Annotated in this window: 57 protein-coding genes, 2 riboswitches and 1 other annotated feature (2 of these 60 only partly in view); of the genes, 44 read left to right on the top strand and 13 right to left on the bottom strand. The window is 43.0% G+C overall.

Annotation, left to right across the window (positions count from 1 at the left end; all coding sequences use genetic code 11):
- The 17 genes from bzaB to E4K68_RS05920 all read left to right on the top strand — a co-directional run.
- On the top strand, positions 1-158 hold the 3' portion of the coding sequence (bzaB, locus tag E4K68_RS06000; protein ID WP_135378045.1) for a B12 lower ligand biosynthesis ThiC-like protein BzaB. Its footprint begins 1,141 nt before the window's first position; only the last 158 of its 1,299 coding nucleotides appear in the window; the start codon falls outside the window, past its left edge; its stop codon occupies positions 156-158.
- A gap of 148 nt (positions 159-306) precedes the next feature.
- Positions 307-807, top strand: coding sequence for a 5-(carboxyamino)imidazole ribonucleotide mutase (gene purE / locus E4K68_RS05995; protein ID WP_135378044.1), 501 nt, complete (start codon positions 307-309; stop codon positions 805-807).
- Positions 808-845: 38 nt separating this feature from the next.
- Positions 846-1,007, top strand: a complete 162-nt coding sequence (locus tag E4K68_RS05990; protein ID WP_243450274.1) for a hypothetical protein — start codon at positions 846-848, stop codon at positions 1,005-1,007.
- Between the two features lie 80 nt (positions 1,008-1,087).
- Entirely contained in the window at positions 1,088-2,653 is a 1,566-nt protein-coding gene (locus E4K68_RS05985; RefSeq protein ID WP_135378043.1) for a DUF2284 domain-containing protein, read from the top strand.
- Between the two features lie 6 nt (positions 2,654-2,659).
- Positions 2,660-3,994, top strand: a complete 1,335-nt coding sequence (bzaD, locus tag E4K68_RS05980) for a B12 lower ligand biosynthesis radical SAM protein BzaD (RefSeq protein ID WP_135378042.1) — start codon at positions 2,660-2,662, stop codon at positions 3,992-3,994.
- Entirely contained in the window at positions 3,991-5,487 is a 1,497-nt protein-coding gene (locus E4K68_RS05975) for a radical SAM protein (protein ID WP_135378041.1), read from the top strand. The genes bzaD and E4K68_RS05975 overlap by 4 nt, the downstream gene beginning before the upstream one ends.
- Before the next feature lie 418 nt (positions 5,488-5,905).
- Positions 5,906-6,418: a citrate lyase holo-[acyl-carrier protein] synthase gene (gene citX, locus E4K68_RS05970; protein WP_135378040.1), complete on the top strand. Its 513-nt coding sequence runs from the start codon at positions 5,906-5,908 to the stop codon at positions 6,416-6,418.
- A gap of 65 nt (positions 6,419-6,483) precedes the next feature.
- Positions 6,484-7,323, top strand: coding sequence for a triphosphoribosyl-dephospho-CoA synthase CitG (gene citG, locus E4K68_RS05965; RefSeq protein WP_243450273.1), 840 nt, complete (start codon positions 6,484-6,486; stop codon positions 7,321-7,323).
- Between the two features lie 103 nt (positions 7,324-7,426).
- Positions 7,427-7,528: riboswitch (purine riboswitch) on the top strand.
- A gap of 157 nt (positions 7,529-7,685) precedes the next feature.
- On the top strand, positions 7,686-8,186 hold the full coding sequence (gene purE, locus E4K68_RS05960) for a 5-(carboxyamino)imidazole ribonucleotide mutase (RefSeq protein WP_135378038.1): 501 nt from the start codon (positions 7,686-7,688) through the stop codon (positions 8,184-8,186).
- Positions 8,187-8,281: 95 nt separating this feature from the next.
- A complete protein-coding gene (gene purB, locus E4K68_RS05955) occupies positions 8,282-9,577 on the top strand; it encodes an adenylosuccinate lyase (protein WP_135378037.1) in 1,296 nt (431 codons plus the stop codon).
- A 79-nt stretch (positions 9,578-9,656) separates the two neighbouring features.
- The gene (gene purC / locus E4K68_RS05950; protein WP_135378036.1) at positions 9,657-10,376 is read left to right on the top strand and encodes a phosphoribosylaminoimidazolesuccinocarboxamide synthase; all 720 of its coding nucleotides are present in this window, start codon (positions 9,657-9,659) and stop codon (positions 10,374-10,376) included.
- Positions 10,377-10,436: 60 nt separating this feature from the next.
- Positions 10,437-11,864, top strand: a complete 1,428-nt coding sequence (purF, locus tag E4K68_RS05945; protein WP_135378035.1) for an amidophosphoribosyltransferase — start codon at positions 10,437-10,439, stop codon at positions 11,862-11,864.
- Between the two features lie 45 nt (positions 11,865-11,909).
- Positions 11,910-12,923, top strand: a complete 1,014-nt coding sequence (purM, locus tag E4K68_RS05940; RefSeq protein ID WP_135378034.1) for a phosphoribosylformylglycinamidine cyclo-ligase — start codon at positions 11,910-11,912, stop codon at positions 12,921-12,923.
- Positions 12,920-13,519, top strand: coding sequence for a phosphoribosylglycinamide formyltransferase (gene purN / locus E4K68_RS05935; protein WP_135378033.1), 600 nt, complete (start codon positions 12,920-12,922; stop codon positions 13,517-13,519). Before purM ends, purN begins: the two co-directional genes overlap by 4 nt.
- Positions 13,520-13,533: 14 nt before the next feature.
- A complete protein-coding gene (purH, locus tag E4K68_RS05930; protein WP_135378032.1) occupies positions 13,534-15,078 on the top strand; it encodes a bifunctional phosphoribosylaminoimidazolecarboxamide formyltransferase/IMP cyclohydrolase in 1,545 nt (514 codons plus the stop codon).
- Between the two features lie 20 nt (positions 15,079-15,098).
- Entirely contained in the window at positions 15,099-16,364 is a 1,266-nt protein-coding gene (gene purD, locus E4K68_RS05925) for a phosphoribosylamine--glycine ligase (protein WP_135378031.1), read from the top strand.
- Between the two features lie 82 nt (positions 16,365-16,446).
- On the top strand, positions 16,447-17,001 hold the full coding sequence (locus tag E4K68_RS05920) for a manganese catalase family protein (RefSeq protein WP_135378030.1): 555 nt from the start codon (positions 16,447-16,449) through the stop codon (positions 16,999-17,001).
- Between the two features lie 59 nt (positions 17,002-17,060).
- Here the strand turns inward: E4K68_RS05920 and E4K68_RS05915 are convergent, their stop codons facing one another.
- A complete protein-coding gene (locus E4K68_RS05915) occupies positions 17,061-17,372 on the bottom strand; it encodes a CC/Se motif family (seleno)protein (protein ID WP_135378029.1) in 312 nt (103 codons plus the stop codon).
- A 343-nt stretch (positions 17,373-17,715) separates the two neighbouring features.
- On the opposite strand from E4K68_RS05915, the gene E4K68_RS05910 reads away from it, so the two are divergent.
- The 3 genes from E4K68_RS05910 to E4K68_RS05900 all read left to right on the top strand — a co-directional run bounded on the left by E4K68_RS05910 (position 17,716) and on the right by E4K68_RS05900 (position 20,309).
- The gene (locus tag E4K68_RS05910) at positions 17,716-18,777 is read left to right on the top strand and encodes a PocR ligand-binding domain-containing protein (protein WP_135378028.1); all 1,062 of its coding nucleotides are present in this window, start codon (positions 17,716-17,718) and stop codon (positions 18,775-18,777) included.
- 31 nt (positions 18,778-18,808) lie between these two features.
- A complete protein-coding gene (locus tag E4K68_RS05905) occupies positions 18,809-19,264 on the top strand; it encodes a chemotaxis protein CheW (RefSeq protein ID WP_135378027.1) in 456 nt (151 codons plus the stop codon).
- Positions 19,265-19,379: 115 nt separating this feature from the next.
- The gene (locus tag E4K68_RS05900; RefSeq protein WP_135378026.1) at positions 19,380-20,309 is read left to right on the top strand and encodes an HD domain-containing protein; all 930 of its coding nucleotides are present in this window, start codon (positions 19,380-19,382) and stop codon (positions 20,307-20,309) included.
- 128 nt (positions 20,310-20,437) lie between these two features.
- Here E4K68_RS05900 and E4K68_RS05895 read toward each other — a convergent pair whose 3' ends face one another.
- From E4K68_RS05895 to E4K68_RS05880, 5 genes are all read right to left on the bottom strand, one after another.
- Positions 20,438-21,142 carry a hypothetical protein gene (locus E4K68_RS05895; protein ID WP_135378025.1) on the bottom strand — a complete coding sequence of 235 codons (705 nt, stop codon included), beginning with the start codon at positions 21,140-21,142 and terminating at the stop codon, positions 20,438-20,440.
- Positions 21,143-21,266: 124 nt separating this feature from the next.
- Positions 21,267-21,455 carry a hypothetical protein gene (locus tag E4K68_RS21370; protein ID WP_348982836.1) on the bottom strand — a complete coding sequence of 63 codons (189 nt, stop codon included), beginning with the start codon at positions 21,453-21,455 and terminating at the stop codon, positions 21,267-21,269.
- Positions 21,456-21,670: 215 nt separating this feature from the next.
- A complete protein-coding gene (locus E4K68_RS05890) occupies positions 21,671-22,510 on the bottom strand; it encodes a metal ABC transporter permease (protein ID WP_199241696.1) in 840 nt (279 codons plus the stop codon).
- On the bottom strand, positions 22,494-23,315 hold the full coding sequence (locus E4K68_RS05885; RefSeq protein ID WP_135378134.1) for a metal ABC transporter ATP-binding protein: 822 nt from the start codon (positions 23,313-23,315) through the stop codon (positions 22,494-22,496). Before E4K68_RS05885 ends, E4K68_RS05890 begins: the two co-directional genes overlap by 17 nt.
- Before the next feature lie 2 nt (positions 23,316-23,317).
- Positions 23,318-24,256, bottom strand: coding sequence for a metal ABC transporter substrate-binding protein (locus tag E4K68_RS05880; protein ID WP_135378023.1), 939 nt, complete (start codon positions 24,254-24,256; stop codon positions 23,318-23,320).
- Positions 24,257-24,501: 245 nt separating this feature from the next.
- Here E4K68_RS05880 and E4K68_RS05875 point away from each other — a divergent pair, with 245 nt between their 5' ends.
- From E4K68_RS05875 to E4K68_RS05855, 5 genes are all read left to right on the top strand, one after another.
- Entirely contained in the window at positions 24,502-24,939 is a 438-nt protein-coding gene (locus E4K68_RS05875; RefSeq protein WP_135378022.1) for a Fur family transcriptional regulator, read from the top strand.
- Between the two features lie 332 nt (positions 24,940-25,271).
- On the top strand, positions 25,272-27,077 hold the full coding sequence (locus tag E4K68_RS05870) for an ABC transporter ATP-binding protein (RefSeq protein WP_135378021.1): 1,806 nt from the start codon (positions 25,272-25,274) through the stop codon (positions 27,075-27,077).
- Positions 27,078-27,098: 21 nt separating this feature from the next.
- Positions 27,099-27,863, top strand: a complete 765-nt coding sequence (locus tag E4K68_RS05865) for an acyl-ACP thioesterase domain-containing protein (protein ID WP_135378020.1) — start codon at positions 27,099-27,101, stop codon at positions 27,861-27,863.
- Between the two features lie 259 nt (positions 27,864-28,122).
- A complete protein-coding gene (locus tag E4K68_RS05860; protein WP_135378019.1) occupies positions 28,123-28,581 on the top strand; it encodes a pyridoxamine 5'-phosphate oxidase family protein in 459 nt (152 codons plus the stop codon).
- A 148-nt stretch (positions 28,582-28,729) separates the two neighbouring features.
- Positions 28,730-30,694 carry a PAS domain S-box protein gene (locus E4K68_RS05855; protein WP_135378018.1) on the top strand — a complete coding sequence of 655 codons (1,965 nt, stop codon included), beginning with the start codon at positions 28,730-28,732 and terminating at the stop codon, positions 30,692-30,694.
- Between the two features lie 136 nt (positions 30,695-30,830).
- Here the strand turns inward: E4K68_RS05855 and E4K68_RS05850 are convergent, their stop codons facing one another.
- The 3 genes from E4K68_RS05850 to E4K68_RS05840 all read right to left on the bottom strand — a co-directional run bounded on the left by E4K68_RS05850 (position 30,831) and on the right by E4K68_RS05840 (position 33,456).
- Positions 30,831-31,682, bottom strand: a complete 852-nt coding sequence (locus tag E4K68_RS05850) for a MetQ/NlpA family ABC transporter substrate-binding protein (RefSeq protein ID WP_135378017.1) — start codon at positions 31,680-31,682, stop codon at positions 30,831-30,833.
- A gap of 69 nt (positions 31,683-31,751) precedes the next feature.
- Positions 31,752-32,423, bottom strand: a complete 672-nt coding sequence (locus tag E4K68_RS05845; RefSeq protein WP_135378133.1) for a methionine ABC transporter permease — start codon at positions 32,421-32,423, stop codon at positions 31,752-31,754.
- A gap of 7 nt (positions 32,424-32,430) precedes the next feature.
- On the bottom strand, positions 32,431-33,456 hold the full coding sequence (locus E4K68_RS05840) for a methionine ABC transporter ATP-binding protein (RefSeq protein WP_135378016.1): 1,026 nt from the start codon (positions 33,454-33,456) through the stop codon (positions 32,431-32,433).
- 89 nt (positions 33,457-33,545) lie between these two features.
- Positions 33,546-33,644: riboswitch (SAM riboswitch) on the bottom strand.
- A gap of 170 nt (positions 33,645-33,814) precedes the next feature.
- Between E4K68_RS05840 and E4K68_RS05835 the strand changes: the two genes are divergently transcribed.
- The 12 genes from E4K68_RS05835 to hisIE all read left to right on the top strand — a co-directional run bounded on the left by E4K68_RS05835 (position 33,815) and on the right by hisIE (position 44,589).
- Positions 33,815-34,126 carry a YerC/YecD family TrpR-related protein gene (locus tag E4K68_RS05835; RefSeq protein WP_135378015.1) on the top strand — a complete coding sequence of 104 codons (312 nt, stop codon included), beginning with the start codon at positions 33,815-33,817 and terminating at the stop codon, positions 34,124-34,126.
- A 20-nt stretch (positions 34,127-34,146) separates the two neighbouring features.
- Positions 34,147-35,298, top strand: a complete 1,152-nt coding sequence (gene hisZ, locus E4K68_RS05830; protein ID WP_135378014.1) for an ATP phosphoribosyltransferase regulatory subunit — start codon at positions 34,147-34,149, stop codon at positions 35,296-35,298.
- Between the two features lie 340 nt (positions 35,299-35,638).
- Positions 35,639-36,718: a 6-phosphofructokinase gene (locus E4K68_RS05825; protein ID WP_135378013.1), complete on the top strand. Its 1,080-nt coding sequence runs from the start codon at positions 35,639-35,641 to the stop codon at positions 36,716-36,718.
- Positions 36,719-36,793: 75 nt separating this feature from the next.
- Positions 36,794-37,276 (top strand): type I restriction-modification system subunit M N-terminal domain-containing protein, encoded by a 483-nt coding sequence (locus tag E4K68_RS05820; protein WP_135378012.1) that lies wholly within the window; start codon positions 36,794-36,796, stop codon positions 37,274-37,276.
- Between the two features lie 372 nt (positions 37,277-37,648).
- Entirely contained in the window at positions 37,649-38,326 is a 678-nt protein-coding gene (gene hisG, locus E4K68_RS05815; RefSeq protein ID WP_135378011.1) for an ATP phosphoribosyltransferase, read from the top strand.
- Positions 38,327-38,445: 119 nt separating this feature from the next.
- Positions 38,446-39,723 (top strand): histidinol dehydrogenase, encoded by a 1,278-nt coding sequence (gene hisD / locus E4K68_RS05810; RefSeq protein ID WP_135378010.1) that lies wholly within the window; start codon positions 38,446-38,448, stop codon positions 39,721-39,723.
- A gap of 180 nt (positions 39,724-39,903) precedes the next feature.
- Complete coding sequence (gene hisC, locus E4K68_RS05805; RefSeq protein ID WP_135378009.1) at positions 39,904-40,998, top strand: histidinol-phosphate transaminase; 1,095 nt, start codon at positions 39,904-39,906, stop codon at positions 40,996-40,998.
- Positions 40,991-41,575 carry an imidazoleglycerol-phosphate dehydratase HisB gene (gene hisB, locus E4K68_RS05800; RefSeq protein WP_135378008.1) on the top strand — a complete coding sequence of 195 codons (585 nt, stop codon included), beginning with the start codon at positions 40,991-40,993 and terminating at the stop codon, positions 41,573-41,575. Before hisC ends, hisB begins: the two co-directional genes overlap by 8 nt.
- Before the next feature lie 112 nt (positions 41,576-41,687).
- Positions 41,688-42,317 carry an imidazole glycerol phosphate synthase subunit HisH gene (gene hisH / locus E4K68_RS05795; protein WP_135378007.1) on the top strand — a complete coding sequence of 210 codons (630 nt, stop codon included), beginning with the start codon at positions 41,688-41,690 and terminating at the stop codon, positions 42,315-42,317.
- On the top strand, positions 42,295-43,023 hold the full coding sequence (gene hisA, locus E4K68_RS05790) for a 1-(5-phosphoribosyl)-5-[(5-phosphoribosylamino)methylideneamino]imidazole-4-carboxamide isomerase (RefSeq protein ID WP_135378132.1): 729 nt from the start codon (positions 42,295-42,297) through the stop codon (positions 43,021-43,023). The genes hisH and hisA overlap by 23 nt, the downstream gene beginning before the upstream one ends.
- An 85-nt stretch (positions 43,024-43,108) precedes the next feature.
- Positions 43,109-43,873 (top strand): imidazole glycerol phosphate synthase subunit HisF, encoded by a 765-nt coding sequence (gene hisF, locus E4K68_RS05785; RefSeq protein WP_135378006.1) that lies wholly within the window; start codon positions 43,109-43,111, stop codon positions 43,871-43,873.
- Positions 43,874-43,917: 44 nt separating this feature from the next.
- Complete coding sequence (gene hisIE, locus E4K68_RS05780; RefSeq protein WP_135378005.1) at positions 43,918-44,589, top strand: bifunctional phosphoribosyl-AMP cyclohydrolase/phosphoribosyl-ATP diphosphatase HisIE; 672 nt, start codon at positions 43,918-43,920, stop codon at positions 44,587-44,589.
- Positions 44,590-44,645: 56 nt separating this feature from the next.
- On the opposite strand, the gene E4K68_RS05775 is transcribed toward hisIE, so the two are convergent.
- The gene (locus E4K68_RS05775; protein WP_135378004.1) at positions 44,646-45,191 is read right to left on the bottom strand and encodes a transcription repressor NadR; all 546 of its coding nucleotides are present in this window, start codon (positions 45,189-45,191) and stop codon (positions 44,646-44,648) included.
- A gap of 170 nt (positions 45,192-45,361) precedes the next feature.
- Here E4K68_RS05775 and E4K68_RS05770 point away from each other — a divergent pair, with 170 nt between their 5' ends.
- Positions 45,362-46,723 (top strand): MFS transporter, encoded by a 1,362-nt coding sequence (locus tag E4K68_RS05770; RefSeq protein ID WP_135378003.1) that lies wholly within the window; start codon positions 45,362-45,364, stop codon positions 46,721-46,723.
- Between the two features lie 583 nt (positions 46,724-47,306).
- On the opposite strand, the gene E4K68_RS05765 is transcribed toward E4K68_RS05770, so the two are convergent.
- On the bottom strand, positions 47,307-48,533 hold the full coding sequence (locus tag E4K68_RS05765; RefSeq protein WP_135378002.1) for an NlpC/P60 family protein: 1,227 nt from the start codon (positions 48,531-48,533) through the stop codon (positions 47,307-47,309).
- Between the two features lie 399 nt (positions 48,534-48,932).
- Here E4K68_RS05765 and E4K68_RS05760 point away from each other — a divergent pair, with 399 nt between their 5' ends.
- Both E4K68_RS05760 and E4K68_RS05755 read left to right on the top strand, forming a co-directional pair.
- Positions 48,933-49,718 (top strand): enoyl-CoA hydratase/isomerase family protein, encoded by a 786-nt coding sequence (locus tag E4K68_RS05760; RefSeq protein ID WP_135378001.1) that lies wholly within the window; start codon positions 48,933-48,935, stop codon positions 49,716-49,718.
- Between the two features lie 223 nt (positions 49,719-49,941).
- Complete coding sequence (locus E4K68_RS05755; RefSeq protein WP_135378000.1) at positions 49,942-50,907, top strand: MBL fold metallo-hydrolase; 966 nt, start codon at positions 49,942-49,944, stop codon at positions 50,905-50,907.
- A 360-nt stretch (positions 50,908-51,267) separates the two neighbouring features.
- Here E4K68_RS05755 and E4K68_RS05750 read toward each other — a convergent pair whose 3' ends face one another.
- Positions 51,268-52,572 (bottom strand): aminotransferase class I/II-fold pyridoxal phosphate-dependent enzyme, encoded by a 1,305-nt coding sequence (locus E4K68_RS05750; RefSeq protein WP_135377999.1) that lies wholly within the window; start codon positions 52,570-52,572, stop codon positions 51,268-51,270.
- A gap of 312 nt (positions 52,573-52,884) precedes the next feature.
- Here E4K68_RS05750 and E4K68_RS05745 point away from each other — a divergent pair, with 312 nt between their 5' ends.
- Both E4K68_RS05745 and E4K68_RS05740 read left to right on the top strand, forming a co-directional pair.
- On the top strand, positions 52,885-54,021 hold the full coding sequence (locus tag E4K68_RS05745) for a hypothetical protein (protein ID WP_135377998.1): 1,137 nt from the start codon (positions 52,885-52,887) through the stop codon (positions 54,019-54,021).
- A gap of 113 nt (positions 54,022-54,134) precedes the next feature.
- Positions 54,135-54,800, top strand: coding sequence for a CoA pyrophosphatase (locus E4K68_RS05740; RefSeq protein ID WP_135377997.1), 666 nt, complete (start codon positions 54,135-54,137; stop codon positions 54,798-54,800).
- Here E4K68_RS05740 and E4K68_RS05735 read toward each other — a convergent pair.
- Entirely contained in the window at positions 54,787-55,533 is a 747-nt protein-coding gene (locus E4K68_RS05735; protein WP_243450272.1) for an epoxyqueuosine reductase, read from the bottom strand. The two genes, E4K68_RS05740 and E4K68_RS05735, sit on opposite strands and share 14 nt — an antisense overlap.
- Before the next feature lie 253 nt (positions 55,534-55,786).
- Positions 55,787-56,031, top strand: a binding site (T-box leader).
- 120 nt (positions 56,032-56,151) lie between these two features.
- Between E4K68_RS05735 and E4K68_RS05730 the strand changes: the two genes are divergently transcribed.
- Positions 56,152-57,159 carry an ABC transporter substrate-binding protein gene (locus E4K68_RS05730; RefSeq protein ID WP_135377996.1) on the top strand — a complete coding sequence of 336 codons (1,008 nt, stop codon included), beginning with the start codon at positions 56,152-56,154 and terminating at the stop codon, positions 57,157-57,159.
- 20 nt (positions 57,160-57,179) lie between these two features.
- Positions 57,180-57,671, top strand: partial view of an ABC transporter permease gene (locus tag E4K68_RS05725; protein WP_135377995.1) — the 5' portion only. 417 nt of this gene lie beyond the right edge of the window; 492 of the gene's 909 nt are visible here — the first part of the coding sequence; the start codon lies at positions 57,180-57,182; its stop codon lies beyond the right edge, outside the window.

Genomic DNA, 57,671 nt, shown 5'->3' with positions numbered 1-57,671 from the left:
GGGAAAAGCAAATTGAACTGTCCATTGATCCTCCAACAGCTCGGCGGATCCGTGGAGAGCGTAACGAAGAGGGTGCTGAAGCCTGTTCTATGTGTGGTGGTTTCTGTGCTATGAAATTAGTTGGGGAACACCTTGGAAAAACGGGTGGAATCTGCTAACTCAAAGCAACCTTTAAACTAAAATAATAACGCGCTAGCTAGGTCAGGATGTACTGAGATCTTCCAGGCTGAGCTGGTGCTTTTCGATGACATTAAGGACATGGATTATTAGCGGAAAGAGGGCATCATAAACAAGGGGGCGAGGCAAGTGAACCAGATTGGGGTCATTATGGGAAGTGATTCAGATTATAAAGTCATGGAAGAAGCCCTAGAAGTTCTTCGTCAATTTGAAGTTCCTTTTGAAGTTATTATTTCTTCCGCCCAAAGGGCATTGAAACGAACTGTCGATTGGGTGAAAGGTTTTGAAGCTCAAGGTGGAAAACTTATTATCGCGGCAGCAGGTTTAGCTGCTCATTTGCCAGGGGTTGTAGCGGGTGCAACGATTTTGCCTGTCATAGGTGTTCCGATGAACAGTGGTGCTATGGAAGGAATCGACGCTCTTTACTCCATCGTACAAATGCCCCCGGGAATTCCAGTTGCGACCGTAGGCATAGGTGCTGCGCGGAATGCAGCGTTACTTGCGGTACAGATTCTGACGTGTCAAGATAGTGCTTTAAGTATTAAGGTTAAAGACTATCGAGTTCAGATGCTGAAGGATATCGAGGCGAAGGATGAAGCGTTACAGAAGCGCATAAGTGAAGGTAATTGAGGGATTAAGCACTGAACTGAGAGGAGAGGGGGGCGAACGTGTTCGAATTTGGAGAGGACAAACCGAAAGAGGAATGCAGTGTCTTTGGGATTTATGCCCCTACTCAGGAGGTTGCCCGTTTAACTTACTACGGGCTTTACGCTCTGCAGCACCGAGGACAGGAAAGTGCTGGAATCGGAACGTATCCTATTCAGGTATAGAACTAATTTTGGGTTCAAACGATTTCAAAACGTTGCATCATTGAACCCAATTGGAAATCCTGCGGGGAGGGAATTCGGAGATGGGATTAACACCCATTTTTCAATATAATCCACAGTATGCAGGCCCTCAGTACCTTGAAGACTTGTCAACAGGATACTGGTTTTCTGAGGTGCTGTTTACGGCTGTAGAACTGAACGTTTTTACTCAGCTTGAACCTGAAGGCATGACGACTGCTGAAATGGCCGGAGCACTGGATATGCCTCCTTCTGGTTTGGGGCGTTTTCTTCAGGCTCTTTGTGCTATAGGCCTAGTGGTTTGTGATGGCGGTAAACGTTATTATAATACAAAACTTGCCAGCGACTATCTAGTGGCAGGCAAGAGTGATTACCAAGGAGATTCGATCCTCTGGCGCAAAGGTCTTAGGCTAGGGTGGCAGGACCTTACCGAGTGTCTTAAGGCAGGCGGCAGAGTGAATTTTCCAGTCGAAGAAGAGGGCCCAGAGCAGTTTGCCCAGCGGATCCGAAAGTATATCAACGCTATGGATAATATAGCCAAAACTAAGGTGGAAGAGATTCTGCCCTTCTTCGAGGGGCTTGAGCTGAAGGGAGAAATGCTTGATATAGGGACAGGCTCTGGGGCGATTGCCGGCGGTTTTCTGGGGAGTTTTCCTTCACTATCGGCAACTTTAGTGGACATTCAAGAAGTCCTCAGCTATACACAGGAGTTGATGGACAAGAAGGGGTTTGGAAAACGGGTTTACTACATACCAAGCAATATTTTGGAACCTTGGTCCATAGCTAAGGAAGGGTTTGACCTTGTCATTCTCTCAAATATTATCCATGCCTATTCAGAAGAAGAGATTTCTCTAATCTTGGACCGAGCTGCAAATTGTCTCAAGCCAGGAGGAATCCTGGTAATCCATGATTTCTTTCCAGAGCACTGCTCTGCCAAGGCTGCTCTGCTTGATCTAAATATGTTTATCAATACTTACAATGGCAGGATTTTTTCTGGAACATGGGTTCGAGAACAATTAGCTATGTCAAAACTGTACACGACCGAGCTCATCCCTTTAGCTACCGACACTGCTCTAATCTTCGCAGTGAAGGACGAAAAGAAACTGGCAAGTCTTCGCCTCGATGCCGGAACACGCCTGATTGCTAAGATCAAGGCCATGGGATTTGGACAAGTTCTTCCAATTGCCACGGAAACTATCCATGTCGCTGACTGGACGGATCTCCGCTGTCAGTATGGATGTGATCGGTACGGACAAGGCCATTGCCCACCAAATAGTCCTTCTCCCCAAAAAACCAGGGACGCTCTGCAAGATTTTTCACACGCGCTGCTTCTGGAGGGGGAGCCCCCGGGCAAAATGTTCCAGACCCAGGTTTTGAATGCCGAAAGAGAAGCCTTTTTAGCGGGCTTTCATAAAGCGTTCGCTTATTGGGCAGGTCCATGCGTTCTTTGTGCTACCTGCGTTGCTAACACTACTGACGGGACATGTCGCAATACACGGGATGCCAGGCCTTCAATGGAGGGAGCAGGTATCGATGTCTATGAAACTGTCCGCCGGGCGGGACTAAACCTTCGAATTTTGCGCGACAAGGGCGAATTTGTCAGATATTTTGCCCTGTTGCTATTGGAGTGAATTATCGTGCGTGTTCTAATGATCCAAACCCCTTCCGTAGAAGACATTTCTCAGGAAAGAGTCTATCCTATCGGGATTGTCCTCCTGGCCAGCCACCTTCATGGCTATGGTCATGAGGTAAGTATTTTGGACATGAATCTGGAAAGAGACCCTTACGGAGCGCTGAAGAATAAACTTTTGTCATTCCAACCTGAGGCCATTGGTTTATCCTTACGTAATATTGATCCTCTGGGTAATAAAACCAGCTCGCTTATTTCTCCATTTATTGTCACGGTTCGAATGATCGCCGCTGTTCTGCCCCAAGCTTGGTTGATTGTGGGTGGCACCGGCTTTTCCCTTTTTCCAGAACGGCTGATGCTAGATTTGCCGGAACTTGATTATGGGATTGTAGGAGAAGCAGAAGTAACCTTCCCGGCTCTTCTCCGCTCTATAGACAATCCGCCCCCAATGCCCGGACTCTGCCGACGAAAGGGCTTGAAGGTTCGAATTTCACCCCCTGCAACTAATTTTGACATGGCGGATTATGTCACTGCTAATAGGCTATTACTGAACCCTGCGCTTTATAAATGGCTCAACAACTACGTTCCCACGATCGGAATTGAAGCCAAACGGGGCTGTGCGCTCAAATGTGCTTATTGTGTCTATCCTCAACTTCAAGGGAAGCGATTGCGCTGCCGCCCGACCGCGGCCGTTGTAGATGAGATGGAAATCTTGCACAAAGACTATGGTATTGAGAGTTTTCATTTTACCGATCCTGTACTCAACGTTCCTCGTGGTCACCTTGAGGGAATCTGTGAAGAGATACTGCGCAGAAAGCTTAAGATTCGATGGGACGGTTTCATGCGGGAAGACCAGCTTAATAAAAAGAATGTCGCTTTGTTTGAACGGGCCGGGTGTGAATGTTTTTCATTCTCCCCCGACGGTCTGTGCCAGGAATCACTGGATATCTTAGGCAAAAATCTTAGTGAAACACAGATTTTAAAAGCAGCAAGTCTTGTGGCACAAACGGACGTGGTTAGTGTCTATCATTTTATGGTCAATGTGCCTGGGGAAACGGAAAAGACCTGCGAAAAAGGTATTCAGTTTGTCGAACAGCTTTATGAATTGCACAGCAAGAAAAAGAATCTTGGAACTATCATTTTGAATAATATTCGCATTCTACCAGGCACAGCGATCGAAGGGATGGCCAGGGCGCAAGGGGTCATCGACGCAGAGACGGATCTGCTCTATCCCACCTACTACAACCCGGAACCGTTTAATACCTTCAGATACAAGTTGGAAACACTTCAGCAGTGCAGAAATGTATTGATGTGGCAGGAAGTGAGGAAGGAGGTAAAATGAAGATACTATTATTAGAGCACCCACGAAACGTCTGCCCGGAACGATGTAATGACATCGCCAATACTCCCCTTTCCTCTTGTCTTCATTCCGGCTATATTGCAGGTATGCTCATAAGTGAAGAGCATGAGGTCGAAATCATTGAAGGATTCTTGGATGGGCTCGACTACCAGGAAATTGAGCGCAGGGTAAAGGCTATGCAACCGGACCTGATAGGGGTTCATATGGTTTACCATTGGCAGATAGACAAGGTTTTGTATGATTTTCTCCACAAGGTTAAAGTTGAGCAACTATCCTCTTATATCACGGCTTATGGATATTATCCGACAACTGACTTCGAAGACATCTTAAAGCAGTGTCAGGATATTGATTCTGTGATCCTAGGCGAACCGGAACTGACCTTTGCCAAGGTGGTAGAAGCAATCTCTGGACAGGATAGTCTTGAGAAATTTCCCGGTCTTGCTCAGAGGGACGTCTTGGGCACGATTGTTTCCCAGCGGCGAGAACTGGTGGGTGACCTTAACGCTCTCCCTTTTCCCGTACGAACGGAAGCCCTCTTCCGCCTGCCAGAAGTAAACTTGCAGGGGAGTAGGGGCTGCTATGGGGGGTGTACTTTCTGCTACATCAACCCTTTTTATGGACAGGGATCTCAGTGGCGTGGGCGAGCTCCGGAAAATATTATTGCGGAAATCGATGATTTAATTGCGAAACATAAAATAGAGAATTTCTATTTTACCGATCCTAACTTTTTCGGTCCGGGTGAAAAAGGCCAGCAACGAGTCTTGCGCTTGGCCACCCTCCTTAAATCCAGAAACATTCGGTTTGGCATCGAGGCTCGTGTTAACGATATCCATGATGAAACAGTAAGTGCATTGGTAGAAGCAGGCCTGCGCCATATTCTCATAGGACTGGAGAGCGGTAGCGACCGTTCACTGAAGCGGATAAATAAGATGACGACGGTTGCCCAGAACGAGAGGGCTATCAGAATTCTCCGCAAATACGGGATCGAACCAAATATTGGGTTCATCATGTTTGAGCCTGATTCATCCTTGGAGGATATCCGGGTCAACTTTGAATTTCTGAAGCGAAATGACTTAATGAAGAATCTTGCGATTACTGCTAACATGCTCTACCACCACCTGATTGTTTTAAAAGGAACTAAGGCTCACCGAGATCTACAGCGTGCCGGGCGTCTGGAGGTTCAAGCATCAACTTATGAAAGTCTTCTGTGTCTTACTGATCCTAAAGTAGCAATCTTAGCTATGATCATGAGGAGAATTACTAACTTCCTCTTCGACTGCATGGCCGGGATTTGGGGTGAGAAGGTTATGGAACCTGAGAATGCCCAGGAACGATATGCAAAGATAAATGGCTCATTGGTCAACCTATTTGAGAATACTTTAAAGACATTGGAGACCGGGGGAAAGTTTACGGATGAACAGGTAGAGACACTAGTTAAGACAGGAGAAAAAGAGATAAGTGAGATTTTGTCATAATTAGTGCAATTTGATTAAAGAATCCAATAAACGAATTCTGGAAATCATTGAAGGTCAAACTTATAAAAAGATTAACAGCTTCATGGAATTGAATCATATAGACCAAAATCTCTGATTTTGATACCCCGAAGGTAAAAGAACGAACCAGTAAAGGCTCGTTCTTTTTCTTCAGTGAAGTGTATTTGTTTTCAGAAGATACGACTATTCCGGTTCTTTTAGTTTCTTCCATAGAGTTGTGCGGCTCATTTGGGTACTCCCTCCTTCACTCTGCTTTTTGCTTGAAATATCAACAATGGTTATAATATAAACGACATTGCGTTCATAATTATAAACGATTTTTTGTGATGCAATTGAAAGGCGGGAATGGTTAGCACATTATTGCTGGTATTTAATAAAAGAAGGGCCGTAGGAGGAGGATATGGTAACAAAGGAACAGATTTTACTAAGCCGTGAAAAACGTGCACTTTGCCAACAGGAATGGCTGGAGAAGTACCACGCTCCTTTGGTATCCTTCACTTTAAATATTCCAGGACAGGTAAAACAGACCACATTGTATAATAGAGTACATGAGGAGGGTCTTGCTGCTCTTTTAGAGGCTATAACGGTTATCGATTACGAAAAAAGAGCCTTGCCAACAGGCAGTGAGGCAATTATTGCTGTGCGCATGGATGCTTTTATGCTAAAAAAATATACTGTTGCTCTTGAAGAACACCATCCATTAGGAAGGCTGTTTGATATGGATGTTTTGGATGCTGATGGCTACATTGTTTCCCGAAAACAGCTGCAACTACCAAGCCGCCGGTGCTTGCTGTGTAATGAGGATGCAAGAATCTGTGGACGTTCGCAAGCCCATTCTATAAAAGCTTTGGTGAGTCAAATCGAGGATAAAGCAAATGAGTATTTTAATGCGCAGATTAGGACAGTTCTATAAGATATTGCATTACATGGAAAAGAGGTATCCGCATCAATAACTCTAGGTATGAATATATTGCAAATTTGGCTCATAAAGCGCTACTAATTGAAGTCGTTGCTTCACCCAAGCCCGGCCTAGTCGATCGTTTTAATTGTGGTGCTCACACTGATATGGATTTATTTACTTTTATAAACAGTGCCACAGCGATTCATCCTTACCTGTTCCGATGTGCTCAGGCAGGAGGACAAAGTAAAACGCTAGATGGGTTATTTTTGAGGCTGCGGAAATACGGAGTTGAAGCTGAGAAAGCGATGCTCTTGGCAACCCATGGGGTGAATACTCACAAAGGTGCAATTTTTTCGATGGGATTGGTCACTGCAGCTGCCGGTTATGGAATGGAGCATGGCGGAACAACACCATTCCACATCTCAAAGATCTGCTCTGAACTTTGCGAAGGATTGGTAGAACAGGACTTAGTTTCAAAGCAAGAGAGCAAGTTGAATAAACAGACGTCTGGGCAACTACTTTTTGCCCAATATGGAATTACAGGAGTGCGCGGAGAAGCTCAGAAAGGTTTTCCTACGGTTATGAAGCGTTCTCTTCCAATTTTTCAGACTCTGATGGAGGAAGGTCTATCGATTAATGACTGTTGTGTACAAACTCTGCTTCATCTTATCACCCAAACTCGAGATACTAACATATTGTCAAGAACTGGGCTAAAAGGACTTTCTTTTGCGCAAGAGTATGCCAAAAAAGTTCTTGAGCAGGGTGGAATTTTAAACGGAGTGGATATTGTAGAGGCGATGGATAGAGAATTCATTGCCCGAAACATCAGCCCCGGGGGATGTGCAGATTTGCTTTCAGTAACCTGCTTTCTTTATTTACTACAGACTAATGGATATTTTGCAAATACGTATTTCTGAAATTGATAAACATTATTGGGGTTAACCGAACGTTTTAATTATTTAATATATAAACGTTCGGTTTTCTATTGACCTTCATAACACCATCTTGTAAAATAAGCTTATTGGAATTTCATAGGGAGTTCATATAACCGCGGAAATATGGTCCGCAAGTTTCTACCAGGCTGCCGTAAATGGCCTGACTATGAGCGAAAGTGTACCTAGGGCATATGATTTGTCCGAGTGGTACAGGTTTGATTGAAAAATCAAATTACACCGAAGGGATAAAAGCCCAGGCGGGTAGGTTTCACTCTGAATTAAAGGGAGGAATTTGCCCTCCTGGGTTTCTGTTTGTAAATCAAGAGAGCGAGGTGAGGATTTAAATGAGTCAGATTGGAGTTATTATGGGAAGTGATTCAGATTACAAAATCATGGAGGAGGCCGTTAAGGTTCTCCGTCAGTTTGAACTCGATTTTGAAATTAAGATTTCTTCCGCACACAGAACATTGGAAAGAACTGTGGATTGGGTGAAAAGTTTTGAAGCACAAGGTGGGAAACTTATCATTGCAGCTGCAGGGTTAGCAGCTCATTTACCTGGGGTTGTAGCGGGTGCCACGACATTACCTGTGATCGGGGTTCCACTGAGCAGCGGAGCTTTGGAAGGAATCGATGCTCTTTACTCCATCGTACAAATGCCCCCGGGAATTCCGGTTGCGACGGTAGGCATTGGTGCAGCACGCAATGCGGCGTTGCTCGCGGTACAGATCCTTGCCATCCAAGATGAATCCCTTAGTATTAAGATAAAAGCCTATCGAGCACAAATGCTAATGGATATTGAGAAAAAGGATGAAGCATTACAGAAACACTTCAGTAATGGGAATTAAACCCAAACTGTTTAGAAATTTTACAATGTAAAGAATGAATATTTGAGGATCTCGAATTATGAACTAGGAACTAATGTTAGAAAGGGGACTTGAGGTTGATTGAACGGTATACACTTCCTGAAATGGGAGGAATTTGGACGGACGAGCATCGCCTCGCTCTGTGGTTGAAGATTGAAATTGCTGCTTGCGAAGGGTGGGCCAAACTAGGAAAGATTCCGCAGGAGGCTGTTGAGGTCATTCGGGAAAAGGCTGCCTTTTCATGGGAGAGGGTACAAGACCTTGAAGAAGTGACCCAGCACGACGTGTTGGCTTTCTTGACGAATGTTGCAGAAAATGTGGGAGATGAAGCAAAGTACATTCATTTAGGTCTGACTTCTTCAGATGTACTGGACACAGCCTTGTCCCTCCAACTGGTGGAAGCATCCGATATTCTGATGGCTAAAATGGAAGGGCTGGAAGCAGTCCTGAGCCGTAGAGCGTTAGAACATAGGGAGACCCTTATGATGGGCCGAACACACGGAATTCACGCTGAACCTATTACGTTAGGACTGAAATTTGCGTTATGGTACGATGAAATAAGGCGTCAAAAGAGACGTTTAGCCTTTGCCCGTGAGGAGATACGAGTGGGCAAGATTTCTGGTGCAGTTGGGACGTTTGCTAACGTAGATCCTCAGGTTGAAGCACATGTTTGCCAAGTCCTTGACTTAGAGCCTGCCCTGATATCGACTCAAATCCTTCAACGTGATCGGCATGCTTGCTATATGACGACCCTTGCAGGAATCGCTAGTTCCCTAGATAAAATGGCCACAGAACTTCGCAACTTACAGCGAACCGATGTACATGAAGTGGAAGAAGCCTTCGGAAAGGGGCAAAAAGGATCCTCGGCAATGCCTCATAAGAAAAATCCCATTACACCAGAACGTATCTGTGGTATGGCCAGAGTGGTTCGGGCGAATGCCCAAGTTGCTTTGGAAAATGTGGCCTTATGGCACGAACGGGACATTTCTCATTCTTCAGCTGAACGTATGATCTTGCCAGATAGCACCATCGCTTTAGACTACATGCTTCATAAGATGACACAGCTTCTGGACAGGCTGCAGGTCTTTCCTGAGCAGATGCAAGCGAATATTGATAAAGGGTTCGGACTGATTTTTTCTCAACGCGTAATGCTTGCTCTAGTCGAAAAGGGTATCAGCCGGGAAACAGCTTACGCCCAGGTTCAACGTAATGCCATGGAAGCCTGGAATACCAAAGAACAATTTCAAAGCCTAATCAGTAAAGATTCTAGTATTCGAGAATACTTAGATGAAAAAGAGATTAGCAACCTGTTTGATTATGCGTATCACACTAAGCATGTAGAAGATATTTTTCAACGTTTGGGCCTTGTTTAGGTAAACGGAAATAAAATTGTACGTTCACAAAGCAATAATAATAAATCAAAGTATCGTCAATATTGAAAGGGGTAAGAACATGGAAAAGTTAGCATTACGGTATGAGGGAAAAGCAAAAAAAGTATATGATACAGATCAAAGCGAGTATTTTTGGGTAGCTTATAAGGATGATGCTACCGCTTTTAACGGAGAGAAAAAGGGACAAATCGCTGATAAGGGAGAGGTTAATAACCTGTTATCAGCACTCTTTTTTGAAGAACTAGAAAAGTCAGGTATCCCGACACATTACGTTCGCCTGATCAGCAACCGGGATATGCTCGTGCGCCGTTTAGAAATGATTCCTCTTGAAGTTGTTGTGCGTAATATTGTGGCGGGAAGTTTATCTAAGCGTCTTGGCGTAGAAGAGGGTTATGTACTTTCTCAACCGGTTGTGGAATTGTATTATAAAGATGATGCTTTGGGTGATCCGCTAGTGAATGAATCCCATGTTTCAGCCATGGGATGGGCTAGTGCTGTCGTTGTTCAAGAAGTCCAAGCATTAGGCTTGAAAATTAATGAACTCTTGAAGAAGATCTTAGTCAAAGCGGGAATCGATTTAATTGACTTCAAACTAGAATTCGGTATTGTCGATGGAAAAGTCTATCTCGGTGATGAAATTTCCCCAGATACTTGCCGCTATTGGGACATAGAAACTCGGGAGAAGCTGGATAAGGATCGTTTCCGGAGGGATCTCGGACGGGTCGAAGAAGCGTACCAAGAAGTTTTTCGACGGGTAAAAGAGGCCCTTGCCCATTCTTAAAGCTACGGTTTTAATCACAATTAAAGATTGTCAAGATGCTTGGGCGAAAGGGGACCAAAAATGGTTGGATTTGGAGAGGACAAACCAAAAGAAGAATGTGGTGTCTTTGGGATTTATGCTCCTAATCAGGAGGTAGCCCGTTTAACTTACTACGGACTTTATGCTCTACAACATAGAGGGCAGGAAAGTGCTGGAATCGCGGTTTCGGACGGACATAGTATTTCCTTGCATAAAGGAATGGGTTTGGTGTCAGAGGTGTTTTCTGACCAAGATGTAAAAGGCTTGAAGGGAAAAATGGCAATTGGGCATGTTCGTTACTCAACCACGGGGTCAAGTCTCCTCGCGAATGCCCAACCCTTGGTTGTTCACTATCAAAAAGGCATGATGGCCTTAGCACATAATGGGAATTTGACGAACGCCTTGGAAATAAGGGAAGAACTGGGCAAAAATGGGGCAGTTTTTCAGACGACCATTGATAGCGAAGTGATCATTAATCTAGTCGCTCGGTATCGCCGAGATTCCCTGGAAGATGCGCTGGTTAAGACTATGATGGATCTAAGGGGTGCGTATGCCTTGGTTATCTTGGCTGAGGATAAGTTGTTTGGAATCCGAGATCCCCATGGGTTCCGTCCGTTATGTATTGGATTAATCGGTGGTCGGTATTGCCTAGCTTCAGAAAGTTGCGCTCTGGATACCATAGGTGCGGAGTTTGTGAGAGATGTCGAACCTGGCGAAATTGTCGTAATCGACGAAGAGGGATTACACACGCGCCCAGGGCTTGCGAAAATTGAGCATGCATTTTGTGCTTTCGAATACATTTACTTTGCTCGACCGGATAGCACAATCGATCAGTTAAACGTCTCCGAGAGTAGGCGTCAGATGGGAATTGAACTGGCCAGTGAATGCCCGATTGATGCTGATCTGGTGATTGCAGTCCCGGACTCTGGGACTGCTTCAGCCCTTGGTTATGCTACGGCACTTGGGATTCCTTTTGGCGAAGGACTTATTAAAAACCGTTATGTTGGCCGAACCTTTATCCAACCAACTCAAGCAATGAGAGAAGTGGGGGTTCGACTGAAACTTAATGCCAATACGAGCGTTTTGAAAGATAAACGCGTCGTTATGATTGATGATTCGATTGTCCGTGGAACCACAAGTTCCAAGCTGGTGGAGATGGTCAAAAATGCTGGGGCTAAAGAAGTCCATTTCTTAATCAGTTCTCCTCCAGTTGCATATCCATGTTTCTATGGGATTGATACGGCTGAACGGGAAAAACTCATTGCTAATCAATTTGATGTCGAGGGAATACGGGCGTTCGTGGGAGCCGATTCATTGCACTATATCTCTGAAGAAGGCTTGCTACGGGCCTTAGGCACTAATGATGTTTGCTTAGCTTGTTTTAATGGAGCATATCCTATTCCGGTTTCGAGTTTGAATCGAGGAAAAAACAACTTTGAACCACAGCATTTTTGCGGTAAGCTAAAATGAGTCGGGCTCCCAGATAAGTTTCTGAAAAGTAAGGAGGAATAAACCTTGGGATATTCATACCGAGACGCGGGTGTCGACATTCAAGCAGGGAATGAAGTCGTGGAACGTATCAAGCCAGCGGTTGCCCGGACACATCGGCTGGGAGTTCTCGGAGGGCTTGGAGGGTTTGGTGGACTGTTTAAATTAGATCTGCAGAAGTATCCAGACCCAGTCCTTGTATCTGGCACGGATGGCGTGGGAACTAAGCTACGCCTCGCCTTTCAAATGAATCGGCATGATAGCATTGGACAAGATGCGGTGGCGATGTGTGTCAATGATATCTTGGTTCAAGGGGCAGAACCTTTGTTTTTTCTCGATTATCTTGCTGTTGGGAAAGTAGAACCAGGGCGAGTTGCCGAGGTCATCGGTGGGGTGGCGCAAGGATGTGAGATGGCTGGCTGTGCATTGATCGGGGGAGAAACTGCCGAAATGCCCGGTTTCTATGCCGAGGATGAATATGATATTGCAGGGTTTTCAGTAGGTGTTGTGAATCGAGATCAATTGATCGATGGATCGAAGATTCAAGCGGGGGATGTGCTGATTGGTTTGCCCTCCACCGGATTACATAGCAACGGGTATTCCTTGGCGAGAAAAGTATTTGAACAACATTCCTTGGAGGAAGTGTTTCCAGAGTTGGGCGAGCCGCTCGGAGAGGCCTTGCTTCGTCCGACAAAGATATATGTTAAGTCAATTTTACCGCTTCTTTTAGAGGGAGAGATTCTGGGTATGGCCCATATTACAGGGGGGGGCTTAACGGAAAATATCCCCCGGGTCTTGCCAAAGGGTCTGGGAGTTCGGATTGATATCTCAGCTTGGGAACGTCCTCCGATTTTCTCCTTGCTTCAACGCTTAGGAGATGTAGAATGGTCGGAAATGTACCGGACCTTCAATATGGGCATTGGTTTTGTCCTCATTGTTCGGCCGGAAGATGAGGGTATAATGCGCCAAAGACTCTCGGATTTGGGAGAGAGTAGCTTTGTCATAGGAAGTGTCGTTTCAGGAGAAGGGGTGACTTATTGAGGACGGCAATTCTGGCCTCGGGTAGAGGAAGCAATCTTCAAGCTTTGATTGAAGCCTGCAGAAATGGTAACCTTCCTATTGAAATTGTTGCTGTGGGCTCAGATCAATTAGAGACGGTTGCTCTTGAGAGAGCAAAGGAGGCAGGAATCTCTACTCGTGTTTTTCAAGTTAGCGATTATCCCCGTCGTCAAGCTCAAGAGGAGGACCTTCTTATTTGGATGCGGGAAAACCGGGTGGAGCTTTTACTCCTCGCGGGGTATATGAGGATCTTAGGTTCAGAGTTTATTCGGCAGGCCAATTTTCCGGTCATGAATATCCATCCTTCGTTGCTTCCGGCCTTTCCAGGTCTCCATGCCCAGCGCCAGGCACTTGAATATGGAGTCAAGGTAAGCGGATGTACGGTGCATTTAGTGGATGAAGGCTTAGATAGTGGACCGATTATCCTACAGGAAGCAGTGCCTGTAATGTCGGGGGACACTGAAGAAAGCTTAGCACAGAGGATTTTGGCGGTGGAACATCGTCTCTACCCGGAGGCCGTTCGTTTGCTGGTGCTAGGAAAGGTGAAGAGGACCGGGCGTAGCGTTCAGATTTTGTAGCAGGAGGAGTTAGCGTGAAGCGAAGAGCTATCATAAGTGTTTCGGATAAGACGGGTGTCGTTGATTTTGCCCGTGAACTAGTGGCATTAGATTTTGAATTAATTTCGACCGGGGGGACGTTCAAAGCTCTCGATGAAGCCAATATTCCTGTGAAATATGTGAGTGAGGTCACGGGATTTCCAGAAGTCTTAGATGGCCGTGTTAAGACTCTCCACCCTTTAATCCACGGAGGAATTCTGGCACGAGATAGTGTGGAGCATCGGGAACAAATGGAGCAAAACGGGATTGGTTTTATCGACTTGGTTGTGGTCAATCTCTATCCATTTCGAGAAACGATTTCCAAGCCTGGGGTGAGTTTTGAAGAGGCGATTGAAAATATCGATGTGGGCGGGCCGACGATGGTTCGCGCCGCAGCTAAAAACCATGGACGGGTTACTGTAGTGGTTAATCCCGCATCCTATGGTGATGTGGTGAAGGTGCTACGCGAGGCAGGAACCGTTTCAGCGGGCATGCGCAAGCGACTGGCTGCCGAAGCCTTCTCTCACACAGCGGAGTATGATCGTCTTATTGCAGGGTACTTAGAACGGCAGTTGGAAACGCCCGATAGTTTTCCGGAAACGATTCGTTTAACAGCTCAAAAAGTTCAGGAGTTGCGTTATGGGGAAAATCCCCAGCAAAAGGCAGCGTTTTATATTAATTCAGAAGCTGGTATGGGGACTTTAGCGAACGGGAAACAACTTCAAGGGAAAGAACTTTCGTACAATAATTGGATGGATATGGATGCGGCGTGGAAGATAGTGCGTGAGTTCGAATCGTGCGCAGCGACGATTATCAAACATAGTAACCCATGTGGAGTCGCTTTAGGTAACACCCCCCTTGAGGCTTATCAGAGTGCTTTGGCTGCCGATCCAGTCTCGGCTTTTGGCGGAATCATCGCCTTTAATCGGGTGGTCGACGGGGTGTGTGCAGAAGCTATTAAAGGGTCATTCTACGAAGTTATTATCGCGCCGGAATTTAGCCGTGAAGCTCAGGAAATTCTCAGTGAAAAAGTCAATCTCCGACTCTTTGTGGTTGGAAGGGGAGACAATGGAAATTATTACTCTGGTTGGGCCTTCAAAAGTATCAACGGAGGATATCTCGTTCAAGAGGTGGATCGAGGGACAACGTCAGTTGGAGAATGGGATGTTGTGACAGATCAAAAACCGACGGAAGAGGATCTGATTGCCCTTGATTTTGCTTGGCGAGTTGTGAAGCATGTAAAATCAAATGCTATAGTGGTAACAGATCATAAACAAACACTCGGCGTTGGGGCCGGGCAAATGAACCGAGTCGGGTCTGTTAAGATTGCTCTTGAACAAGCTGGAGATCGTGCTCGAGGGGCTTATTTGGCTTCCGATGCTTTCTTTCCGTTCCCTGATTCGATAGAAGCAGCGGCCAAGGCTGGGATTCGAGCGATTGTTCAGCCAGGGGGATCTGTGAAGGATGCAGCAGTTATTGAGGCGGCCAATCGCTTGAATATGATCATGGTCTTTACGCATCGGCGGCATTTCCAACATTAACAATAGGGGAGACGAGGGCAGTGGGTAACAGAAAACGAGTGTTAATCGTCGGCAATGGGGGGCGGGAACATGCTCTAGCTTGGAAACTGGCGCAAAGCTCGGAACTTGAACGTCTCTTTGTTGCGCCGGGGAATGCAGGAACCGAGTTATGGAATGTTCCTATACCCGCTCAGGATATCGCTGGGTTAGTGAATTTTGCACAGAAGGAGAAAATTGATTTGACCCTAGTTGGGCCGGAAGACCCCTTGAGTTTAGGAATTGTGGATGCTTTTCAAAAGGCGGGTCTGCGAATTTTCGGACCAACTCAGATTGCAGCTCGGCTGGAGGGAAGTAAATCCTTTGCTAAAGCCATTATGGAAAGCGCAAAGATCCCGACCGCGAAGTGGCAGGTCTTTGATGATCCGGATCAGGCCAAAAACTATCTTGGAACCCTTGGTGCGCCTTGCGTTTTGAAGGCGGATGGCCTAGCTGCGGGCAAGGGGGTCATTGTGGCACTGGATATGGAAACCGCACTCCAAGCTGTGGATGAGATCATGGACGGCGGATTTGGTTCAGCAGGCAAAAAATTGGTCATTGAAGAATTCCTGGAAGGTCAAGAGGTCAGCTTGCTTTGTTTCTCAGATGGAACAACGGCGGTGCCTATGGTTCCAGTTCAGGATCATAAGCGTGCCTTGGAGGGCGACCTTGGCCTTAACACAGGGGGGATGGGTACTTATAGTCCCCCTCCGATCTGGACGGCTGAGCTGGAATCAAAAGTGATGGAAGACCTTGTGTCACCAACTTTGCAGGTCATGCGAGAACGGGGGACTCCCTTTCAAGGAGTGCTTTTCTTGGGTCTGATGTTAACACAGCAGGGGCCAAAATTACTGGAATACAATGTCCGGTTTGGTGATCCTGAGACACAAGTGGTGATGAAACGACTAAAATCGGATCTTTTGCCAATTCTTTGGGCATGTACTGAGGGTCGTTTGTCTGAGGTCGAACTGGAGTGGAAAGAAGAGGTTGCAGTCTGTGTTGTGATGGCTGCCCCAGGTTATCCTTTAGCCTATGCTAAGGAAATTCCAATTCGCTTGCCTGAAGTGACGGATTCCGGTACCGTCATATTTCATGCGGGAACGGGAATCAGCGAGGGGCGACTTCGGAGCACTGGCGGCCGGGTATTGGGAATAACCGCTGACGGGAAAACCCTTCAACAGGCTCGGAAAAAAGCCTATACTCTCGTGGATCAAATCGATTTTCCTAAGGCTCATTTTCGTCGAGATATCGGAGAAAAAGGCCTCCAATAGAAAAGCCTCCCTTTGTGACCCCTTGAATCCTGCCTTCATATAATGAAGACAGGATTCTTAATTCTTGAGGGAGGGGTGAAAAATGTATAATTATCGAAAGCGATTATTTTATCCAGTCCATGTTAAAGGGCCAGATCCAGTGTTTGCCAAGGTGTTGTTTGAGCATTACGCAGGGAGAAATGGTGAATTATCATCATCACTACAGTACTTAAACCATTACGCTAATTTTACAAATCGGTATGTTCGGGAGCTACTAGGGTTAATTGCTGCAGAAGAATTAGGGCATATGGAACTAATTTCAGTTGCAATTATCAAATTAGGGGGACCGCCGCTGACCTATGCCAATTCCCAAGGTGCTCCGTGGGTTGTCAACTATATTAATCAAAGTGCTGACCCTATTGACATACTACAGGTGGATGTAGAGGCCGAAACCCGAGCCAGTCATCTGTATAGACAACATCTGGAATTGACAAGTGACCCAAACATGAAGAAGATGATTGGATTTCTCATCAGTAGGGAAGAAGTACATAAACGTTTGCTGCAACGAGCGCAGACGTTAATCCGCGAATTTGGTTCGCCGGAGGAATTTAATAGGTTGATCTACGATTATAAGATGAGCCTCCAGGTCTTAGAATAATAAAGTTCAAACTATGCTTCTAATGCGGAAAAATACTAAAGTCGGCCTAAGGGCCGACTTTAGTATTTAATAACCCAATCTGAAACTATGAGTCCTTTAGCAAACCCTAGCCCTCGAACATCTATCGTTACTTCTGGCTTTAGGATCAAATTCCGGTCATAGTACACCGTGATTCCGTCAACATTAAAAACGTGGAAATTTTCGGGTTTGTGCGGAATTCCCTTGCGTACGGTAGGAGGAATAGAGAGCGGAATGCAGCATTGTGTAACGACCATGGTTTCAATATGGAGCGCGCTTTTATTAGCCTTTTGGAGGAATTCTTTAGCTTTTTGTGTAAAGTTAAATTTAATGCTCGATATAAGGTTTTCCACGGCTAGTCATCTCCTTAATGGATGTCAATATCGTTAATTCTAACATTTTTAATTTTAGTTTCAAGTGATTACTACTACCAAGGCTAAGCTTTAAAGTTTAAGAACAATGGACTGTTAATTCTTGAATGGCTGGAATGGGGTTATGCAGCGTTCTCGAGCGGTTTTTTGAAACGTTGGAGAATTATAAGAAGTGAGTGATTTCATATTCGAAGTTCTTTCTTATCAAAAATGTCGAAATATAATGAATACAGAAGGAGAAATTCCTTTTATGTCGAATACAACCACTCAGCTTAATATTCCCTGGTTATAGAGTTTAATTCGAGTAAAATAGGAGGAATGGCTAATGAGTCAATCTCAAAAGGCAAATGGAAAAAATGTAGGTGGTAATTTGGATTTAAGTACAGTAAAGCTCAAAGATGTTATTGACATTGATTTTTTGCAGCGGTTCCAAGATGATTTTGCTAAAGGAGTTGGCTTGGCGAGTGTAACTGTTGATCCTGACGGTACCCCTATAACAAAACCAAGTAGTTACACCCGATTTTGTATGGATTATACACATTCTACAGAATGTGGTGACCAACGTTGTGCTGAATCGCACCGCAAAGGCGGAGAAGAAGCTGCCCGGACAGGCAAACCAGTAATCTACGAATGCCATGCAGGACTGATAGATTTTGCAGCACCAATTATGCTAGAAGGGCGTCAGATTGGTACTATTTTAGGAGGACAAGTATTAACGGATGTTCCTAACGATGCAAAGTATCGTAAAATTGCCAACGAAATCGGTGTTGATGAGGATGGATATGTCGATGCAGTCCAAGAAATTCGAAAATTGTCGCGGGAAAGTATTGAAGCTGCGGCTAATGTGCTGTTTATTGTTGCAAATAATATGTCTAACACCGCTTATCAACAGCAAAAGCTGAAAACAGTGAGTAATACACTTAACGATGGATTGGGACAAATATCTGCAACTATGGAACAATTGGCGGCTTCTGCTAGTGATATTAGTAACAATCAAACAAATTTAAATCATGAGATTAAAAATGTCAATGCGGTAACCGGCAAAATTGATGCGGTAATGGATTTTATTAAAGATATTGCTGATGAAACTCGATTATTAGGTTTGAATGCAGCGATTGAAGCAGCTAGAGCGGGTGAGGCTGGACTAGGATTTGGTGTTGTAGCTCAAGAAATCAGGAAACTTTCAGCTGATTCGAAAGAAACGGTAGGTAAAATTAAAGAACTAACGACAAGTATAAAGGAGTCCGTCGACAAAACGGTAACTATGGGAAATGAAACAACGTCTACAATCGAACAGCAAGCCGCCGCTATTGAACAAGTAACAGCAAGCGTGATGGAAATTGCAAGTCTTACGGAACAATTAAATGATCTTACGAATGCCCAGTAAGTAGGAATTTTATAGAAGGGAGGCGGCATTTGTGAGCATTCAATTAGTTGTATTTGAATTAGACAATAAGGAATATGGTATTGATGTTTCAGCTGTTAATGGCATTTTACGGGCAAGAAAATTTAAAGTAGAGACATTGCCGGGTACAGATAAATCGATAGAAGGTATGATAAACTTACGTGGGAACATAAGCTATATTTTCAACTTAAGGACTAAGTTTGATTTAATCGAAAAGGAAATCTCTAGCGAAAGTAAGTTTATCATGTTAAATGTTAACGAATCAGCGACTGGCTGTATTGTAGATGAGGTTACAGATATTATTAAGTTGAATGATGAACAGGTACAGTCGGTGCCTGATTTTCTCAGTGCCAGTACTAATTACATTACCGGTATCGGAAAGCTTGAAGATCGGATGATTATTATTCTAGACCCGGAAAAAATATTTGCTAAAGAGTATGCTAATCTACAGGATGCTGTTAATAATTAAGGAGACTATCAAGCGATGACTGAAACCCCACGCATATAACGCGTGGGGTTTCAGTGTCTTAGCGCAATTTGTTATAATGGTTATTATAAGAGCAGTAGATGAAAGGATGAATTTAATGCTGAAGGATTGTAAGGCTGGAGAACGGTTTGAGGGAACCCTACTGGTCAACGAGTGGAAAGAAGTCCCTTTTAGGCAAAAGCCGGGAGCATACCTCTCATTGATATGCCAAGACCGCTCAGGAACGATTCAAGGGAAAATATGGGATTATAAACCACAAGTTCTAATGTGGCTAAAAGACCAGGATGTCTTTTACGTTACAGGGGTCGCTTCCGAATACCGTGGAACTATCGATCTCACGATTGAAACTATTCGGATGATTGCCAAGGCAAGTGTGGATTTAGCCGCCCTTTTGCCGAGTTCTCTTGTCACAGCTGAAGAGTTAGAAAATCGCTTAAAGAGTATTCTGGATAAGATTACCCAGCCTGAACTGAAAGCCTTGCTAGAACAGTTTTTAGCCCACCCGGAATGGGGAACGGCCTATAGGCAAGCCCCTGCTGCCATGAAAATCCATCAAGCCTATCTTCGTGGGCTTTGGGAGCACAGTGTTAGAGTAGCTGAGATTGTGGATGGAATTGCCGGGCATTACCCGTCAATAAATCGCGATTTAGTTCTGACTGGGGCGCTTTTGCATGATATTGGAAAGATCGGGGAGTATTCTTATGACAGAGGGATTAAGGTTACAACGGAAGGGCGGCTCCTGGGACACATAATCTTAGGCATCGAGCTTTTAACTGAAGAGATCGCGAAAATCCCGGATTTTCCGCGTGAGTTACGATCCAAGTTGGTTCATATTATTACTAGTCATCATGGAAAATATGAATGGCAATCTCCTAAACGACCGAAGCTAATGGAAGCTTTGGTGCTCCACTATGCTGATGTTATGGATGCCGAGCTTTACCAGTTTGAACAAGCGAAAGTGAACCATCCGGATGATGAATGGTCCCCGTATATCCCAAGTATGGAGCGCTGCATTTATTTGAAGTAGAGGAGTCAGTGTCTTAGCATGTTCGCACACGCTGTATTGCTACTCGCTTGACGATGTTTGATAAAACGCAAAACCGTCTGCGCTCATTGACGCAATTCCGCTAACGTGCTCATTAAGCTAACGTACAATTACATTTGCATTCCATCCACTAATTCATAGTCCCAGAAGCGATTGGCGATGAGGCGGAGGCAAAAGGGATGTGTTCCCCAGATGTCAGGATTATCGAGGGAAAGCATGAGCGCATAGGCTTTACGGCAAGTAGAAATTAAGGGGTAAACCTTCGCAATATGAGCTAGAACGGATAGGATAGCTTCGCGACGTTCAGGATGGAATAGGTTTTGAATGTAGCGACGACTGTGGGGAGTCAGGCGGAGACGTTTTAAATCAGAAGCAAGGGGAGAGATTTCATCCATGGAAAAGAATACTACCTCTAATGCAGGAAGGTCAGCCAAAACTTCAGATGATTGCAGGAATCGAACGAGGTGTTCTTGAATTTCAAACGGTGGAAAGGAAAAAATTCCTGGTGTAGAAGCCAAAATTCGAATGCGCAGGAGGTTGGCTTGAATCATTTCCTCATTTTTCATATAACTTAGGGAGTGCTGTGTCATGTATTGAATCAGGGTCGCTAAAATCTCATTCCCTTGACAGGCCTGTTGTTCCCAAGTGGGTAATAGGCACAGGATGTCGTCCATGAGAGGCGGACAGGGGTGATCAAAGATTTGGCACTCGATAATCGTTCTTAGGGATTCATGAGTCGGGTTCGCCAGTAAGGTACGCCGTAGTTCGGGGTGCACTGCCACGGACGTAGATTTTCGATTATCTGTGAAATTCATCGAAGGTCCTCCTCCGTAGTTGATATAGATAAAAGCATACTGTAGCATAGTTTATGTCATCTCTAGGGTTCTATCCTTTGGAATTAGCTTTTCAAAATAAATAAACAGAAAAGTATGGCCTAAATTAAGAGCTTAGTGTATTACCTTTTAACTTAAAGAACCAAAGGTAATACTGTCGAGAAAGATAAAACGTTATAAGAAGAGTTGTCCAAGTAACATACCACGTCCAGTGAAGATATTTAAGAATATTTGTATATCTCTCACATAGGACTTCGGTAATCGTCATCGTTGAGTAGAAATTGAAGTAATACATGAATTGCTTAAAATACCCTTTCCATCCGGGTAATTGATATTAAATACAGTACAAATAGAAGGATAGATTAAAAATCAAACGAAAAGTTGGAGGAAGATTATTCTCGTGGAATCATTCCTTAACCAAATATTGTGGACAAGAAAAAAGCGCTCACTTTAAGTTAAATAAAGTGAGCGCTAAACTATACCTAGATAACGAAGGGGCGTCGATAGTCTTCAGCCAAGTCTCAACTTGACAATAAACGTTACGGCAAAAAAGGCTGATGAGATTAGCACTATGGTTGCCCCTGTAGCGGTTCCCCATAAATAGGATAAAATCAATCCTGACACGCCCGAAATCAGAGCGATTAACACCGAGTAGATATGGTATTGCCTCATATTCTTTGCGATGTTCCGTGAAGAAGCGGCCGGTAATATGAGCAGTGAACTGATAATAAGTATTCCGACCCATTGAATAGAAATTGTCACGATAACAGCCATCATCATGGTAAATAAATACTCATAGAGTCGAACATTAATTCCTCGGCTACGTGCCAGGGAAGGATTCATACTTGCCATGAGAAGTCGATTGAAAATTACGCTCCATAAGGCAATCACTAGGACAAAGACAATGCTTAGTGTCAACAAATCGGTGGGGTTAATACTCAACAGATCACCAATAAGATAAACTGAGTATTTGCTAAAACCGCCGTTTCGAGACAATATTACTATGCCAAGGGCTACTGCGGTAGAAGAAAACACCCCAATGATAGTATCAGTCGAAGCCGTATTTGCTTCTTTGACAACTAGAATGGCTATTGTAATCAATACTGAAAAGAAGAGCATAGACCAGATAGGATTTTTTATGCCCAGTATAACTCCAATCGCAATTCCTGTTAAGGCAGAGTGGCCTAATGAATCAGAAAAGAAGGCCATTTTGTTATTGACGATCATTGTACCCAGCAATCCGAAAATGGGCGTTACCAACAAAACCCCCAGGAGTGCATTCTTCATAAACGCATGCTGTAACCAGCCGAAAGGCAGCAACAACTCCACCAAACTATACCATAAATGCATTATCCACCCTGTCCTTCTCGTTTCTTAGAATGCGTTTTGACCAATCTAAACCAAACGTTTGGATTACCTTTTCGTTACTGAATACTTCTTCTGGGGTTCCCCCGCATTCTATCGTTTTATTGTTGATAAAGGCCACACGATCGGCGTACTCCGCTACCAAATTTAGGTCATGGGAAACCAAGATAATCGATAAGTCGTAATTTTTTCGAAGAATAGACAGTGTTTTATAAAATAACTCTAAACCCCTTTGGTCAATGCCTGACACGGGTTCATCCAGAAGTAAGAGATGAGGAATTGGATCAAGGGCGAGAGCTAGTAAAACCCTTTGCAACTCCCCTCCGGATAAGGTACCTAAGCGTTTATCGATTAACTGCTCTGACTGAGTTCGGGCTAGAGTTTCCCTTACACGTTCACGCATTCTTTTAGGATAAGAAAACCAGATCGGCATCCTTGCGTGGGCTGCTGCAAATAAATCAAGGACACTTGTTGGGGAGCTTGAATCGAGATCAAGCTTCTGTGGGACATAACCCATAGTCGGTTTAGTTGTTCCTTCGTTCTTGGCATCAAGAAATTGAAGTTCTCCAGTATGAGGGACCTCACCTAAGATAGCCTTAAGGAGCGTGCTTTTTCCAGCACCGTTAGGACCGATAATCGCCGTCAAATCTCCGCAGTGAATGTGGAGATTGACATTTCGTAATATTTCTGTTCCACCACGAGAGACACCAAAATTTGTAACTTTCGTACAACATAGCCCACACTTACAGGATGTTCCTTGACAACTATGAGTACATTTAGGTTGTATCATGTTCATTTTAGAGCCTCTTGCAACGTTTTAAGATTGCTATCCATTATATTGAGATAAGCATCTGCTTCCATAGGTCCAGTTACTACTGGGTCAAGCGTGTAAATTTTGGCACCAGTCTCTTTAGCAATAGTATCTGCCGCTTTCGAAGAATATTGTGGTTCTGCAAAGAGGGCGTTTACCTTCAGACTTTTTACCCGATCTATTGTTGCTGCCAATTCCTTGGCACTGGGTTCCGAACCTGGTTCGCGTTCAATGACCCCTGCAATGTTCAAATTAAATTCTTTTGCGAAATAAGGAAATGCCTCATGAAACGTAACAATATCACGGTTTTTTACACCATCTAATACTTGATGCATTTTATCTCTTTCTACTTCCAATTTTTTAACGTACTCATTGGTGTTTTCCTTATATTTAGGGGCATTAGTGGGATCTAGTGAAGAGAGTTGATCCCCAATATTTTTCACCTGTACAATGGCATTAGAAATACTCACCCAGACATGAGGATTATCTCCTACATCGCCTGCCCCTTTAATTAACGGTATCCCTTTACTGGAATCAACGATTTTTAGATTTGGCATTTGGCCTGTAATTTTATCCATAAAGGATTCCATTCCTGCTCCGTTGGTTATGAGGACTTTTGCTCCCTCAAGATTCTTCATGTCTGCAGGAGTTGCCGCATAATCGTGAAGGCATCCTGCCGTGGGCTTAGTCATATCGATAACGTTGACATTAGGCATGTCTTTTGCAACGTTTAAAGCGAAGATATACATCGGGTAGAATGAAGCAGCGATTGTTATCGACTTTTCGGTACTGTTTGTAACTGAGCTAGAACCTGCGGCTTGACTAACAGTAGCCTTAGACTCGTTGTTAGCCCCACACCCACTTAACACTAACAAGCTCAATAAAATAAGACAAAGATACTTAATCGATTTTGAATACATTGAATTACCCCTTTTCCTCTTTGGCAGATGCAAGTGCTTTGCATTTGCAGACCCTCTTAAAATTATACTCTATTATTGACAATTGTAAACCATCTCTAAACTCTTTATATCGTTGAATAAAATCCTATACAATTGAAGTTGGATGTTGAAGTAAAGCCGAGACAAGTTTTATTGTCCTAAAGATTGCTAAAATATTTAAAAGTATTAAAATGAACATAGATTAAACTATAATTAAGAATTAAAGGATGATCGTTTTGGAAGAAAACACTAGATATAAGGAAGTTTTAAAAAAAGAGGGGGTTAAAAGTACTAAACATAGGAATGCCATTCTAGAATTACTCGAACAGTCAGAATCTCCACTGACAGCGGAACAGCTATTTATTTCGTTACAGGAAAAGACGGAGTCTATTAATCTTTCGACAGTATATAGGACTCTTGATACATTTGCTTCTAAAAATCTGGTCATTAAATCAAACAGAATGGATGATGGTAAAGCACGGTATGAACTTAATCACAACGAGCATAAACACCATCTTTTCTGTGTGGGTTGTCACAAAGAGATTTCTATTGAAGAGTGCCCTATAGGAGAACTTCAGCTGAGTTTGAAAAAGAAAATTGATTTCGACGTTACCGGCCATAAGTTAGAAATATATGGCTATTGTCATAATTGTAAAAAGGTATAATAATTCGGGGTCAAAGCCTTTTGAGAAATCTCTCATGTGATTGGGGTTTCTTTTTTTGCTTAATTATAGTGAGAAAGTTCGTGGAGCGCTAATTCTTGAGTCCATACGCCAGCTTGGAATATCATAACTAGCTACTTAAACAATTGTCAGGATTTCAATGTGGTAGGGACTCGAAAACCGCAAGAATAGACCATAAAGTTGGCTAGTAAAGTCGATTTTATGGTCTGTTTTGTTGTCGCCATTACTTGTAGCTGGTCTTATAATTTCTAATGGAAACAACTATGTTATAATCATTGTAGGTTTTCGGTGTCAAAACTATAGGAGTTGGTAACATGAAACAAGGAATCGGCAGAATGAGATTTGCAGATGAAAAAATAGAGATGCCTCAGGTTACGAAAAAGATGCTAGGTCGAATATTGAGCTACTTTTTTCCCTACTGGATGCAAATGCTTCTTGTCATTGGCTCAATAATCGTAGCTTCTATACTGGGGCTTGTACCACCGATGCTCATTAGAAATATTTTAGATAAGGCATTACCACAGAAGGATCTTAAGCTTTTAAGCCTTTTAATTGTTGTTTCCATAGGGATCACGATACTCCTTGGACTTTTACAAGTAGCTCAGTCCTATTTAAGTATTTGGATTTCCAAACATATAATATTGAATATGAAGAATCAAATGTATTCCCATTTGCAGCAGATGTCTTTAAACTTTTATTCCTCTGCAAAGCCTGGGGAGATTATTACCAGAATAACGAGTGATATTGATGGCATTCAAGATATCTTTAACTCCACTGTTGTGAATGCTTTAAGTAGTTTCATTGTTCTTATTTCCACAGCCATTGTACTAGTAACGATGAACTGGAAGCTTGCAGTTGTAGGTATGATTATACTACCAACCTTTATAATCCCTACTAGGAAAGTAGGTAAAGTAAAATGGAAAATTGCCACTAAGAGTCAAGGGAAGATGAGTGAGCTTAACCAGATTGTCCAGGAGACACTTAGCATCAGCGGAACCATACTTACAAAAGTGTTTACTAAGGAGAAGGATGAATACGAGAAATTTGCAAAGACGAACGAAGAGGTTATAAACCTTCAAATAAGGGAATCGGTTGTGGGTAGATGGTTTAGGATGACGATAACCACGTTTATATCCATTGGACCGATGCTTATTTACTTTTATGGAGGGTATTTATTTATTAAGGGTGAGATAACGATAGGGAGCATAATAGCTTTTGTGGCGCTATTGGGAAGGCTCTATTTGCCAGTTTCACAACTGTCTAATATTCATATTGATGTTATTAGGTCGTTGGCCTTGTTTCAAAGAATCTTTGAGTATTTCGATCTGAAACAGGAGATAGAAAATAAGCCAGGCGCTACCAGTTTAGAGTCAATAAAAGGTAAGGTTGACTTTGAAAAGGTTTATTTCTCTTATAACAGTGCGGTTAAAGTTCTAGAAGATATCAATTTTTCGGTAAATCCAGGCACTATGGTGGCACTGGTTGGATCCAGCGGTGCAGGAAAAACTACCATCACAAATTTAATTCCAAGATTATATGAAGTCGTTAACGGCCGTATTAAAATAGATGGTCGAGATATCAAGGATGTAACCTTGGAGTCGCTTCGACAGCAGATAGGGATCGTGATGCAAGAGCCATATCTCTTTAATGACACAATAGAAGAAAATTTGAGATATGGAAAAGAAGATGCCACGGAAGGAGAGATAATAACGGCTTGTAAGTTGGCCTATATTCATGATTTTATTATGACGTTGCCGGATCACTATAAAACATTGGTAGGGAATAGAGGGATAAAGTTATCAGGGGGAGAAAAACAAAGAGTTTCTATTGCAAGGGTGATCTTGAAAGACCCTAGAATTATCATTCTTGATGAGGCTACCTCTTCATTAGATTCGGTCTCTGAGTTGTATATTCAAAAGGCAATGGTGCCTTTGTTGAAGGATAGAACAAGTTTTGTAATTGCACATCGCTTATCAACGGTTCTTGCATCTGATCAGATTCTTGTGATTGACAATGGGACGATTGCAGAGAGTGGAAACCATGCGCAATTATTAAAAAAAGAGGGTCTCTATAGGAAAATTTACGATACACAATTCAAGGCACAGATAAAATCTGAATGAAACGAGTAGGTGGGTAAAACTATGCTGAACCCGAGATTTAGAATGGAATTTGAAGTCCATTATCACGAAGTCAACCCTCAGGAGAAGGCCACGCCTCTGACCATATTATATTATTTAGAAGATGCAGCAATCTCTCATTCTGAGTCAGTTGGGTATGGGGTTGGGCGTTTAAGATCCGAACAACGAGCTTGGATTTTAAACCGTTGGCATCTCCAGATCGATCAGTACCCTACATACGGCGAAATGGTCATCATTGAGACTTGGCCGTCTAACTTCGAACGGTTTTATGCAACGAGGGAATTCTTGATTAAGAACTATAGGGAGGAGGTTATTGGCAGAGCGACGTCTTTATGGATATTTATGAATACAGAGACAAAGAGACCCTTAAGAATTGGCCTCGAATTCCGAGATGCTTACGGATTGGACCCAGTACGAGCGATTGAAGACCCCTTTGATCAGCTACAAGCTATTTCAAAAGGCGGAGGTGTGAGTGAAGAAGAACAGATCTTTTTAGTTAGACGCAGCGATATTGATACTAATGGGCATGTCAATAATGCTAATTATCTTCAGTGGATGCTCGAAGTCATTCCTGAAAACATCTATCAGCAGAATCAGCTTATCTCCCTAAAGATTATATACAAAAAGGAAACAACTTATGGATCGACCATTCGCTCGAAATGTTTGATCGAGGACTCAGGATCGACAAGATCAGTGTGCAGACATGTTATACTTGGAGATAATATGGATCAGGAACTTGCAATAGCCCAAACAGTTTTTCTGCATTAAAACAACCTAAGTTTTTTGCGGATTCAGTATACAATACTCTTTCCTTGATCTTCTGCAGGAATTCTAGGGACCTTTGTATAATATTAATCATTTATACCAATTTATACATGCGTTTTCACCTTTCATTAGCAGTTTCTTGATAGGTAGCAGGTGTTTGGGGCATCTAGTTTGGTTTGTTACAAAATTCAATAGGTCAACCGGCCCAAAGAAGTGGGCATTGTTATTGATTATTAAGAAACAATTGAAATGAGGCAAAAACATGCGTAGAAACGATAAGGAGATCACTGAACAGAAACTATTGGACGAGATAATGAAGAAAGCTCAAGTGTGTCGATTAGCCGTATCCTATCAAACTATGCCTTATATCATTCCAATGTGCTTCGGTTACGAAGCTGAGGTCTTGTATTTTCACTCAGCATCAGAAGGTTTGAAACTATCAATCCTTCGAGAAAATCCTCAGGCTTGCTTTGAAGTGGAGATTGATACACAGGTTGTTCCGGGTGACCAGGGATGCAACTGGACGATGCGTTATCAGAGTGTCATTGGTTTCGGTGAAGTTGAATTCATCGAAGAGTTAGAGGATAAGCGTAAGGGCATGAAAATCATCATGCAACACTATGCGGACGAGAGAATTTCATTTGTAGATGCGGGTTTGTCAGGAGTCACTCTTTTTAAGTTAAATATTAATACGATGATGGGTAAAAAATCGGGTTATTAAACTCGAAATACTATTTCTCTTCCGATATTTATAAAATTATAGGAAAAGAAGAGCTGCCGTGTCATAGAAATGAACATCTTAGCATACTTTGGAAGAATTATAGGGTGTTCAGTACGGCGCAATTTTATTGAGAAAAGTGGTATCGAAAATGTCCAATGAAGAAGTAATCGTTGATTTTGGCCAAGAACTTGCTTTAGTCAATTTTCAAGAAGATAAAGAAATTTGGGATCGCATCTTTACTGAGAACCCTTGGGGCATAGCGGTTTCCGATGCCATAAGTGGGGAATTGCTAAAAGTGAATCCGCGTTACACGGATATGCATGGATATTGTGCTGAAGAGTTACTAGGCAGATCAATGTATGGTTTATTGTGTGCTTCGGGGCATCATGATGATATTCAGAGAATATATCATAAGGTTCATGACAAGGGTCATTATGAGTATAATTCTATTCATGTTAGAAAAGATGGAAGCTGTTTTCCAGTTCACATTGATAACTATGAATTAACCGTAAGTGATCGATGCTTACGGGTTGTTTCCATTTGGGATATTACTGAAAGTGAGCAGAAAGAAAATGAATTGCGTCGGTATCGAGAAAGTTTAGAGGAATTGGTCGAATTACGGACTGCAGAACTGCTAAGAACGAATGAGCAACTCCGAGATGAGATCATCCAAAGAGAAACTGCTGAAAATGAGTTAGCCATAGTTAATCAAGAACTGTCGAATACACTGGAAAGTATTAGTGATGGTTTTTTAGCCGTAAATCGCCAATGGATTATAACACATGCTAATAAGGCTATGGTTAAAGCAAACGAAGCTAATGGCTTTAATGGTAATTTAGTAGGGACTAATTTCTGGGATATTTATGATCAAGGCAATAAGCTGATAACAAACTCTTGTCTGAAAGTAATGAATGACGGGCAACCTACACGATTCGAATCAAATGAACCATTCATGGGATTCTGGCTTGAAATCAGTATTTATCCAACAGAGAATGGAATCTCAATTTTTTTCCGCGATATAGATGAAAGAAAAGAAATCGAAAAGGCGGTGGAAGAAGAGCATCTTCGCTTATATTCGTTATTTGATGGCTTTCCCGGTCTCATCTATGTACAAGAAGAAAATTATAAAATACGTTATGCTAACAGGAATTTTCAGACTAAGTTTGGCTCCTGGGAAGGACGATCTTGCTATGAAGTCATCGGAGGGTTGCTCTACCCGTGCATAGATTGCGAAACCCCCATGACTTTTAGGAATACTACATCTTTATGGAAAGAGGTAATGTTCGATAATCGTGTGTATGAGGTATATGCACAGCCCTACACTGATGTCGATGGCTCAAAGTTGATCTTCAAAGTGCTTATTGACATTACAGACAGAAAGAACGCTGATCGTGAATTAGCTCGCATGGAAAGACTTAATATGGTGGGAGAAATGGCAGCAGGTATTGCCCATGAGGTAAGGAATCCACTCACGACAGTTCGCGGTTTTCTACAATTGCTCGGCTCCAAGGACACTACCAAGAATAATCACAAATTTTATGAATTGATGATTCAAGAACTAGATCGGGCGAATGTAATTATCTCTGATTTTTTAAGTTTGGCTAGAGAAAAATCTACCGATTTCGGGTTAATAAATATCACGGAGATCGTCAGGAATTTATCCCCCTTGTTATCTGCGGATGCGATTAATCAAGACAAACGATTAAATCTAGAGCTGGAACCGGTCACAAACATTCAAGGAAATGCCAACGAAATACGACAACTACTTCTGAACTTAGCAAAAAATGGACTCGAAGCTATGCAGGGTGGTACGACACTTACGATTCAAGCCCATGAAGTAGGAAACCATATCATACTTAGAATTTGTGACCAAGGAGGGGGGGTTGATCCCGCGATACTCAAAAAATTAGGGACTCCTTTTTTAACAACGAAAGAACGTGGGACTGGGTTAGGAATCGCAATATGTCAGAGTATTGCCCTTCGCCAGAATGCTGTAATGAGTTTCGAATCAAGTCCTACAGGGACAACGGTTACCGTCGAGTTTGCAGGGGATAATGGTGAGAACTCTGAGATTAGCAATTCGAAACCATATACTCCGGGACTATGCTTATAATGTGTCTTAAAGTGATTTTACAGATACACTTGTTTTAGCATAGAGAAGAGAGATAGAAAGAGGACGAAATCCTTGAGCGGATTTCGTCCTCTTTAAAGTTACGAGGTGATTAAAATGTAAGTCAACCTACGTTTTTCTAGAATGCAGCAACGATTGACCCTTTGTATTTGTCTTCAATGAATTTCTTAACCTCAGGAGAGGTTAAGGCTTTCGCTAACTTTTGTAAAGCTGGGTCATTTATTTTGCTGTCTTTGACGACTAATATATTTGCATAAGGTGAGTCTTTGTCTTCAGTAAAGAGGGAATCCTTGAGTGGATTGAGTCCACCTTCCAGAGCGTAGTTTGTGTTGATCACTGCACCTGCAATTTTGGGATCTTGGATTACGCGAGGAAGCTGAGGGGCATCGATCGGGGTGATTTTGAGTTGCTTAGGGTTTCCTGTGATATCATTAACGGTTCCTTTGATCCCTACTCCGTCTTTCAATTGGATGAGACCGGCTTTGGCTAGTAAGGCTAAGGCACGACCGTTATTGGAAGGATCATTGGGAACAGCAAGAGTATCTCCAGTTTTTAAGTCGTCTAGTTTAGTGATTTTCTTAGAGTAGACACCCATTGGCTCGATGTGGACTTTGGCAATCGAGGCAAGCTTTAGGTTATGATCTTTGTTGAAAGAATCAAGGTAAGGTGTATGCTGGAAGAAGTTGGCATCGATATCTCCTGTATCCAAGTCTAAGTTAGGACGAACATAATCGGTGTAGCTCACGATTTTTAGGTCAATGCCTTCTTTAGCCAAGGCTGGTTTAATGTATTCTAAAATTTCCGCATGAGGAACTGGGGTAGCGCCCACTTTAAGGACGGTTTTAGCAGTTGTATCTGATGTAGCTTTTGAGGTGTTTGACGTACTGCCGCATCCGGTAAGGCCGAGAGAGAGAGAAGCCAAGATGACGAGTGATAATGCGAAATAACGATGGGTTTTGAATTTGAACATGTTTTTCTCCTCCTAATTGTTTAGTTTCTTTTTAGCGTTTAGGTACTATTTAATATCTATATTAATCATTTAATAATGAGAAAGCTTACGTGCGAGCGCATTACCCAGAGATTGTAAGCTCTGAACGATCACGACCAGAATGATGACGGTCACAATCATAATATCGGTCCGGAAACGGTTGTAGCCGTATTGAATGGCAAGGTCTCCTAACCCTCCCCCACCAACGGCACCAGCCATGGCAGTATAACCGATGACACTAATCGTCGTGATGGTAATGCCTAAGATCAAGGAAGCTTTTGCTTCAGGGAGAAGGACCTTTTGGATAATTTGTAGGGGTGATGCTCCCATGGATAAGGCAGCCTCGATCACGCCATAGGGGACTTCTTTGAGGGAACTTTCTACTACACGTGCCACGAAAGGGGCCGCTGAGATGACGAGAGGGACAATGGCTGCAGTGGTGCCAATAGACGTGCCGACGAGAGATCGAGTCAATGGGATGAAGGCCACTAACAAGATGATGAATGGAGCGGAACGTAATATATTAATAGCGGTTCCTAAGATCCGTTCTACCCAAGGGTTGGGTGCTATATGGCCGGTAGAGGTAACAACCAAGATGACACCTAAAGGGAGTCCTATAATGTAGGCGAGTATCGTTGAAACAATGACCATGTAGAGGGTTTCAGCGACCGCAGGAGAAACGAGTTGGGATAAATCACTCCAAAAAGAGGCTTGGAGAAGCATAGCTGGATCAAAGGGCACGTTGGATCACCTCCACTTTTAATTCGCGAGATGCTAAGTATTGATGTGCTTGTCCAAGCTGTTCGGGGTTTCCTTGTAGTTCTAAGGTTAGGGTGCCAAAAAGTGTGGATCTCAAATGGTCAATACTTCCATAAAGAATATTCGCTCTTACGTCGCAGGTTCGCAGTAAATCGGTGATAATCGGATCTGAGGCTCGTGACCCGAGGAATTGAATCCGGATGATTTCAGAGTCTTGGTGGGTTGAAAAGTCTCTTAGAAGGTCTGCCGGAAGTTCATTTGGGAAAACGGTTGCAATAAATTCTCGAGCGATATCAGACTGAGGTTGTATGAAGACAGACTCGACCGGGCCGTATTCAACGATTTGAGCTGCATGAATTACTGCAACGTCACTACATATTTCTTTGACCACTTTCATTTCATGAGTGATCATAACAATGGTCAAGCTTAGCTTTTGGTTAATATCGCGAAGAAGGTTTAGAATAGAAAGGGTGGTCTGTGGGTCAAGAGCAGATGTCGCTTCATCGCACAAGAGGACTTTAGGCTTTGTGGCAAGCGCCCGGGCAATGCCCACCCGCTGTTTCTGTCCACCACTTAATTGAGCAGGATAAGCAGTAGCTTTCTCTTCGAGGCCGACAAGGCGGAGTAATTCCTCGACACGCGCTGTGATTTCCTTCTTGGGTAGTTTGGCTATTTCCAAAGGAAAGGCAATATTTTCTGCTACAGTCCTTGATTGAAGGAGATAAAAGTGTTGGAATATCATCCCAATATTCTGACGAGCTTGACGGAGTGACTTACCGGAAAGTTTAGTCAGGTCTTGGCCAGCAACGACGATTTGACCGCTCGTGGGTTTTTCAAGTAGGTTCAAGCAGCGCACAAGTGTACTCTTTCCGGCACCACTTAGTCCAATAATGCCGTAGATGGCACCTTGTGGTATGTGTAGGGAAACATTGTCAAGGGCGATAACCGTTCCTGCACGGGATGAGTAAGTTTTCATGAGTTGTTTAATCTGGATCAAGGACGGTCCTCCTTTGTCTTAGGTCGCAACGTTCTAAACACAACAAAAAACTCCGCGAAGAAAACCCGCGGAGTGACCATTCGGTTTTCCTCTTATCTCTCAGATTTTTCTCTGCAGGATTTAGCACCGTGCTTAATGCCGGTTGCCGGGTTTCATCGGGCCAGTCCCTCCACCTCTCTGAATAAGAGTTCTATAAAGTTTTAAATGTGTTAAGCCAATTGCTAATCGATATTTGTATTCTAGCACAGGGAGTTAGAGTTTTGCAAGAGGAAAATTATACATTGAAAAAGCTTGACAATGGAGCTGTCCTTTAATAGATTAAAGGAAGAAAGCAATGCTGTCAGAGGAGGGTAATCCCATGTCTAGCGATGAGCGTCTACAGAATCCGTTAACGGATGCCTTATGCGAAGCCGTTTTATTGCTTAAAAGCAAAGAAGAGTGTTATCGGTTCTTTGAAGATATAGCAACGGTCGCAGAAATAAAGGCTTTGGCCCAGCGGCTAGAAGTTGCCAAGATGCTCCAAAGGAATGAGACTTATACGGCGATTGGGGAAGTAACAGGAGTAAGTACAGCTACGATTAGCCGTGTGAAGCGTTGTTTGAATTTTGGAGCCGACGGATATCAATTAATTTTACGACGTTTACAAGAACAAAGAATTGAAGAAAACTGACAAGAGAGAAGGTAATTATTGTGCTAAGAACGAATTTAGGACAACGTATTCCTGAGGGCATGCGTGATTTACTACCTGAGGAAATCGCTGTGCAAGAACGTTTAGAAGAAGAAATTCTTACGCTTTTTCGGCAGTGGTCTTATCAGAAGGTGTTGACTCCTACCCTTGAATTTACTGCCTGTGTCCAACCTGATGTTGAGCAAGTGGATTCGTTATATAAGTTCTTTGACCGTGAAGGGCGTATTTTAGCGTTGCGCCCAGAGCTGACCATCCCGATCGCGAGACTTGTCAGCACCCGAATGCGAGGCGGAGATTTTCCAATACGTCTATGCTATGGTGCTGATGTCTATCGAAATACCTCAGTTAGACATCGGGAGTTTCGCCAAGTCGGCGTAGAACTCGTCGGTTCCGACCAAGAACTAGCTGATGCAGAGGTGATCGCTCTCGCTGTAGAGGCGATTGCAGGTTTGGGTTTGAAAAACTATCAATTTAATCTCGGTCATATGGGGATCTTTTCGGGACTCATGCTGGAAGCAGGGGTCGATGAGGGGATACGAGCCGAGCTGGAAGATGCGTTGGCTCGTAAAGACATGGTTGGTGTGGAAAGTTGGGTAAGGCAAAGCGGGTTAAATGAACGAGTTCAGGAGCTATTGCTTCGTTTACCCCATTTTCACGGAGGAGAAGAAATCCTAGACGAAGTTCTCGAGTGGAGTGAGAGACCTGCTATTCGGGAAGCAGTCGAACGTTTAAGACGGATTTATGGGCATTTGAAAGAGTTTGGAGTTCAAGAGAATGTGTCTCTTGATTTAGGAATTCTGCGTGGTTTTTCCTATTATACTGGGGCGGTTTTTGAAGGGTATGTTCATGGAATGGGTTTCCCAGTGGTCGAGGGAGGGCGCTATGATGCATTATACGCCGATTTTGGCGTTCCGCAGCCGGCAACCGGGTTCGCAATACACCTTGGAAATCTTTTAGAACTTTTCCCACTTCCAGCCGTGAAGGGGGCTGATGTCTTGGTCTATGGTTCTAATGATGAGCAGATCATTCGCCGCTGTCAGGCCTTAAGGGCTGAGGGAAAACGGGTTGAAATGGCCTTAGGAACAATCGGAAACGATGAAGCCCAGAAAATAGCATCGCGGAAGAATATTGGTCAGTGTGATTATGTCGGGTAGACGGGGATTAAGACGAGGGGATATGACGATATTTGCGTTTATAACGCAAAGTCGCTTGGAAAAGCGCTGGAGAACACATGTGGGAAGGGCCAAAACGACGAGGAAGCGTGGACGGTTCTGTTGCTTCCTGCCACGTTTGGAGATGTCTTTGTCTTTCGGCGCTTTGAACATGTTTTATATTCGAAACTTCCTATGTTAGCATTGGATAGACGATCTAGGTGAGCGATTCTAGGAACGTTAGATAATTGAAGATTTCTCTAGAGTGGAGGTTGATAAAGTAATTTAATGGAATAGATATAAGGTTTTCATTTTCTACTAATACGAGAAAAGGAGTGGAAAAATGCGTAAACTTGCGGTTCTTACGGGTGGTGGGGATTGCCCTGGGCTTAATGCGGTGATTCGAGCGGTTGCAAAAAGTGCGCACCAATATGGTATTGAGGTGCTCGGAATTCGAGATGGTTTTCGTGGTGCGGTAGAAGGGGATTTCTTGTCTCTTGGTTTGAGGGATGTTTCGGGTATTTTACCTCGGGGTGGGACGATTCTGGGAACAACGAATCGTGATAATCCGTTTGCTTATGTGACGAAACTCAATGGAGTCACTCAAACAATCGACCGTTCTGATGATGTTATACGAAATTTAAAAGAGCGCGGTGTGGATGCCTTGTTAGCAATTGGCGGGGACGGGAGTTTGAAAATCGCCCTTGAGTTCGTGAACAAGGGGCTTTCTGTAATCGGAATTCCGAAAACGATCGATAATGATTTGATGGCTACTGATCAAACCTTCGGTTTTCAAACAGCGGTAGATACAGCTCAGGAAGCCTTGGATCGTTTACATACAACCGCAGAATCCCATCATAGGGTCATGATTCTAGAGGTAATGGGGCGCTATGCCGGATGGATAGCTTTGTATGCAGGTGTCGCTGGTGGTGCAGATGCTATCTTGATTCCGGAAATATCTTATAATATAAATCGGGTCGCTTTATCTATCCAGCAACGGGCAAAGCAAGGAAAGAAATTTAGTATTATTGTTGTAGCTGAAGGCGCTAAGCCTTTGGGTGGCGAGATGGTGGTTGAACGTGTGGTTTCTGAGCGATGCGACCCCCTCAAATTAGGAGGTATTGGTACTAAATTAGCTAACGATCTTGAAGAACACTATGGCATGGAAACACGAGTGACGGTGCTCGGACATCTTCAACGTGGAGGTTCCCCTAATGCGTACGATCGGGTGCTTTCTACTCGTTATGGTACAGCTGCGGTGGATGCTGCACTTGAGGAGGAATTTGGAGTTATGGTAGCTCTTCGGGGTAGGGATATAGTGCGGGTACCCATACATGAAGCGGTCGATAAGCTTAAACAAGTGCCTTTAACAGATCCCTTACTGTTAGCAGCACGCACTCTTGGAATTGAAATGGGAGATTGATTCTTGGAAGGAATTGGGGCAACCTTCGACGAAGTAAACAGGGAACAATCTATGTGAAATTAAGGAGAATGAACAATGAGTGAAAAACTATCCCTAGCTCAGCTTGAGAGTTTCCTTGATGAAACCTGTGATTCTTTGCGTGGTAACAGGGAAGCTGCGGAATTTAAGGAATATGTTATTTCAATTCTTTATTTAAAGCGTTTAAATGACAGGTTTAAGCTCGAACGTGAGGCTAGGCGTAATAAGCTCACGACCAAGGGTTTATCTCAGAGTCAAATAGAAGAGGAATTAGAAAAGAGAGAGTTTTATCGATTCTTTGTACCTAAAATGGCCCGCTGGGATAGAGTCAAACAAGAAGAGGAAGACTTGGGATCATACCTAATGAAGGCCTTTGCGGAGATTGACGATATTAATCGGGGTTGCCTAGGGGTACTAAGAACCATCGACTTTAATAAGACTACTGAAAATGGAAATAAGTATATATCGAATGCTGATCTAGTTGGGTTGATACAGGATTTTGAAAGTTTAAAGTTGTCGGATGATAACTTGGATTTTTGATCAAAGTACATAACGAGAAGAGACAAGCCGAATTATTGGGCCTGTCTCTTTTTTGTATTGGCTAAATGTATGGTAAAATTAATGTACTTATCTGGAGAGCCTGTCCGTCCCAATCAGGAAGGATAGGTTTTTAATTTTTAGACTTGCAATTGTTGATTCCAGTAGTGCTAAAGAAAGATGACCGATTCCAGTGGGAGATGGGCGTAGAATCATAGTGATTGATGATTAATTAAAAATAGGGGTTGCCAGGGCAGACGTACGTTGTTATAATACTAATATATTAGCACTTTAACTAAGTAAAGCGATAGAATAACTGAAGCAACTAATTTATTATAAGCTTTAGTTTTATGGGATATAGAAAGGGGATGCCTCATGGAACGGGATTTTTTAACGATTGCGTTGCCCAAAGGAAAGTTGTTGATTGACTCTATCCAATTGTTGAGCCGTATTGGAATTGAATGTAGTCATGTGGATGAAGATTCGAGAAAGCTCTTCTTCGATCTTCCAGATAGTAAGGTTAAACTGATTATATGCCGTCCTACGGATATCCCGACGTACGTTGAGTATGGAGCAGCAGATCTTGGGTTTGTTGGTAAGGACACCTTGCTGGAAGAAAATAAGGATGTGGCCGAATTACTCGATCTCAAATTCGGCTATTGTCGCTTTGTGGTTGCTATGCCTGAAGCGAGTGTACCTCCCAAGCTACCGAGTGGAGAGTATGATTTAAACGGATTGAACCATCAACGGGTAGCCACGAAGTTTCCTCGTGTAACGGAAACCTTTTTCAGCGGGTTAGGCATGCAGGTAAATCCAATTAAACTTCACGGTAATATGGAGCTTGCTCCGTGCGTCGATCTGGCAGAAATGATTGTCGATATTGTTTCCACTGGAAAAACACTCAGGGAAAATCATTTAGTTGAGGTCGCGCCGATTTTGGAAGCGACCACGCGCTTGATCGCTAACCGTGTGGCCTACCGCATGAAATATGAGCGAATTCGGGATTTAGTCGAGAGTTTGAGGGAAGAATTTAAAGAGAATTTATCTGTTTAAAATCTAAGATTTAGAGCGTAGTTTTATGGGGTATCGTCGTTGTTTTAAAGATTATAATTCAAAAGTTTGATAAGGGCTGACCAGAGACTTATTTAAGAGCAGAGCGAGGGGAGAATGTCGTGAAGGTAGAGGACTTAAAGACGATTGATTTAAATCGCCTCACACGGAAATCGTATGGAGACGATGAAACATTAGAGCGGCGTGTTGCTGAGATTCTCAAACGGATCCAGGAGGATGGGGATGAGGGGATCTTTCAGATGACCGAGGAATTTGATCATGTTAACCTGCGTCAGAGCGGATTGAGGGTCACCGAGGAAGAAATTCAAGGAGCCTATCGAGACGTGGGTGAGGATTTCTTGGAGGCTTTACGGACTGCTAAAAGAAATATTTTCAGCTTTCACGAGAAGCAGAAGCGAACTTCTTGGTTGGAACCTAATTTGGACGGGAGTATGCTTGGGCAACTCTTACTTCCGCTCAAACGTGTGGGAATTTATGTTCCTGGAGGAACGGCTTCCTATCCATCGTCTGTTTTGATGAACGCTTTACCCGCGGTTGTGGCAGGGGTTGACGAAATTGTGATGGTCAGCCCGCCGAGGGCGGACGGCACGCTTCTTCCAGAGGTTTTGGTGGCGGCAGCCGAGGCAGGTGTGACCGAAGTGTACAAGGTTGGAGGGGCTCAGGCAATAGCTGCGTTGGCCTATGGGACGGAGATGATTTCCCCCGTGGACAAAATCACCGGACCAGGGAATATTTATGTGACTTTAGCCAAAAAACAGGTTTTTGGAACGGTGGATATAGATATGCTTGCTGGGCCAAGTGAGATCTTGATCTTAGTAGATGAGAGTGGAAGTCCAGAAGAATTAGCTGCGGATTTGCTTTCTCAAGCTGAGCATGATCGTTTGGCTTCGGCTATTTTAGTCTCTCCCTCTCGTCGACTTCTTGAAGAGACTATCTCTGAAGTGGAGCGGCAGCTCGAAGAATTACCCCGTGCCGAAATTGCCAGAGCTTCCTGGGAAACGTATGGTGCGGCGATTTTGGTGGCGGATCTCCAGGAAGGGATGGACTTGGCGAACAAAATTGCTCCAGAACATTTCGAGCTGGTTGTTCAGGATCCCTACTCTTGGTTAGGAAAAGTTCGAAATGTTGGTGCGGTTTTTCTGGGACGGTATTCACCCGAACCAGTCGGGGATTACTTTGCTGGGCCGAATCACGTTTTGCCAACCGGTGGGACGGCGCGGTTTTATTCACCGCTTAATGTCGATACGTTCATGAAAAAAGTTAGTGTAATCGGGTATTCGGAAGCAGCTCTAAAACGAGATGCCAAGCAGATCGCTTTACTTGCCCGTAGTGAAGGGCTGGAAGCTCATGCGAGGGCTGTAGAAGTTCGGTTTAAGTAGTCGTTATCAATTAGTTGATCGGATTACATTTATAACAGCAGGTGATCTTATATAGAATGAGTGATTATATAAAGAATGATAAACGTCAGGTGAATTAGGATAAGAGCAATTCCGATTAGTTGTAAATGTGAAAGGATGTGAAAACCTGGTTTAATCGTACGACATAGAAACCAGGGAACGATGGAAAGAATGTCAAATAATCCTGAGAGGTTCGTTCGACCTGAAGTTCGTAAGCTCGCTCCTTATGAGGCGAAGGTTGTACCCCAGTGTGTTAAACTGGATGCCAATGAAAATCCTTTTCCTTGGCCAAAGGGAATGTATGAAGCGCTGTTTTCTGAGGAACTGGCGTTTAATCGATATCCAGATGGGATGGGCAAGGATCTTAAGAAGGCTATTGCTACTTATACGAAAACATCTCCAGAAGGAATTTTGATAGGCAATGGATCGGATGAACTGATCCAGCTGGTCTTACTCACGTTCGGCGGTTTGGGAAAATCGTTGATTATCCATACTCCAACGTTCGTCATGTATCAGATCGCCGCTCGCCTAACAGATACAACGGTCGTACAAGTTCCGCTCTCGAACGGTTTAGATTTAGACATGGAGAAGATGTTAAAGGCAGCACAAGCTCCAGAGGCTCATGTGATGATTGTTTGTAATCCCAATAACCCCACCGGTTCACTATTCCCCCGAGAAGAAATTCTAAGGCTGGTTCGAGAAAGCGGCAAAATCGTCGTGGTGGATGAGGCGTATGCCGAGTTTTCGGAGGAGACGCTCATTCCTGAAATTGAGAGGTATCCCAACTTGATCATTCTGCGGACCTTTTCTAAGGCCTTTGGAATGGCAGGTCTCCGCTTGGGGTATTTGCTCGGGCAACTAGAGACTATTTCGTTAATCAATCGGGTGCGTCAACCATTTAATGTTAATTCTCTAAGTCAAAAAGCGGGGATATTAGCCCTCGATTACTTAGATGAGTACCAACTGCAAATTCAACAGATCAAGGCAGAAACGCAAAAATTGCAAGAAGAATTAGCGACCGTTCCAGATGTCTTGGTTTATCCGACCCGAGCGAACTTTATTCTCTTTAAACCCACGAACTCGGACAGCTGGGCAGCTGAGTTGTTAAAACGGGGGTTCCTGGTTCGCAATATGGGTGACCTCCCAACTCTGGGGAAATGCCTGCGTATCAGTGCGGGGCTTCCTGAGGAAAATGAAGGGTTTATGCGAGCAATTCGAGAGATTAGTGCAGGTTCGAGAGGAGAAAATCATGCGTGAAGCTTATATCGAACGCAAAACTAAAGAAACGGAAATCAGCGTCCGCCTGAACCTTGATGGGTCGGGAGAATCCCAAGTGGAGACAGGAATTGGTTTCTTTGATCATATGCTGACGGCATTTGCTCGTTTTGCTTATTTCGATCTGATTCTTCGGGCTAGTGGTGATTTAGAGGTGGATGCTCACCATACGATCGAGGATTGTGGTATTGTCTTGGGGCAAGCTCTTAGGGAAGCTTGTGGCGATAAGATGGGGATCGAACGACTCGGGGAGGCCCTTCTTCCTATGGATGAAGCCCTAGTTCAGGTGGCTTTAGATCTCTCTAATCGTGCCTATCTCATTTGGGATGTAAATTGCCCAGACGGCATGGTCGGCGAGTTTCCAGTTGAGATGGCGGAGGAATTCTTTCGGGCGTTGGCAGTACAAAGCGGACTCACCTTGCATGTCAGACAGCTCTCAGGTAAGAATCGTCATCATATTCTGGAAGCTGCTTTCAAAGGGGTTGGGAGAGGTTTGGGTTTGGCCCTACGCACGAACACTCGATATAGCGGTATTCTCTCCACTAAAGGAGTTTTGTAGATTAATTCGAGGTGTAGTGTTGTAGTTTTGAGCTAAGGGTTTAAAGAGAAGATTCTTGCAGCAAATTAGTTTTGGATAAATAATGCGATTGAACATTCCGGGAGGAATCAGAGTGATAGGTATTGTTGATTATGGACGTGGGAATTTAAGAAGCGTCGAAAAGGCGTTGGAAAAGGTCGGCTTTGCTGCTTCAATTATGACGTCACCGAAGGACCTGGATGGAGTGGATGGGCTGATTCTTCCGGGTGTTGGTGCCTTTGCTGATGCGATGGAAGCTTTAAACAGTGGAGGATGGATCGAGCCGATCATCCAATTTGCTCGTTCAGGTCGTCCTTTTCTTGGGATCTGCTTGGGAATGCAAGTGCTTTTTGAAGTGGGAGAAGAACATGGTGAGCATGCAGGGTTAGGACTATTAGCCGGTCGAGTTGTCAAATTTCCGCCTGGCGGAAAGGTTCCGCATATGGGCTGGAACAGCTTGAATCTAGAACAACCATCTCGTTTATTAGAAGGGATTCCCAACGAATCTTATTTTTATTTCGTCCATTCGTATTATGCAGTGCCTAGCGAAAAACGTGATATTATAGGGACGAGTGATTATGGGGTTGTTTTTCCGGCAGTTGTAGGTAAGAACAATATCTGGGGGGCTCAATTTCACCCTGAAAAATCAAGTCCATGGGGGTTGCAACTTCTGACGAATTTCGGAAAGTGGGTGAATGATGATGCTGCTCTTTCCAGCAATTGACTTAAAAGAAGGGAAAGCGGTACGTCTGTTACAGGGGCGGATGGAGGATTCTACGATTTATGCCGAGAACCCTGTTGAAGTGGCGAAGGACTTTGAAAAACAAGGTGCGGAGTACTTACATATCGTTGATCTGAACGGCGCGTTTTCCGGAAAACCTGTGAATGATGAAACAATCCGTAATATTGTAGGAAGTGTTTCCCTAAAGATTCAGGTAGGCGGGGGAATTCGGACGATGGAACGAATTACGGAACTATTAGAGCTAGGGGTCGAGAGGGTAATTCTTGGAACAATCGCCGTCAAAAACCCAGCATTAGTCGCTGAAGCAGCGCGACGGTATGGTAAAAAAGTCATTGTGGGCATTGATGCTAAGGAAGGCTTAGTCGCAGTTCAAGGATGGGCAGAAACGACTGAAATGCGTGCCATTGACCTAGGCAAGGCCATGAAAGCTGTGGGAATCCAGAGCGTGGTCTTTACAGATATTGCAAGAGATGGAATGCTCCAGGGACCGAACATTGAGAGCACAGTTCAGATGGCTCAGGAAACGGGCCTGGCTGTAATCGCTTCTGGCGGGATCTCCACCTTAGCTGATCTTCGTAACTTGCAAGTTGAAGTCTTAAAGGGAGTTTCGATAGAAGGGGCCATTACGGGAAAAGCACTTTATAGTGGAGCTTTTACCTTAAAGGAAGCGTTAGAGGCCGCTCGTTAGATGTTGAACGAAAGAGAACGTTTGGTAGGCGGTAACCTATTTAGCATTGGTACAGTTCTTAGTTAGGATAAAGGAGCGGAATGACATGTTAAGTAAGCGGATCATTCCCTGTTTAGACGTTCACGATGGGCGTGTGGTCAAGGGGACCAATTTTGTGCAGTTGCGTGATGCAGGGGATCCGGTGGAATTGGCAGCTCTTTATGATAAAGAGGGTGCTGATGAGTTGATTTTCCTGGATATAACCGCGTCATCAGATAAGCGAGATACTATGGTTGAAGTAGTCCGACGAACGGCTGAACAGGTCTTTATCCCTTTTACGATCGGGGGCGGGCTGCGGACTATCGAGGATATTCGAAGAATGCTTAGGGCAGGAGCGGACAAGGTTTCGCTCAACACTTCGGCTGTTCAGAACCCACGACTTATTCAAGAAGGGGCACATGCCTTCGGAAGCCAGTGCATAGTGGTCGCTATCGATGCCCGAAGCACGTCGCCGGGTAAATGGGAAGTGTATATTCACGGAGGAAGAACGGCGACGGGGAAAGATGTCTTAGAGTGGGCCGCGGAGGCGGAAGAGTTAGGTGCAGGAGAGATCCTTCTAACTTCCATGGACAGAGATGGAACTAAGGTGGGCTATGAACTAGACCTGACCAGGGCTGTGAGCCGCGCTGTATCACTGCCTGTTATAGCGAGCGGTGGGGTAGGCACTTTAGAACATTTGGCTGAAGGCCTAACCCTTGGTGAAGCGGACGCCGTTTTAGCGGCGTCAATCTTTCACTACAAAGAATATAGCATAGAGGAAGCTAAACGCTATCTAGCAGAGCGGGGGATTTTAGTTCGGAGACTTGTATGACATAGCGCTAGCGATAGATGATGGACAGGAAGGTAGAGATACGTATGGATGCAACTATGATAGAAACTGTAGACTTAAAAGGAATACGTTGGGATGCTCAAGGTTTGGTTCCCGCAATTGTTCAGGATGTGGAGACTAAAGAGGTCTTAATGCTGGCCTATATGAACGAAGAATCTTTGCGTAGGACTTTGCGCGAGCGTAAGGCTTGTTATTTCAGCCGGAGTCGGCAATCTCTGTGGCTAAAAGGAGAAACCTCTGGCCATTTCCAAGAGATCGTTGACATCAAGTTTGATTGTGATCAAGATGCACTTCTGTTGACGGTGAAACAGACAGGGATGGCTTGCCATGAAAACTATTTCTCTTGTTTTCATTATGATTTGACGAACCAAGGGTTTGAGGCCATTGGGGAACCCGAAGTAAGGACTGAACCGGCCCTGGGAAGAACTTTAGAGCTGTTGACCGAGGTGATTCATTCCCGGAATCTTGAACGACCGGAAGGAGCTTATACGACCTATCTATTCGAAAAGGGGATTGATAAGATCCTCAAAAAGGTCGGCGAAGAAAGTGCTGAAGTGATTATCGCTGCCAAGAATGCCGATCCTGATGAACTGAGATGTGAAGTATCTGATTTGTTTTATCATGTCTTAGTGATGCTTGAAGAGCGCGGAGTTGGGATTGAAGAAGTTGGTAGGGAACTGCTTAAACGACGGAAATAGAGGCGGATTTAATAGAAACAAGGCTGGAAGTAATATTGCTTCCAGCCTTGTTTCTATTAAATCGTCTTTGGATCAAGCAAAAATCCTTCATGGGTAAGAGCATCACAAACTTCGTTTAATACCTCTTCAGTTGCGGCCTCTATCGTATGAAGATGGAGGCCACCAGTTAGAGAGGACAGTAAATGAGCATCATTTTCTGCCATTTGAGCTATGAACTTTTTGACATCAAGACGGCTTTTGAGTTTAAGGGGTCGAAAAATTTTGCCATAAACCGAATGTTCAACCCCGACGTCGAGCACACTAACCCCATGATCTACCAAGATATTTAGTTCCTTTTCTGTGTCTGCTGGAGCATGGCGACTGTAGATGATTCTCTGCATACCTTTGGCACGAATATCCGTGAAATAGAGATATCCTTGCGGAGTGGCGATGACCGGTTGCTCAGATGCTCTGAGAAGGGCCATATCTTGAACAATAACCTGACGACTCACTCCTGTGAGTTTGGCTAAGGAGGCGGCTTTGACTGGTTCTTTGCGGTTCTTTAAGATGTTTAATAAGTATTCCCGGCGTTCCCGACCGGATTGTCCTTCTTTTTGTGTCATTGACGATCACCTACTTTGAGATGATTTTAATACGAACTTTAAGAGATTGTCAAACTGGTGTCTTGACACATGTATAGTCATCATGGTAAAACAAGATAGACAAGCAAGGATTTGGACTAAAGGTTCCTGTAATTATTGAGAAAGAGAGAGAAATAGAAAAGGAGCAAGTTATGAAGATTAGTGAACGATTGGAGCAAATGCCTGTTTCAAAATTTCATTACGTTCTACTTTTCACGGCAGGTTTAGGCTGGATGTTTGATTCCATGGATACTGGTATTGTGTCTTTTGTCCTGCCAGTGTTGATGAAAGAGTGGCATTTAAGCCCAGAACAAGTGGGGAATATCGGGAGCATAGGTCTACTCGGCATGGCGATTGGGGCCATTATTGCCGGAACGATTGCGGACAGAATTGGCCGTAGAAAGGTTTTTGCATTTACACTACTGACTTATAGTATAGCAACTGGATTATGCGGACTTTCTTGGAATCTTACGTCTCTGCTATTTTTTCGCTTTATAGTGGGGTTTGGTTTGGGTGGACAACTTCCTGTTGTCGTTACCCTGGTTAGTGAATTTTCACCAGTCAAACATCGGGGGAAATTTCTGGTCTTGCTTGAGAGTTTCTGGGCCTTCGGTTGGTTGCTCGCAGCTATTATTTCATACATGATTATTCCCAAGTTTGGTTGGCCACTCGCGTTTTTTATTGGTTTTTTGCCAGCTCTTTATATCTTGTTTTTATGGCGGATGATCCCAGAGTCCCCGCGCTATCTTGAAAGTAAAGGGCGCGTAGAGGAAGCGGAAGCCATCGTAGCAAAAATTGAACGGGAAAGTGGAATTGTAGCAAATGTGCGTGTAAATAAAACAATGCAAAAGAATCACGTAACGCCGGTAGTCCAAGCTGATAATGCGAAGTTCAGTGAGCTATTTTCACGTCCTCTTTTACGTCGAACTGTTTTCCTCTGGCTTTTATGGTTTGGGATCGTCTTTTCGTATTATGGGATTTTTACCTGGCTTCCTTCACTTTTAGCTCTCAAAGGCTTCTCCCTAACAAAGAGTTTTAGTTATGTCATTATTATGACGCTCGCCCAGATTCCTGGTTACTTCAGTGCTGCTTATTTCGTCGATCGGATTGGACGAAAGCCGACCCTTGCATTATATGTCTTAGGAACGGCGGTTACCGCTTACTTCTTTGGTCAAGGAAACACAGCGGTCGTCATTCTTAGCATGGGATCATTGATGTCATTCTTTAACCTAGGGGCTTGGGGGATCCTTTACACCTACACCCCTGAACTTTATCCGACTCGTACGCGGGCAACGGGTTCAGGTTGGGCGGCAGGTTTCGGGCGCATCGGAGGCATTTTGGCACCCATCGCAGTTGGGAAGATGATCGGGAAATATCAGATGGGAACACAATCAGTTTTTATCCTCTTCGCTCTCGTTTTAGTGGCTGTCGTGTTCAATGTTCTTATTTTGGGAGAAGAGACAAAAGGACAGTCCTTAGAGGAACTTACTACTAAAGTTCAATCTCGTGTTTAAAATGCTGAGGCGCTTGACAAGAGTATGTCGCATAGCAAAGCCGCTGGAGTTATAGGCTCAGCGGCTTTTGCTATGCGACATACTGAATTTGATTTTACTATCCTTTTTAAGCTTCCCTAATAAAGGGACCTATTTATGATGCGTTGGCTCTTAAAACTCATGTTATGCGAAGAAATTATTTAGTAAGGAGAGCCCGTATGGATCTGCTTAAAATGCCTGGTGTTGTTTACTGCGAATTTAAAAAAATGCATATATTACGGCAAGGAGAAAAGGTGGATTCCATATACTATTTAGTCAAAGGTACTTGATGTTAGGCTTTGTACTCAATGATGTTCCAAAAAATGTAGACGGTGTAGAAATCGTAAAATTAGATTTTGATGTAAATAAGGAAGCGGTAGAAAAATAAAGTGTAAAAGGCTATCTTGATAAATGGTTAAGAAGTAGAGCGATTGAAAGGATTGCAGCAAAAACCAACTATTCTTAGAATGGTCGAAGGATGATAGAGAGCACCCAACTTTAAACGAATAAATCAAAGGAGGCAATCACTTGGTGATGCCTCCCTTTTTCGGTCGGGTGTCATTGATTATTGTGCGATCACGCGTCTTGCACCATAATACCTACTAGACCAATATTGACTATTAATGCTAGCGTAGGAAACACCACTATTTGACGAGTTAATCATTATCCCATTACCGACATAAATACCAACGTGAGAGGGACCCGCCTGATATGTCGAAAAGAAAACTAAATCTCCAGCCTGTAAGTTATCTCTCGACACACTTTGTCCTTCATTATATTGATCCCAAGTTACCCTATTAAGCTTGATCCCAAAGTGTCCGTAGACATACTGTACATAGCTCGAACAATCAAATTGCGGGTAAGTTCCGCCCCAAGTATAGGGTACCCCGAGAAACGTAGATGCAAAGGATAGTAACTGCCCTACTTGTCCATCCATTTTAACAGGCATGTTCAATGTTCCTTGCGAACTATCGGAAGCTAGCTGTGAGGCCAGTATTTGCTGATACTTTGCTTGATTAGCTAGTTGAGCTTGCATTTGTTCGGCGGCAATTAGGCGCTCAGACTCACTCATGGTTTGCTGACCTCGGCTCTGCGTCTGCATGGTCTGAGATGAATCGTTAGTCATTAATTTTAAGAACTCATTCTGCTTTGCTAGTGCTACACTGAGACCGTCTAAAAGTTGTTGCTTAGACGTTACTTCATCCGTTAGTTTTGTAGTTTCAGCTTGTTCCAAGCTGTGTTTTGTGTTGATTGAATCAGAATTCGCGGCTATCTTGGCTCTAAGATCTCTATAGTAGCTAAGAATTGTATCAACATAGTTATATCTATTTATCAAGTCACCTACGCTTGTCGAACTAACCAACCAACTCACATACGTTAAAACGGGAGTGTCCCCGTCAGTGTACAGATCTTTGACGTAGCTCCCCAGAGTTTCTGTGTCTTTTTTCTGCTCATCAGCTAACCTTTGTTGCTCCGCTTCTAAATCTGCTATGGTTTTTTTGTGTTGCTCTATCGTTAAGTTATCCTGATCAATAGCGCCTTTCAATACATCAATGGATTCTTGGATTGATTGCGCCTGAGTTATTGCTGTGGCTTCCAGTTGTAGTTGTAAATTGGCTTCATCTTGGAAAGAAAGCGGTTTGTTCTCCAAAACACTGAGGTTATCATAAGGTGCGGTTGCATAAACAGGTTTTATGGATGAACAAATTAATATTAGTACAAATATGCTCAAATAAGCGCTCCGAGTTATAAAAACTCCCGCTTTACTGAGCTTTTTAACAGACCGAACCATATTACCTTTATTCCTCCTTAGCCAAACTTAGCAAACAACAGATAATTCCTCTCGCTTAGTTAGACTAACAGAGAATTACAAAACATACAATGGAACTATCTTCCCTAGACTAGGTTTGGGTTAACTACATTGGTTGGTTTTGGAGTTGTATATTAACAATAAATTAAACTTTGAATGTTATATTGTGTGTTAGATTCTGAAAATCCAGCTAAAAACATCTAATAGGGCTGTTCAACCGGATATGTTTCTGGAAAATAAACGGAATTGGTTTTCTGACATCAAAATAGAGGAATATATTAAGTTGTGGCGAATTCCAAATTATATGGATGAATAATCATTCATATAATTTGGAGAGAAGAGCAAGTTGAAAAAGTTAGTCTAGGGGAAAGGCGGGAGATTATGAATTGGGAAACTCTTAAACTCGACATTATGGACACTGGGGTGGCTGTACTTACGTTTAATCGCCCTGATACAATGAATTCTGTCAATGATCAGTTCTGTAATGATGTTCAGGCTGCTTGTAAGGAAACTTCTGAGAATGATGCGGTTAAAGTTGTGGTAATTACCGGTTCTGGTAAGGGGTGGTCTAGTGGGGGAGATATTTCTATGTTAGCTTCAATAAAGGATCCTATTAGTGCCAAAACTACCTATGATGCTGCTGGCGAGCTTGTAAAGGCAATATATGAAGTAAAAAAACCAGTGATAGCGGCGCTAAATGGAGTGGTAGCCGGTGCTTCTGTAGCTGCATGTATGGCTTGCGATCTGATTATTGCCTCTGAAAAAGCTCGCATAGGCTTTACCTTTATGCAATTGGCCTTTTGCCCGGATAGTGGGACATCGCATTTTTTAATTCAAAAGGTCGGATATCATAAGGCGTTAGAACTACTGTGGTTTGGTAAAATCCTTGACGCAGAAGAAGCGGAGAAACTGGGATTACTAAATAAGGTAGTACCGCATAAAGAGTGTCTGCCGGAGGCGATAAGATGGGCAGAGAAGCTGGCTATGCAGCCCTTGATGGCAGTGGGTCTAGATAAGAAACTATTGCGCGCGGCCTGGAAAAATGATTATTATCAACAAACTGAGCTGGAGGCTTTGTATCAGATATTAACCTGGTCCTCGGATGATTTTAAAGAAGGCTGTAGGGCATTTGCGGAGAAACGTAAACCGGAATTTAGGAATACATAGACATTGTGAAAGGCAATAACTTCCAGTACATTAGCGTTCTATGGGTATAAATATCAGAAGTTTTAGTTAATAAGAGAGAAGGAATATATTCAGTTATTAGAGAAATATCAGAGTATAGGAAAGTGATGAGATTTTTGTGCTCCAATGCACAGGACTAGAACTTACTCTGAGATATTATGTGATTCAAATTTATATAGCAGTTTGTTAAAATGGGGGAATTACTATGATTGTAGAAGTTTATCCTGGTATTTTTAAGAATGAAATCCCTTTGCCGAAGAATCCCTTAAGAGCTATCAATAGTTATATCATCATATCAAAAAGTAGGAATTTAATCATTGATACAGGATTCAACACTGCGGAATGTCAGGCTGAGTTAATGAGGGGTCTAAATGAACTAAATATTGATCTTAATAAGACCGATCTACTGATTACACATATGCATGTTGATCACTCCGGTCTAGCTCCATTTCTTAAGAAGCAGGGGGTACAAACGATTTATTTCAGTCAAGTTGATGGAGAACTGTTAAATCAAACGTCCAAAAGAGATAGCTTCTATAAATCAGTTAATCAAATCTTGGGCTTTAATGATGAGAATACCCAGAAATTCGGCAAGGAGTTCGGGGCTAGGCAGACCGAGCCTCTTGAATTCACTCCTTTGGTTGAAGGGAACGAAATAGTCTTAGAAAACTATTGCTTTGAAGTTGTGAATATCCCCGGTCATACGCCAGGGCATTTAGGTTTGTATGAAAGAAACCATCGGCTGTTTTTTTGCGGAGATCATATATTGGATCAAATAACTCCGAATATAACATTCTGGGGATTTGATCAGGACATTTTAGCTACTTATTTTGATAGCTTAAACAAGGTATACGAGTATGAAATCGACTATTTATTTACAGCGCACAGAAAAATCATTAGAGATCACCAAAAAAGAATTACAGAACTTCTGGGTCATCATGATGAGCGGCTCAAAGAGATTCTGAGTATTTTAAGAGATGGCAAAAAGACCCCTATAGAAATGGCAGCTTCTATGCACTGGGATTTAAGTCATAAGAAGTGGGATGATTTCCCTCACCCTCAAAAGTGGTTTGCGTCCGGCGAAGCACTTTCTCATTTGGAGCATTTGGTACATATTGGACTTGTTAATCGAATAGATGAGACCGGCATGCTCCTTTATGGGCTTAAATGAAGATTCCGTTTGTCGATGATTCTAAACTGCGGTTTTTAGATTTTTGTTATTTGGCCGTAAAAGTTGCCGCGAATTGTTCGAAGTAGGAGGGAAAAACATAGTCGCATAATATTAACTTTTAAGGAGGTAGCAACAGTGCTGGAAATGAATGATTAAGTGAAAAAGTAGGAGTAGTGGCTATCGGGAAGGTGTTATAGTCATTTACAACTATAATTCTTCGGTAAAAGCGGAATTATCTTTAGAAGTTAAGAAAGCAATCGAAGAAACGGAAAAAGGCAATGTACAGAGTATTATCGCATAAGGGAATGAGAAACAAACCGTTCAAATAAACAACTTTGCTCACCTCAATAAATAAAGTTGCTATTTGATCGTTTTGTCCAATAAGTCCTGACATCCTTGATAAATGATATCAAAAAGATCGTTTAATTTCTGTTCCTCAACACACGAGTATGCTACGCGCACGTCGTTTTCCCCAAGTGCAATAACTCCCACACCATATTGTTCAAGCAGGTGCATGCGCAAGGCTTCTGCCTTCACTCCCTTGAGTCTAAGACACATGAAGTATCCGGAATTAAATGGATAGTAATCCCAGGCGTCGCTATAGGCTCCATGATCGAGTATCTGTTTAACTTTAGTAGCACGGTTCTTTAAGAGTTCAAATTTCTTTTTTTTCTGGATTTGAAAATCGGTCGATCGAAGGGCATTCAATACGAACGTTTGTGCAGGGTGAGAAGCACTGGAAATTGTTCCTCGAATAATACCTAAAGTCTTTTTTTCCAAGGCATTTAATATCGCTGAATGTTCACAAGCGTAGGTAATGAAGCCGACTCGAAAGCCCCATACATAGTCCTCTTTTGTAGCACCATCTACTTTGATGGCCAAGATTCTAGGATGACTATTAGCGATCCTGGCAAACAGTGATTCTTTAATCGAGTTCTCATAGAATAAACCGAAATAGGCATCATCGGTCACGACGACTAAGTTCATTCCCTGTTGGGCGACTTCTTGCAGGGCATTAACGATTGCCGTTGCTTCTTGTTCATTGGGCGTATACCCTGTGGGGTTATTTGGGAAATTGAGAACTAGGATTGCCTTTCCATGGTCTTTTCTGGAAAGTAAGGCCTCTTTCATGCCCACCGTATTAAAGCCTCCTTTCTCTGAATAGAAAGGGAAGGTGACACTTTTTGCGCCTCTGCGAACCCCAAAGATAAGGTTGTAATTACCCCATAACTTGTCAGGTAAGACCAAAGGGTCGTTTTTATCTATAAATAAATCTGCAACAATACTTAAGCCATGGGTTAACGCATTGGTAACAATGGGATTACTAAAGGATTTATTCTTTAAAGAAGGGCTTTCCTTTAACAGCTTTTCTCGCCAAAGCTCTCTCAGCTCAGGCTTTCCTGCAGGGGGGGCATAGGGATAGAGGTCCTTAGGATCGTAATTGGATAATGTTTCTTGGATTACCGGTAAGAACATCGGGAGATCTTCTTCAGTCGCAATTCCTATCGTTGCGTTAAAACGATAAGCCTTCTGCTTAGCCTCCGAACTTTGAGATAAGATCCCCTTTGGATAGTACAAATTCTTTCCGAGATCGGATAATAAGTCATAAATATGGGGATTTTCTTGTTGAATTTGGCGATTCAAGTCTTGGGCAATCTCATTCATGAATCTTTCTCCCTTGCTCTATTATCATTGCGTTTTTTGTTTTCTGTTTAGTTATGCAACTAGATTCTACACTAAAGTAGTTATTTCCTCCACAAATTAACCCTAAGTAGGTTGATGAAGCTATGTATACAATTCCTTACTATGCATATTATGAATCTCCGCCGCCTCCAACGCAAGGTCTCCTCATAGAGATTTAGTATTTTTAGAGACCCAGTGCGCCCCCACAACCCCATCAAAGCAGGGCGTGGAATTCAATACTTACAAAATCGGATCTTCGAAGTGGATAAAAGGAACAGGAAGGCAGGAGGAAATGTGGCAACGATTATTTATTCCGAGAAATTAACGGATAGAGAAGGAAGTCAAATAACGAGTGAGATATTGAAAGAAGTTTTCAAAGATGCAATTAGAATTAACAAAAGACTGTCATCAAATCATAATAGAGTAGCCTTTTTTTTTATCGATCCACTCTTGGAAAATTTCGAAGCGGCTAATAACTTCTATTTTGGAATAATGGGATGCCAATCTATGGAAAAGATAAATACCTATAAAAGTGGAGCAGGCCCTGTGCAAGCACTTTTTGATGCGAAAGAGCTTATTAATCATAATTTGTATGATGCAGTTTTCATTTTTGGTTACGAACCGTTGCTTAAAAATAAACATTTCTATGGAAAAGATGTCATAAAACAAGCTATGGATATATTTAACGGTAGGAGTATTTTGGAGTGCTACAATCTTATATCACATAGGATGTGCGAAGAGATGGGAATTTCTAAAGAACTTTTTTTCCAACTAACGGATGGTCTTTACAGGAACTATCTGAAAACATATGCAAAAAATTTGAACGAAGAGGTTCCTTATGTCAGAGGCAGATTGCTGGATGATCTAAATGGGGATTTATTCAGAATCACTGACTGTGCCAATCCTAATATTGATTTTGCGGGTGGTATTATTATTGTCAATGATAAAACAGCTGATTCGTTGAATATCAAGAATGAAAAAGTAAAAGTATCAGGTGTAAAATACAATATGGTCGAAGGAATACCTGGAAATATCAGAGAAATAGTTGGTAATCAAGATGGGATATTTTCGCATCTAAGGAATGCATTTTTAGAGGCACAACACCAAGCGAAAATTAATGTTATAAAAGAATTTAGAAATAGTAATTTACTCTTAGAACTATATACATGTTATCCTCCTATTCCTTTGGCGTTCTTATTAACAACAAAGATGGTTGGAAGTATAAGGGAATTGCCGCAATTTTTATCAAGCTATGAAATTACTATTACAGGAGGTATGAACTTTGCGAGAGCCCCCTGGAATAACCCTGCGTTAAACGGTTTAATTGAAATGTGCAAAACAATGAATAAAGGAAATGTGAAATATGGATTAGTTCACGGTAATGGTGGAATAGGAGAAGTACAAGGAGTAGCAATTCTAGAAAGGGTGTAGGTAAACTTAATACTCCGTTATGAAGAAATATTATCAATGTTTCCGGTAATTGTAATGGTAAATAAGCTTGAAAAGAAAGATGATCATATGAAAAGGAAACGTGGTGTAAAACTATGAATAAATCTGTTATAAATGGTTTAAGAGAGAAGTTACCAATCGTGCCCGGTGTTAGTGGAAAAGAAGAATATTTCAATGCGGCTGTTCTAGTGCTGCTAATTCTGGTTAATGAAGAATATCATTTCGTCTTTCAAAAAAGAGCAGCAACGATAAGACAAGCGGGAGAAATTTGTTTTCCCGGTGGGAAATTTGATCCTGATAAAGATACTGATTTCCGAGAAACAGCCATAAGAGAGACCACAGAAGAGTTAGGGGTTGCCGCAGAGAAGATAAGCATTATTGGTACGCTTGATACTGTGATTGCAAACATGGGGGCCACGGTAGATGCATTTTTAGGTCTAATAGATATAGAGAGCTTGGATGATTTGCAAATAAGTCCTGATGAGGTTGAGAGAGTTTTTACGATTCCTGTGTCATATTTTGAGGACACTGAACCAGAGATTTATAAGGTGAATATTATTGTTCATCCTTCATACATCAATCAGACAGGGGAAGAAGTTGTCATTTTTCCTGCAAAAGAATTAGGATTACCAGAACGGTATACTGAACCATGGGGAAATATTACGAGCAATGTTTTTGTGTATAGAGTTGAAGAAGTAACAATATGGGGAATAACAGCTAGATTAATTAGGGATGTTATCGCAAAAATTAAATGTGTGTAGCACAGGGTCCCATCGCGCACTTGCCGCAAACATCGCATAATCCTAATTCGGGAAATTGCTTATCCACGTCAAGTAATTGAGAATAACATCGTTGCTTGTCCAGCCCATGGATAGTTAAGGCTCCAGTAGGACAGTTCTTAACACAGAAAAGACAATTGGAATCTCTTTTATAGTGACAGCTCTCACGGGATGGTCGTGGAGTTGGTGTAATTTCAGCCGAAATGACGGCACTGCAAAAACGACCGGCGCATCCAGATTCGGTAATAAGCAATTGGTTAACTCCGAAGGTACCTAACCCTGCAACATAGGCCATGCTTTTATGTGACCAAACGGCAGTTAGATCCTGTTCATTAAAATTATGAGTTGCCTTTTGAGTCGCTACATTTATTCCATAAGTAGCCAGTTCTTTTTTTAGTTCTATGCTAATTGTTTCGATTAGTTGGTTCGTTTCAATATAAGCCACAGCCCATTCTGAAGCTATTTGTGAACTTTTTCGATTAGCAGTTATGATTGATTTGGCGAAAGGGATGAAGAAGGCTATAACCGTTTGAGCATCAGGGAGGAGGTCGGATGGATGCAAATGATGGGGGCCTATGATTTCCTTCATTTGTGCAAATAATGGGTCATGAGCGGAGGCAAATCCAACAAGAGGCTTTCGATATTGGGTAATCATCTGTGACGTTACAATTTGGTGATTGATTAATCTTGTGATTTTTTCAGCTAAGGTTAGCAAAATTCCATCTCCTATCGTAAATGTAATTTTCTCTTAATTTTATCATAGTTACTATAAAGTAGAGGTATCAATGACTAAATTTTTGACGGAAACACTTCATCGCGCCAATAATCATTTAGAAAAGGAAAGGGTAGCGGCCTTGGCATACATAAACTGACTAGGTATCAAAGATAGAGAACGTAGTACGGATAATGCAGAAGCTTGCAATCACAAAATTTGGTCTTGAAATTCGTTGGATGGAGTGCTATGATTATGTAAACCGTTGAAGGGGAAGTAAAACCGCAAGACCAGCCTCAAAGAGAGTCGAGTAAGGTGGAAGCTCGGCAGGTAACGGAGCGGGTAAATGGGCCTCTGAGGGTGGAGCGAAAAAGCTTAGACTTTAGTAGCTATCAACGCAAAGCCAGCGTTATTGGGCTAAGGGTGTGTTGGCACTCTGCATGAGAGGATGCATTTATGCATCAACTAAGGTGGTACCGCAGATTAACGTCTGTCCTTATTTTTAAGGATAGGCGTTTTATTTTTGTATCCACCCTTCGTTCCATTCATTATTGCGGATAAATGGAATGTGCAGAGAAGGAAACCCTCAAATTTTTTAATTAGAATGGGGAGGTATCTTCTATGAAAAAACGATTGGCGGTAATCATCTCAGCTCTAATGACCTTGACCTTAGTGTTTTCCTTAACGGCTTGTGCACCTAATAAGGTAGCAGACACCAGTAAACCATCCGTAGCGAAGAAGAAAATAGGGATTGTTCAAATTGTGGAACATCCTTCGCTGAACACGATTAGAGAGTCTCTAATCAAGGAATTACAGGCTAAGGGATTTAAAGACGGCGAAAACATTACGATCGACTATCAGAATGCCCAAGGTGACCAAACAAATCTGAAAACGATTGCTCAAAAATTCGCAAGTAATAAATATGATCTTATTGTTGCAATTGCTACCCCTTCGGCGCAGGCCGTTGTGAATGAAACCAAAGACATACCCATTCTTTTCTCGGCGTGTACTGATCCCTTGGGATCTGGTTTGGTGACCAATATGGAAAAACCAGGTGCCAATGTCACGGGTACATCGGATGCTGTCTCTGCAGAAAAAATTATGGGACTTGCCAAACGTATTACTCCAGATATCAAAAGAATCGGTGCAATATACAACTCCAGTGAAACCAATTCTGTATCCGTAATCAATAACTTAAAGGACTATGCAAAGAAAAACAATATGTCGGTAGTTGAAGCGACCGTCACAAACTCCTCGGACGTCCAGCAGTCAGTCACGTCTCTGGTAGGCAAAGTCGATGCTATCTTCTCGCCCATTGATAACACGGTAGCCTCAGCAATGCCAGTCGTGACGCAAGTGGCTAATAAAGCTAAACTACCTGTTTATGTTGGAGCGGATTCCATGGTTAAAGATGGAGGGCTTGCCACCTACGGAATTAATTATGATGTCTTAGGAAAAGAGACGGGAGATATGGCCGTGGAAATATTGAACGGTAAGAAAGCCGGGGATATTCCAGTGAAAACCATGAAAGATATGGATATTTACCTTAATAAGAGCACGGCGAAGGAAATCGGAATCAATTTCTCCGACGATGTCTTGAAATCTGCAACTCAAGTTTTTGGAAATTAAGGAAATAAGAGGTTTAAGTGATGACCTTCATGGTGTTACAGGGTTCCTTTGAACTAGGAATAATCTATGCAATCATGGCCCTAGGGGTTTTTATATCCTTTAGAACGCTCAATATGCCTGACCTGAGTGTGGACGGCAGTTTTGTCCTTGGAGCTGCGGTTTCTGCTGTCATGAGTAGCAACGGACATCCGTTTCTTAGCTTGGGAATCGCATTTTTGGCGGGATGTGGAGCAGGGTGTATCACGGCATTACTCCATACCAAATTAAAGATTCAGCCACTTTTAGCAGGAATCCTGACCATGTTGGCTCTCTATTCTTTGAACTTGAAGGTGATGGGGGGCAGAGCCAACATCCCCCTGATGAATAAGGCAACAGTTTTCAATGTCTTAGAGAAAACTGCCCTTGGTGATTATAGCAAGTTAATTTTCTCGTTGGCAGTGTTATTATTAATGCTCCTATTGCTATTCCTCTTTCTAAACACGAGACTTGGGTTTGTTTTAAGAGCAACGGGT

It is taken from the genome of Desulfosporosinus sp. Sb-LF (assembly GCF_004766055.1).
Classification (GTDB): domain Bacteria; phylum Bacillota; class Desulfitobacteriia; order Desulfitobacteriales; family Desulfitobacteriaceae; genus Desulfosporosinus.
The sequence above is the reverse complement of the archived record's forward strand: the minus strand, read 5'-3'. Positions and strand labels throughout refer to the sequence as shown.

What these genes read in the sequence shown, in the direction of transcription:
- hisA (WP_135378132.1), top strand. Translation starts at nt 42,295, where the DNA reads ATGCTGCTCTTTCCAGCAATTGACTTAAAAGAAGGGAAAGCGGTACGT.
- E4K68_RS05750 (WP_135377999.1), bottom strand. Translation starts at nt 52,572, where the DNA reads ATGAATGAGATTGCCCAAGACTTGAATCGCCAAATTCAACAAGAAAAT.
- E4K68_RS05985 (WP_135378043.1), top strand. Translation starts at nt 1,088, where the DNA reads ATGGGATTAACACCCATTTTTCAATATAATCCACAGTATGCAGGCCCT.
- purF (WP_135378035.1), top strand. Translation starts at nt 10,437, where the DNA reads ATGGTTGGATTTGGAGAGGACAAACCAAAAGAAGAATGTGGTGTCTTT.
- E4K68_RS05895 (WP_135378025.1), bottom strand. Translation starts at nt 21,142, where the DNA reads ATGAATTTCACAGATAATCGAAAATCTACGTCCGTGGCAGTGCACCCC.
- E4K68_RS05860 (WP_135378019.1), top strand. Translation starts at nt 28,123, where the DNA reads ATGCGTAGAAACGATAAGGAGATCACTGAACAGAAACTATTGGACGAG.
- hisIE (WP_135378005.1), top strand. Translation starts at nt 43,918, where the DNA reads ATGGATGCAACTATGATAGAAACTGTAGACTTAAAAGGAATACGTTGG.
- E4K68_RS05730 (WP_135377996.1), top strand. Translation starts at nt 56,152, where the DNA reads ATGAAAAAACGATTGGCGGTAATCATCTCAGCTCTAATGACCTTGACC.
- E4K68_RS05855 (WP_135378018.1), top strand. Translation starts at nt 28,730, where the DNA reads ATGTCCAATGAAGAAGTAATCGTTGATTTTGGCCAAGAACTTGCTTTA.
- E4K68_RS05825 (WP_135378013.1), top strand. Translation starts at nt 35,639, where the DNA reads ATGCGTAAACTTGCGGTTCTTACGGGTGGTGGGGATTGCCCTGGGCTT.
- citX (WP_135378040.1), top strand. Translation starts at nt 5,906, where the DNA reads ATGGTAACAAAGGAACAGATTTTACTAAGCCGTGAAAAACGTGCACTT.
- E4K68_RS05870 (WP_135378021.1), top strand. Translation starts at nt 25,272, where the DNA reads ATGAAACAAGGAATCGGCAGAATGAGATTTGCAGATGAAAAAATAGAG.
- E4K68_RS05845 (WP_135378133.1), bottom strand. Translation starts at nt 32,423, where the DNA reads ATGCTTCTCCAAGCCTCTTTTTGGAGTGATTTATCCCAACTCGTTTCT.
- E4K68_RS05820 (WP_135378012.1), top strand. Translation starts at nt 36,794, where the DNA reads ATGAGTGAAAAACTATCCCTAGCTCAGCTTGAGAGTTTCCTTGATGAA.
- E4K68_RS05890 (WP_199241696.1), bottom strand. Translation starts at nt 22,510, where the DNA reads ATGCATTTATGGTATAGTTTGGTGGAGTTGTTGCTGCCTTTCGGCTGG.
- E4K68_RS05760 (WP_135378001.1), top strand. Translation starts at nt 48,933, where the DNA reads ATGAATTGGGAAACTCTTAAACTCGACATTATGGACACTGGGGTGGCT.
- E4K68_RS05975 (WP_135378041.1), top strand. Translation starts at nt 3,991, where the DNA reads ATGAAGATACTATTATTAGAGCACCCACGAAACGTCTGCCCGGAACGA.
- hisB (WP_135378008.1), top strand. Translation starts at nt 40,991, where the DNA reads ATGCGTGAAGCTTATATCGAACGCAAAACTAAAGAAACGGAAATCAGC.
- E4K68_RS05910 (WP_135378028.1), top strand. Translation starts at nt 17,716, where the DNA reads ATGAGTCAATCTCAAAAGGCAAATGGAAAAAATGTAGGTGGTAATTTG.
- E4K68_RS21370 (WP_348982836.1), bottom strand. Translation starts at nt 21,455, where the DNA reads ATGTATTACTTCAATTTCTACTCAACGATGACGATTACCGAAGTCCTA.
- E4K68_RS05865 (WP_135378020.1), top strand. Translation starts at nt 27,099, where the DNA reads ATGCTGAACCCGAGATTTAGAATGGAATTTGAAGTCCATTATCACGAA.
- E4K68_RS05835 (WP_135378015.1), top strand. Translation starts at nt 33,815, where the DNA reads ATGTCTAGCGATGAGCGTCTACAGAATCCGTTAACGGATGCCTTATGC.
- hisF (WP_135378006.1), top strand. Translation starts at nt 43,109, where the DNA reads ATGTTAAGTAAGCGGATCATTCCCTGTTTAGACGTTCACGATGGGCGT.
- E4K68_RS05775 (WP_135378004.1), bottom strand. Translation starts at nt 45,191, where the DNA reads ATGACACAAAAAGAAGGACAATCCGGTCGGGAACGCCGGGAATACTTA.
- E4K68_RS05875 (WP_135378022.1), top strand. Translation starts at nt 24,502, where the DNA reads ATGATCGTTTTGGAAGAAAACACTAGATATAAGGAAGTTTTAAAAAAA.
- E4K68_RS05740 (WP_135377997.1), top strand. Translation starts at nt 54,135, where the DNA reads ATGAATAAATCTGTTATAAATGGTTTAAGAGAGAAGTTACCAATCGTG.
- E4K68_RS05880 (WP_135378023.1), bottom strand. Translation starts at nt 24,256, where the DNA reads ATGTATTCAAAATCGATTAAGTATCTTTGTCTTATTTTATTGAGCTTG.
- E4K68_RS05755 (WP_135378000.1), top strand. Translation starts at nt 49,942, where the DNA reads ATGATTGTAGAAGTTTATCCTGGTATTTTTAAGAATGAAATCCCTTTG.
- E4K68_RS05920 (WP_135378030.1), top strand. Translation starts at nt 16,447, where the DNA reads ATGTATAATTATCGAAAGCGATTATTTTATCCAGTCCATGTTAAAGGG.
- E4K68_RS05900 (WP_135378026.1), top strand. Translation starts at nt 19,380, where the DNA reads ATGCTGAAGGATTGTAAGGCTGGAGAACGGTTTGAGGGAACCCTACTG.
- E4K68_RS05885 (WP_135378134.1), bottom strand. Translation starts at nt 23,315, where the DNA reads ATGATACAACCTAAATGTACTCATAGTTGTCAAGGAACATCCTGTAAG.
- E4K68_RS05850 (WP_135378017.1), bottom strand. Translation starts at nt 31,682, where the DNA reads ATGTTCAAATTCAAAACCCATCGTTATTTCGCATTATCACTCGTCATC.
- E4K68_RS05770 (WP_135378003.1), top strand. Translation starts at nt 45,362, where the DNA reads ATGAAGATTAGTGAACGATTGGAGCAAATGCCTGTTTCAAAATTTCAT.
- purC (WP_135378036.1), top strand. Translation starts at nt 9,657, where the DNA reads ATGGAAAAGTTAGCATTACGGTATGAGGGAAAAGCAAAAAAAGTATAT.
- E4K68_RS05765 (WP_135378002.1), bottom strand. Translation starts at nt 48,533, where the DNA reads ATGGTTCGGTCTGTTAAAAAGCTCAGTAAAGCGGGAGTTTTTATAACT.
- hisG (WP_135378011.1), top strand. Translation starts at nt 37,649, where the DNA reads ATGGAACGGGATTTTTTAACGATTGCGTTGCCCAAAGGAAAGTTGTTG.
- hisC (WP_135378009.1), top strand. Translation starts at nt 39,904, where the DNA reads ATGGAAAGAATGTCAAATAATCCTGAGAGGTTCGTTCGACCTGAAGTT.
- purE (WP_135378038.1), top strand. Translation starts at nt 7,686, where the DNA reads ATGAGTCAGATTGGAGTTATTATGGGAAGTGATTCAGATTACAAAATC.